The organism is Novosphingobium aerophilum, from assembly GCF_014230305.1.
Classification (GTDB): Bacteria; Pseudomonadota; Alphaproteobacteria; order Sphingomonadales; family Sphingomonadaceae; genus Novosphingobium; species Novosphingobium aerophilum.
This window is the reverse complement of the sequence record NZ_JACLAU010000023.1, coordinates 1-54,163: the sequence shown is the minus strand read 5'-3', so window position 1 is coordinate 54,163 and position 54,163 is coordinate 1. Positions and strand designations below refer to the sequence as shown.

Here is a 54,163-nt window from a genome sequence, read left to right as displayed (position 1 = left end):
GTCAGCGTTGGCGGCAACTACTACTCGGTCCCCGATGCAACCCGGCGCCGCGTGGTCGAAGTGCACAGCCTCGCCGACGAGATCCGGATCTTCGAGGATGATCGCCTGATCGCACGCCACCCCTTGCTGGAAGGGCGGCGGCAGCGTTCGCTGCTCGATGGACACCGGCGCCATCAGCGCCGGAATGACGATCTGCCGTTGCCGCATGGATTTACCGGGCAGCAAGTCGCGCGCCGCTCTCTCGATATCTACGCCGCCATCGGCCAGCAGCTGGCGGGAGCAAGAGCATGAACTCTCTGCTGCCGGACCCATCAGCCTCCCTGCTAGATCGCATCAAATGCAGCATGGTCGGCCTCAAGATGCCGCGCGCGATCGAGGTCGTCGATGACTGCGTATCCCGTCTCGACCGAGGCGAGATAACGGCCCTTGAGGCAGTGGAGCAGTTGTTGCTCGAGGAGCTGACCTTCCGCGAGGAGCGCCGCATCCGCGCGGCACTGCGCATGGGCCGGGTCAACACCGTGAAGACGCTGGCAGGATACGACTTCTCGTTCCAACCCTCGCTCGACAAGGCCAGGATCATGGCGCTTGCCGAGCTGAACTTCGTCTCTCGCGCCGAGGTGGTCCATCTGCTTGGCCCGCCCGGCACCGGCAAAAGCCATCTGGCCAGTGCGCTTGGCCTGGAAGCCGTCAAGGCAGGCAAGAGCGTTACCTTCATCACCCTTGCCGATCTGATCGGCGCTCTCGCGAAGGCTGAACGCGAAGGCACATTGCGGGAGCGGCTTCGCTTCTACTGCCGGCCATCACTCCTGATCGTCGACGAAATCGGATACCTCCCGGTCATACCCGGCGGCGGCAACCTGTTCTTCCAGTTGGTCAATGCGCGCTACGAAAAGGGCGCGATGATCCTGACCTCGAACCGCGGCTTTGCCGAGTGGGGCGACATCTTCGGCAGCCCCGTAGTGGCAACGGCCTTGCTCGATCGACTGCTGCACCACGCCATCGTCATCCAGATCGATGGCTCAAGCTACCGCCTGCGTCGCCATGCCGATCTCCTGCCCGAGCACATCAGGTCGAACGCACCAATTACACCGCCCGTACTGATCGAACCACGCCGCCGCGGGCGCCCACCCAAAAATGGAGGCCCGCCACCAACCACCTGACTGCCCAAAACCTGAGGTGGGGAATTTTACTTTGCCACTTCCGGGGATTTTTACAGTGCCGTTGACAGCAAATCCAATGAAAGCTTCTGGCATGCGAGCCTCGGCACCTCCGTTTTCAATTACCGGATGCTCGGGACGGACAGCGGCGGGAACATCTACGCTTGCGCCAGTTCTGTCGTTCTGAAGTGGAGCCGGGATGGAGCGCTGCTCTGGGCCAAAACCCTGTCCGGTCCTTTTTTCAGCGGTGGCTGCGTGGATGCGAGCGGCAATGTCTATCTGGCGGGCGGCTACTACTCGAGCAACTACTTCGCCTATCTGCTGAAGCTGGACACCAGCGGCACGTTGCAATGGCAGCGCAGCCTTAACGGGTCGGCTCAGGAGTATTGGTACAACGCGGCGGTGGATGCCTCGGGTAACGTCTACGTCGTGGGATACACCAATTCGAGCGGCGGCTCGGGCGGCTATGATCAGTACATCGCCAAGTACAACAGCGTTGGCACCCTGCAGTGGCAGCGCTCCAATGGTGGCTCCAGCGACGAGTTTTCGAGCCAGATGGCGCTCAGCCCCGATGGCTCCCTGCTGGTCCTATCTGGCTACACCTTGACCTCGACCTCCGGCGGATACGACGCCCTTATCACGGTGATTTCGACCGCGACCCCGGCAATCAGCTGGCAGAGGTCGATCGGCAGCACTGCCTATGACTATGGCTACGGCGTGGCAATCGACAGCGCCAACAACATCTACTGGATGACCAACGTCAATGGCACGCCATCACTGCTTAAGATCAGCTCGGGCGCGGTCATCCAGTGGCAGATCTCGCTTCCTACCACCTACGGCTTGGATGGATTTGTCCAGATTGATCCCTCTGGAAACATATGGGTCCAGTCGAGCAATTCGAGCGCAGGCACGGCGGCAATCTACAAGTTCGACGGCAACGGCACGGTCTTACTGGCCCGCTCATTGGTGCTCGACACGACAACGAATTTTGTGAACTCATTTGGGTTCGGAGGGCTTGCTGTCACGAGCACTTTTGTCGCGTTCCCGCTCTACTCCGCGATGGACTTCTCGCCCTATGGCTACACCGATTTCTGCGGTGCGATCGCGAAAGTACCGGCTGATGGAAGCAAGACTGGGACGTGGTCCATACCCGGCAATGGCGGGAACCAAGGTGCCACCTATGCAGCATGGTCACCTGGTATCGGCGCCACCTATTGGAGCCTCACCTACAGAGGATTCACTTTTGTAACCCGAAGCCCTGCATTCCGGGCCGGAAATCCCGCTCCATCCCCGTCAAATACGACAAGCGCCGATACAAGCGGCGCAACCGCATCGAGATCATGTTCGGCCGTCTCAAGGACTGGCGACGCGTGGCAACGCGATACGACCGCTGTCCAACCGTCTTCTTCTCCGCCCTCGCACTCGCCGCCACCGTGCTCTTCTGGCTGTGATCAGTGAGTCCTGAGCCTAGCTTCCCACCAGAGCGCGAAATGAGCCCATGGCAACTGACGATCCTTTCGACCTCGACCGCTTCATCAACGCGCAGGAACTATGCTATCCACAAGTCCTGCGCGAACTGCGCAGCGGGCTGCAAGACCAGCCACTGGATGTGGTTCATCTTTCCGCAACTCGCGGGACTTGGATACAGCGAGACGTCGAAATTCTATGCGCTCCGGTCTCTCGCTGAAGCCGAGGCATATCTCTCGCACGAATTCCTCGGCGCAAGGCTTATCGAGTGTTTGGAGGCGTTGCAGAGCTTGCCGACAAACGACCCGGACGCCGTCCTCGGCTCGATCGACGCCGCAAAGCTGCGATCTTGTCTGACGCTCTTCCTGGATGTCGCGCCGGCGAACCAAGGCCGCCCACCAGAAATGGTTCGCGGACAGTCGCGATCCTGCCACGCTCAGACTGCTAGGGAATCTGTAGGACGCTGCTTAGGCCGGCCGCCGCGCATACCAGCCGAAGTATGCAATCACGCCGTAGCAGAGCGCAGGAAGCGCCAGGCCGAGCGCAATGCTGCCCAGATGGTCTACAAGCGCGCCGGTCAGCATCGGAACTACGGCACCCCCAAAGATGGCGACGTTCATGATGCCTGAACCATCGGCGGTGCGCGGGCCGAGCTTTTCGCAGGCCAGGCTGAAGATCGTCGGGAACATGATCGAATTCATCAGACCGACGGCGAGCAGACTGTAGCCAGCAGTCGCTCCGCTGGACGAAATCGAGAGACCTATCAGGGTGATTGCGCCCAGCGCGGCCACTGCCAATGCCTTTCCAGGGCTGACGAACCTCAGCAAGGCTGACCCGATGAAGCGACCGACCATGGCGCCCGCCCAGTAAATTCCGATCATCTTGCCTGCTGATTGCTCCGCCAAGCCCATAACGTGGGGTTGCATCAGGTAGTTTACGATGAGCGAGCCGATCGAGACCTCGGCACCGACGTAGAGAAAGATGCTGAGCGCACCGAGGCCGAACCTGCCACGCTTGAGGAGGTCGAGACCAGCGAGGCCGCTGCTCTCTTCGTGACGTTCATTCTTCAACGCGTTGCGGAATTTCCACACGGCAGCGGCGACCACTGCCAAGGCTGCGGCAATGCCGAGATAACCATGCACGATCGCTTGGCTCTCCGCAGTGCGATAGGCATCAAGTTCGGCCCCGGTCAGCTGATCAGCCGAAACCGCTGCGAGGCCACCGAGGATCAGGATTGCACCGACTATGGGGAAGACGGTCGTCCCAAGGGAATTGAACCCCTGAGCAAAGGTGAGGCGGCTGTGTGCAGTCTCGGGCCGCCCAAGCATCGAGATCAGCGGATTGGTCACGACCTGAACAATCACGACGCCGCTGGCGAGCACGAACAGGGCAAGGAGAAACAAGGCATATGTCGCGGTCTGGCTGGCCGGAATGAACAGCAGGCACCCCGCCATCATTGTCAGCAAACCGGCGACGGCCCCTCGCATGTAGCCGATCTTCTTGACCAGCCGCGCCCCTGGAATGCCAATCACCGCGTAGGCCGTGAAGAAGCAGAACTGCACCAGCATTGCCTGGGTGTAGTTGAGCGTGAACAGCTCCTTCAGCTTGGGGATAATCACATCGTTGAGCGAGGTGATCCCGCCGAAGATGAAGAACAGCCCCATCACATAGAACTGAAGCTGCTGCGCTTCGGGCTGGGCATTTGCCTGCGCTGCAGTGGGCGCGCTTGAGGGAATGGCCATGTGCTCGTTCCTGCGATTGAAAAGAAAAAAGGCCGCCTCGCGCAACGTCGAGACGGCCAGGGGTGGAAACTCTAATCTGCCCAGCGCTTCGCGGGCAGGCGGATACCAATCGGAGAGCTCAGGGCCTCGGCGTTCTCGCCGACCGCGAAGTAGTAGGTTGTGCGAGGCATGGACCAGCGTCCGTCCTTCCAGTCGGCGAGGAGACGCGGATCGATGGTCATCGTGACTGTTTTTGATGCGCCTGCTTCAAGCGAGACGCGCTGGAAGCCGACCAGACGCCTTGTCGCTACCTTGCCGCGCGCAACGAGGTATACCTGGGCAACTGTCGCACCAGCGCGGCCACCGGTGTTCTGAACCGTTACAGTGGCCTTGCCACCCTTTACCGACAGGCCGGACGTCGCGAAGTTCGTGTAGCTGAGGCCGTAGCCAAACGGAAACAACGGCTTGTGTCCTTGCCGTGCAAACCAGCGGTAGCCGACATCCGAGCCGTCGACATTGTAGTCGATGGTGACCTGCTGACCGGGTGCACCAGCGCCGTTCTTGTCAGGGTCCGCTTCGGTGTGCCCCGGCAACACCGGATGCGGTAATTGCTCCAGAGACGCAGGGAAAGTGACGGGAAGTCGACCCGAGGGGTTGGTGTCGCCGAACAGCACGGATGCGATGGCTTCGCCTCCCTGCACACCGGGATACCATGCTTCGAGCACGGCTGCGGTCTGGTCCAACCAAGGCATGAGCACGGCACTGCCGGTCTGGAGCACGACCACAGTGTTCGGGTTGGCAGCAGCAACAGCAGCAATAAGCGCATCCTGCCCGCGCGGCAGCGACAGGTCGGGATTATCGCGACCTTCGGATTGCCACTGGTTGGCGAACACGATCGCGACGTCGGCCTTGCGGGCCTGCTCAACAGCTTCTGCGATGTAATTGCCGGTGCGATAGGTGACGGTCACGTCTTGGCCCGCACGTTTTCTGATCGCTGCCAAGGGGGTCGTGCCGCGCTGATATTGTTCCCAGCCGTTGAACAGCCCGCGCCCTCCGCCTGGGATCATCGCGGCAGGACCACCGTCCCCATGCACCTGGCTTGACCCACCGCCTGAGAGCATCCCGGTATCGGCAAAGCCCCCGATCACCGCGATCGATTTTGCCTCGGCTGCGAGCGGCAAAGCGCCTCGCTCGTTGCGGAGAAGAACGATCCCCTGGCGTGCGACTTCACCAGCTAGAGCCTCGTGGCCTGCCTTGTCGATCTTCTCGCCGGGCAACACGGGGAAACGATCCAGGCCATTGCTGTAGACAGCCCACAGGATGCGCCGGTTCATGTCGGAAATGCGGCTCTTGCGCTTTGCATCGGTGCCTGCATCGGTTAGGAGCTGATCGGCAAAGTAAACCTGGGGATCAGAACTTCTGCCCGATTGGTGGTCCAGACCGGCCCAGGCAAAGCCGGGCTCATAGACCGCACCCCAGTCCGACATGACGAAGCCCTTGTAACCCCAGTCACGCTTGAGCACCTTTTGCAGCAGCCATTCGCTGCCGCACGTATAGGGACCATTCAGGCGATTGTAGCTGCACATCACCGAACCGGGGTTGCCGATCTCGATAGCCAGCTTGAAGGCCAGCAGCTCGCTTTCGCGGGCAGCAGCCTCAGAAATTGTTACATTGCCGAACTTGCGCGCTGTTTCCTGATTGTTGAACGCGAAATGCTTCACCGTAGAAATAATGTGGTTCGACTGAGCGCCAGCGATGGAGTAGCCCCCCAGAATCCCGGAGAGGAGCGGGTCTTCAGAGAAGTATTCGAAATTGCGGCCGCCGCGCGGATCTCGAACGAGATTGACCCCGCCCGCCAACAGAACGTTAAAGCCTTTGGCGCGGGTTTCCGCGCCGACCATCTGTCCGGCCTGGTAAGCCAGTTCCTGGTTCCAGGTTGCAGCCAGCGCCATACCTGAGGGAAGAGCGGTGGCTCCTTCGTTACCACGCGCACCGAGTGCCCAGGAAACCCCGAGACCAGCGTCGGTTTCCTTGAGTGCAGGCACGCCGAGCCTGGGGATACCCGCGACGTAGCCCGCACCGAGCACTGCATCTTCAGGGATCTTGTCGCCAGCATTCGGCAAGGCAGTGATCCCGCTTGTCATGACGACGCGCTCGGCATCCGTCATTTTCTGCTCTGTCGCCTCAGCGCGCTGCCAGGCATCGGCATTGGTGCTGGCAGGCTCTTTCGCCGCAACGGCTGAAGCGATTAGTGCAGACGTCATTGCTGCAGATACGGCGAGCTTACGCATCATCTGATCCTTGTGCGCTGATGGCGATGCGCCGCATTCGTCGCTGCAGAATGCTTGCAGCGATCATCGCATGGCGCGCTTGAAGAAAGCGGGGCCCTGCGATGATCGCAGGGCCCCTGGGGAGAGTGCTTAGAAGCGGAAGCCGGCGCGGACGCCGAAATTCCGCGGCTGCTCGAACGTTGCTTCTCCGGTGGCGGAGTTGCGAGCGTAGGTCAGCGCCAGAGTGTTCTCCAGGTTCCGGCCGAAGACCTGGACATTCCAGACCCCGTTGGGAGCCGTGTAGCCCAGCGAAACGTCGGTCTTCGTGAAGCTCGGCTGGTAGAAGAACACGCGGGTGGCAAGGTCAGTCAGGTCATACTGCGCGGAGTAACGGCTCGTTACGTTCGCAGTAATCTTGCCGCCATTCTCCAGCTCCTGCGTAAAGGTATAACCTGCGCTGAGGGTCCACTTGGGCGCGCGCGAAAGCGGACGGCCTGCGAGGTTGACCCCAGCAGCTGGAGCGAACTCGGTGAAGCGCGCATTCAGCCAGTTTGCCGACAAGTTGAACACGTGCCCCTTCGCCGGCTGCAGAACCGATTCCAGTTCGACACCGTCAATCTTCGACTGGCCGGCATTGCTGGTGACCTGACAAGCAATGCCTGAGCAGGTGCTGGCCTGGCTCAACTGCATGTTTGCGTAATCGTAATGGAACGCCGCACCATTCAGTCGCACGATGTTGTCCAGCAAACGCCACTTGAAGCCGGCTTCGTAGGAGGTGACGGACTCCGGCTGATAGTATAGCTGAGCAGCCGTGAGCGAACAACCAGCCTGGGTGCCAATCTCGCAGCCGTCATTGAAGCCACCTGCCTTGTAGCCAGTCGAGACTGTGGCATAGACTAGGCCCAGACCCGGCAGGTCGTAATCCGCGCCGATGCGCCAGGTGGTCTTGCTGAACGAACGGGCAGCGTCATTGATCGAGGTCGTAACCGGCGTTCCAAACGGGTCATTTGCGATCACGCCCTTACGCGACTTGTCGTCATGCGAATATCGCACACCCGCAGTGATGTTGAAACCGTCGAGCGGGGTCACGGTGGCCTGTGCGAATAGCGCCTTGCCAATCGCCTTGGTGGGGCCTTGGATGAAGCCAGTGTTGGCGGTCATGTTGGCCCCGATAAGGTTCGACTGCTCCTTGAAGTAGTAGCCGCCCAGCTGCGCCTTCCACCAGCTGTTACCACCAAGTGACAAACGCAGTTCCTGCGAGTGCTGCCAGAAGTTGCCTACGAAAACGCTTTTCGTGGTGCCACCAGGGCCCTGATGGCGATGCTCATCGCGATCCAGTTCACGATAGGACGACAGCCAGGTCACGTTTCCGAAGCCCAGGTCAACGTTTAGCTCGGACATCACCCCGCGGTCGCGATTGTCGCGGTATTCTTCCCACGGGATGACGCGGTTGGTCGAGCGCAGCACGTCAGCATCCGCTTCGATGCGCACCGGCGCGGTCAAAGCCGTGAAGGGCACCTGGAAGAAGTTGGTAACAGGCACAACGGCGAAGCCCGAACCCTTGATCCAGGAATAGTCACCCTGAACGAACAGGGTCACATTGTCGGTCGGCTTTGCCAGGGCCGACAAGCGAACCGAAGTGTTGTTGCTGAAGGGGTTGATGTCGACCGTGCTGTTGGTCGGGATTACCGTGCTGTCGCGCTGCTCGTGGTTCACGGCGGCACGCAGTGCGAGTCCTTCGCTAACCGGCACGTTCACGACGCCAGTGCCGGTGATGTTGTTGTAGCTGCCGTAGCCGAAGTCACCGACGACTTCGAACTTATCCTTCGGACGGACCGAAAGGACGTTGACGACGCCAGCAGTGGTGTTGCGGCCATAAAGCGTGCCCTGCGGACCGCGCAGAACTTCCACGCGCTCTACATCGAAAAAGGACACTTCCTGTGCCTGCGGGCGAGCAATGTAGATGCCATCGCGCAGGAACGCTGCCGACGGATCACCCTTTTCCGAAGCGTCGGTGCTGGTGATGCCGCGGATGGTGATTTGCAGACCGCCGCCGGAAGCCGGAACCGCATCGCGCGTGATCGAGAGGTTGGGCGTGATCGCAGCAAGTGCGGTCGGCGTGGTGACGCCCGAAGCCGCCAGATCCGCGCCGCTGATCGCAGATAGTGCGATCGGGGTTTTGGAAAGGCGCGAGGGGTCGCGGTTCGCGGTGACGATGATTTCGCCCGCATCTGCACTGTCGGCAGCCTGCGTTGCCTCGTCGGAGTTTTCTGCCTGTTCAGCATCAGCTGCCTGGGCGAAGGCGGGGGTGCAAGTCAGCGCAAAGATCGACGCGCTGACTCCAAAAGCCAGTTTCTTCATGATTCCCTCCCTGGGACTCGTTGTGACGACCACGGTGCCTCTGGCCACCTAAGTCATCGTTGTCAAATTTATTACGTCAACGTTGACGTCTTGAATACGTTTGCGCCTTGCGCTAGGGCCTTTGGCGTGAATACACTGGGGGGTCATCACAGCGGGCGTGCTACGCTGAACGACGTTGCCAAACTCGTTGGAGTTTCGGCGAAGACAGTTTCGCGCGTGGTGAACGGGGAAAAAGGCGTCTCCGAAGCGAAGCGAGAAGAGATCCTTGCCGCGATCGAACAGTTGGGGTTCCGCCTCAACCGCGCGGCTCAAGCCCTCAAGAACAGTGCACCCAACACACTCATCCTCCTTGGTGATCGCGTCGACTCCCTTTACTTTCTGCAGATCCTTGCAGGCGCGCTTCCCGCAGCCCGGCGCAGTGGGCTTAACCTCGTGGTGCAAGAGGTTGGTCCGGCTGGCAGCACACCCATGTCCCGCTATCTTGGGGATGTAGAGATCGATGAAGTCGCAGCGATCGTGGCATTCCCACCGTTGTGTGACGATGCGGAACTGTTAGCGTTGGCCGCATCGCAAAACGTCCCACTGGTTCGCATCTCGCCGATCGATCCGACCGGCCCAGGCATCGTGATATCCGTGAAGGAAGCCGAAGGAGCAGCGACTGCGGCTGAATACCTTTTCGGTCTCGGTCACCGCAAGGTCGCGATTATCCAAGGTATGAAGAGCCACGCTGCATCGCGAACCCGCGTGGTTGGCTTCCTCGATGGATGGATTGAAGCTGGCGGCAACACCTCCGATGTCAGCATCGTGCGGTTTGAAGACCTTGGCGTAGTCGCGCCTTCGGATAATCGGACCGGCGGAAGTTCAACACCAGAAGAGCTGGTCGATGCAGGCGTCGCGGCGGCAAAAAAGATCCTCAGCACTGGAGATCGGCCAACAGCCGTGTTTTGCTTCAACGATGCAATGGCACTTGGCGTCATGTGGGGTGCGCAGGAAATGGGCTTGTCCGTGCCGCAAGACCTCTCCATCATAGGCTTCGACGGCAACATCGCAGCCGCGCTGGTGCGACCCAAACTCACGTCTGTGAAAATGCCCCTCCGCCAGCTAGGAGAATCAAGCGTCGAATTGGCAAAGGGCACCCGCGAGGCTGTGCCGGAGTTGCAGACCGAGTTAATCGTGGCAGGCACCTGCGCACCTCCGAAGGGGTGAATGGAGCGCCTAGCCGAGCGTTGGAGTTGTCTGTGCGATGACTTCAATGGAAGGACGACGAGATTCCTGGAGGCGCCAGATAGGGGGCACCCCCGTCGAAATATTTGTTGGACCCTAGGACCTTCTTTTGCGGATTGGGGGCGCCTCATCACACCCCAAGACTGGATGTTGCGGGGTCACACCCCGCCGCGGTTGAAGTGTCAGGCGGGGGAGAGCCTTTTGAGAGCATCGTCGATCCCGATGGTGAGCGATGCGCGGATGAGCTGCTTCAGTTGCGCAGGTTCGATAGTCTCGGCTCCGCATTCGAGAAGAACCTTGCCCAGTTCGCCTGCCGCTTCCTCGCGGAGTCTGGCCTCCTGTGCATCGAGTTCTTCGCGCTGCTCGCGCAGCTTCTTGAGCGCATTGCGCGCGCTCGGTTTGGACCTGGCCATCAGATTGTCCTTTCGCTGGCCGTTGGTCCCCTCCACGCGCGACAGTGCCAACATGGGGCGATGTAGGAAAACGGTTTTTGCCGCGATGCCAGTGCTTTCACGCTGACGTTGGAGAGGTCTCTCTCGCAGAAAGGCCAAGTGTGATGCGGGCTTTGGGGCCGCGTCAAGGACGACGGGGCCCCACCATTTTTACCGGGCAAGCCCGGCAAAAATCGTTTCCCCCATCGCCGCTTCGCGGCCGCGCTATGCGCGGTCCCTGACCCGGCCCGTCACCCACATCTTCGCAGCTCCTGATGCGACGCATCGAACATCAGGAGGAAAGATCATGTACGCTTCACTGAATATCGCGCAGGGTTCATTCCAGGCAGATCAGGCAGCTTTGGTTGCCGCACTCGACAAGGCTCATGCCCGGTCCCTTCACAGCTACTTCACCCAATATGTACTGACCGATGGTGAGGCAGGTTACATCGCGGTCGATGAGGGCGATTACGGCGCACTGCCCAAGGCCATGCTGGACCGGGTCATCGACACAGTGCCCGGAAAGCTGAGCGATGAATTCTGATGCCACACACAAGGAGGAAGTCCGTCAGGGCTTCCTCCTATCTTTTTGCTCGGGTCGGCCTTGCTTCTCGTGCCGGCGTTCGTGCTGTTCTACTGGTTCGCAGCGCGCTTCGGCAGCCGTTCAAAAGAGCGCAAACATGAGCGCGGGGCCATGCTCGTTACACTACCGGAACTGGTCGATGAACTGCGCGGGCACAACCAGCGCGAGCGCGCCCGTGAGCTCTCGAGCTCTATGGGTTGGAAATGGCATCTGTGTTCGCCCAAGGAACTGTCTGCGGCATTTCCATACCGGCCCTCGCATCTTGCGACGGTTGTCTATCCCTGGCGGCTTGAACAGAGCCACGCCATGCTCATCGGGACCACCGGCATGGGCAAGACAGTCGCCATGTCGGACATGATTGCCGAAGCCCGCGCCAAGGGACAGCGCTGCGTCGTATTCGACCTAACCGGCGCTTTCATCGAACACTTCTACCAGGCCGACCGGGACATCATTCTGAACCCGCTCGACGCGCGCTGTCCCCAATGGAGCCTCTTCGACGAATGCCGCACTGAAGGTGAATTCTGGGCGGCAGCGGAAGCCCTCGTACCCCATGATGGGGGCGGGGAGGCGCAGTTCTGGGTTATCGCGGCGCGTGCCCTATTCGTCGAGTTCTGCCTCAAGCTGGTGGCCGAAGGGCGGGGCACCAATGCTGCGCTTGCCCGCGAACTGATGACCGCTGATCTCTCGCGGGTCCACGCAATGATGCGAGGCACGATCGCCGATCCCCTGACCGCTCCTGAAGCCGCGCGTATGGCGGAATCGATCCGGGCAGTGTTCAACGTGAACGCCAAGGCGCTGAAGCTCCTGCCCACTTCCGGGCGCCGCTTTTCGGTCCGCGACTGGATCGAGGAGGGCGCCCATGACGACGAAGGCACTAACGCCAAAAGAAGTGGCTCGATGGTCTTCATCTCCGCGCGCTACGTCGACATGAGCGTGTGCGCGCAGCTGCTCACGCTGTGGCTCGATACGGCGATGAACACGCTGATGACGATGCCTCGCACCAAGGACCTCAAATGCTGGTTCTTCATCGACGAGCTGGGCGCGCTTCACCGGCTCCCCGCTCTCGAGAAAGGCCTGCAGACAGCGCGCAATTTCGGTGGTGCAATCGTCACCGGCACCCATGCCTATGCCAAGCTCAAGGAGGTCTACGGTGAGAACATGGCGATGACGCTTGCATCGCTTGCCAGGACCAAATTGATCCTCGGTACGGCAGACCGCGAGACGGCCACCTGGTGTTCCGACTTCATCGGGCATCGCCAGGTTCGCGACATGGAAGAAGGCTACACCTATGGCTACAACAATGCCCGCGACGCCGTCAGCCTGACGCCTCGCAAGCATATCGAGCCTTTGCTGCTGCCGGACCAGTTGATGAACCTGCCGCGTCTGTCGGGCTTCATCAAATTCCCCGACGGCTTTCCTGCAGCGCCGGTCCGTCTGAAGCCGATAGACCGGGAAAGAATCGCACATGTCTTCGTCGGTCGGGCCAAGGATCGACAGCCGATCCGGCAGGTCGACGGCAAGAGTGAAGGCGGCGAGACAGCTGACAATCCGCCAGCAAATCATAGCGAACATCCTTCGTCGAACGATGACGGGGCAGGCAAGCCTGTCGTACCAAAGCAAGGTACTCTTTCGCTAGAGCCGGTAGTTGAGGCGGATGCCAAGCAATCACGCCAGCAGGCGGCGAAACGGGCGCAGAAGGACATTCCCGACGACCTCAGGAAGCCGTCAGGTAAGTCCGGTCATCCGCGAAAATCGTCGCCTGAAGAGCGTACGGCAACGCCGCGTAACTCCCGTCCATTGCTGCCCACGAATGCGACGCTCCGCAAAGGCGATCATCCCGATGAGAAGAATCCATCGAAAAGCGTGGAGGAGGGACGCCGAAGCGACTTGCCGCGGGCCAATCCGCCCTCGGATAAGCCGCAAGCCGTCGATCGGATAGCCCAGCGCCAGCGAGAGGCAGAAGCCCGCAAGCTCATGCTCGAAGACGGCGTTCCCGAGCAGGATCAGCCTTCGCAGGAGGGTCCCGACCTCGGCGATTTTGAACTGTGACGCACGAGGCGGACGTCGCCGGGCGGAGTGAGACCTGATGCTCTCTGTAGCCAATGTCCGTACCGCCAGCGGCGCTGCCAACTACTTTGCCGCCGACAATTACTATACCCGCGCCGATGCCGAGAGATCTGGTGAATGGCTTGGCAAGGGTGCGGAAACGCTTGGACTGCGAGGCGTTATCCAAGCATCGCAGTTCGAGGCCGTGCTCAAGGGCGTGCTGCCCGATGGCAGCCGTGTCGGGAGCGACAACAGGGCGCATCGCGCTGGCACCGACCTCACATTCTCGATGCCGAAGAGCTGGTCCATCCTTGCCCTCGTCGGCGGCGACAGACGTAGCCGACATTGCAGGTCGCCATGTAGCGCGCTGTCGTGCCGGTACCCGGAGGCAGGGGGACGCAGCGGCCCTGGCTCCCGCTGATGCTCATACCGCTCGTGTAGGAGAGCGGATCGTCGTTGATGACATTGCTGCGCGCGACAACCGCGTCGAGATCCTGGGGCGCGAACTGCGCACGGCGATCCATGGAATCTCGCATGGTCCGGTATCCGGTGTTCGCCGTTGCCTGGCTTGCGGCTTCACGCGCCATCCGGTCAGGATCGTCGAAATAGCCCGACTGGTTCGGCACTCCCCCGAAATTGGGAATGCGGTTTGCATCCGGGTCGGTCGTCGCCGCGCTCTGCGCAGCGGCCGCCTTATCGCGCCCGAACGCCTTGCCGTCTGCCTTGGCGGCATCGGTCGTGGTTTGGGCCGAGATGCTTGCCGGCAGACAGGCGCAGGCGAGATAGAGAAGGGGAAGGAGAAGCCGCTTCATGGGTCACTCCGTTGCAGGCGGGCAAGATGCTGGGATGCGAGGAGCGCGCCGGGACCGCCGCCTTGCGCGAAGGTTTCGAGCGCATAGGACACGCTGACATTGCCGCTCATCCGGTCGTGGGGCGGAACCTGGGTCCGGCAATCGAAACCATCGCAGAGATCGAAATCGCTGCTGGTCACCACATAGGTAGGGACCGCCTCGATCCCGAAGGCGCGAAACAGACGCGGATCGATGCCGACCGCGTCGAGCTTGCCGCCGTCCGCTGCGACTTTCGCGAGCGCTGCGGTCAGGGTTTTGGCGCTGCCTCCTGGCAGCCCGCGAAGCACGACCACACCGCCTGCGCGGGCGACGTCGTCCGCCATGGCGCGCAAGGCCGCTGGCGGCATCGAGAGCGAAGCGAACGCGATGAAGCGGGGGGCTTCGCCCAAGCCCTCGCTGGCCATGGTGCCCGCGTCGGCCACCATCTTGTCGAAATCGAAGGCGTCCTCGCCTTCTGGCCGCGCGGATCTTGCCGCCTGCTCGGTGTAGCGCTTGCCGTGCGCCTGGGCTTCGGCGGCGCTGTCATTGGCTTGGCTAAGGACAGCTTCGGCGCGCGCACGGGCATTGGCGGCAAGCGCATCGGCTTCGCTCGCCTCGACCTTGGCGCGGGCGCGTATCGCTTCGAGATCGAGCTCCGGCTCGCTCGTCTGCGCTGCGGCTCCCGCCATAGCGGCGGCGCCAGTGATCGACGCGATTACGAGGAGATGAGGGAGTATTTTCATAGTAGAGTCAGACGTGGGCGCTGTGGGGTGTCTCCACCGCCAGTTTCCCACGCCTGCTCTCCGAACCGGACTTGCACCTTTCGTTGTGCATCCGGCTCTCCAGAAGTCTTGGCGAACTCGGGTTTCTTCATCCATTTGAGATCGAACCTCCGAACAGGCACGTAGCTCATCAAGAACTGCTCCGTGCCGCCTTCGGCCCAGACCGAGTTGCCCGGGTGGGCGATACTCGGCCTGCGCCACGATGCGATTTTCCTACCGGGGACGCGCTTGTGCTTGGCCCGCAGCCACAACCAGAGACGTTGGCGCACATGCCAGTCGAGACTGGCGAGGATGCGCTTCGCCCCCACGCAGTAGCGGTAGTAAGCGGACCACCCCCGAAGGTATGGATTGAGTTCCTGAAGCATGGCCGTGAGCGAACGCCGAAGCGTCTGCCGTCGGGCCAGTTGATTTACCCGGATGCGGAAGCCGTTGATTGGCTCGCGCGGGATTTCGATGCGGGCGTGAAGCCCGAACCGCTTGTCCCATTTGAGCCGCACGCGGCATCCCAAGAACCGACAGCCCTTGGTCAGCGCAGTGATGCGCGTCTTCTCGGGCGAGAGCGTCAGACCCATTGCCTCGTGCAGGTAGGTTGCCAGCGCCTGCTTTTCGGCAAGAGCGTCAGCTTCCGTCCCCGACACGAAGATCAGGAAGTCGTCAGCATAGCGGACAGGGTAGAAGACCGTTCGACCGGCCCTCCGATCCTTGTCGCGCCTGATCGCCGCCAGCTTGATCCCATCGGATTTCAGCTCCGGGCTTTCGGGGCGGCGAACCCAGTCCCGATACCGTTCCTCGATCACGCTGAGCGCGATGTTGGCCAGCAGCGGTGAGAGCACCCCGCCTTGCGGCGTGCCGGTGTCCGTGGGGCTGTACGTGACATCCTCCAAGACCCCGGCCTTGAGGAACTGCACGATCAACCGGTTGACCTTGAGGTCTGCGACGCCGTGGCGCACGCGTTCCATCAGCGGGTGATGGCCGATATTGTCGAAGCAGGCCTCAATGTCGCCTTCGATTACCCATTGGTACGGCGCATTGTGTCGGTAGCCATCCGCTGCGGGTTTGCCCCGCGATTGGATGGTCACACGGATATGTTCGAGACAGGCCTGACTGCCCCGTCCGGGCCGGAACCCGTATGAGACTGGCCAGAACCGGGCCTCGAAGATCGGCTCCAGTACTTGCTTGACCGCGCACTGCACCACGCGATCCTTGACCGTAGGGATACCGAGGGGTCGGAACTTCCCCGGTTTGCCCGGCTTGGCGATCCACTTCCTTCGTGCAGGAGACGGACGATAGTCGCCCGAACGAAGCTCCTCGCGGAGCCCCTGAAGGAACTTGTCGACACCAATACCGGTCGCAATTTTCTCTACGGTCGCCCCGTCGACTCCTGGAGTGCGCCTGCCGCGATTACCGGCAATCGTCCTCCAGGCCATGTGCAAATTGCGGGGATCGGTTACCCAATTCCACAAGTCGCCGTATGGTTCGCCGGGGTTTTCCCGACTCCACTGGTAGAGCTTTCGCTGAACGCCGAGGAGCCAAGCCTGTGGGGCTTGATTACCAGAGTCCACTGGTAGTTCCTCCGTCATGACAGCTCACCGACTTCCTGCCCGCCTTCGCCATGTGGACGGCTTTCCCGCCCTCGGACTACTACGCAGGCTCCGCCCCACCAGCGCCCATCCCCGGTCTCCGCGGATAGCCTGCTCCGAAGCAGGCGGACGATGGTGGTTCCCGTGTTCCGACGATCAACCTTGGACCCGTAGGTGCGACGCTTAACCCCTTGCGGTTCGGGCGTGCGGACAAGAAAGGACGACCCGCACACGAATGCTCTGCAAGCATTCACCAGTCGCCAGCGTACAAGGCCGACCGGTTCACACCGCGTTCTCCCCACCCCGTCAGGCGATTGGAAGTTCAACTGTAAATAAAGAGGCTTCAGACACGTCATTCGCTAATATCTCACCATAAGTCCTGTGGTAGACCTGGCCTGCCGACATGAAGGTGGTGGAGGCGCCAATGGGCGCGCAGGCGTAGCGGCCCTTGGTCTGTGGGTTGGGATTGGTGGCCTGGAAGCGGTATTGCTGCTTCCTCATCACCGGCATCAGATACTTGCCGCAGAGCCCCTTGCTGCCCATCGTGCCCCAGGCGACGAGTTCGCGGTGGAGCTTGTAGGAGAAGCGGGCGAGGGCGAGCCGCGATGCCTGGACATGCCCGATCGTCGCCGAGACATTGCCATTCAAAGGATACATGCTGCCCTGGCATCCCGCGCACCAGAAGAGTTCGTCGGTCGGGAGCTTGGCCGTCGCAGCGACGCAGTCAGCCGCACAGGCTGCAAGCGCGAGCGGATTGGCGAAGAGAACCGCTTCGGGATTGATGATCGCGGTGAGCTCGCTGTCCTGCCAGAGCGGATCGATCTCAGTGATGTAGAGAATGTCGACCGAGCCCTGCTCGAGGCACAGGAAATCGGCAACGATCTCCATCCAGTAGATCAGCGGATAAGCATACCAGTGGACATGCCACTGCGAATTGTACTGCGTCGCGCCGCCCACGGCCGAGGGACCGGCCATCGACTTGAACCCGATGTCGAAGCCGGGATCGAGCTTCATCCCGCCGAGATTGACGAAACACCAGGGCTTCATGCTGACGTCGGCAAGCCGTACCGGCTCCCAGAAACCCATGGCGATGCCCGGCCGCAAACCGCAGAGGCAAACGGGAAGCGTCGGGTTGCTCGTATCGGGACGGCTCGACGGCCAGATCTTCAGACCGCCAACCGAGATTGGAAACAGGCACGACCAGCAGATATCGGTGATCGGATTGACGAACTTGCCTGTGCAGCGGCCCGGACCGGCAGATGCCTGAGCTGGCGAAGCGGCAGCAAGGCTCAGACTGCAGAAGAGGAGCGTGCAGCATATCCATGTGAGAAGACGATTTTTTCTGCTCATGACGATGCGCGCTCCTTGGATCGAACCGGCTGCTCGGTAATGATGAGGACGCGGCCCTGCTGCTCGACGGTTGCGGGCACGGCGTGGATGCCGAAATGCTTCACGAGGCTGCCGCCCTGGTCGAAATAGAAGCGGCGCTGGCGGGCCTTCATCAGTTCGAGCGGCGCGCCGCGCACGAGGATGAGTTTGGCCTTGGTGCTGGCATAGCGCCGGGTTGCCCAGGCAAGCTGCTCGGGGTCGTCCCCGTCGAGGAACACCAGCGGCACACGCAGCGGTACGGTGTCGAGCGGATTAACCCGAGTTCCGGCGGCGACGATCACCCGGCCCTTGTCGTTGGCAATGTCGCGCTCGACGCTGATCGTCGGATCAAATCGCCAGCTACGCGCCGCCGCCGCGGCACTGATCCCAGCGACCGGCTCAGGGCGGTTGACGCGCGCGATCGTGCGCCGCTTCAGCTCTTCGTTGAGCTTGGCCGTCTCGCCGGACTTCTCGAGATGGGTGAGACGCGCATGGATTTGCTCGAGCAGGTCAGGCTCGATCACGGACCAGACCGTGCCTTGCTGGCCGTAGTCGCGGGCGCTTGCCGGCGCAGCCATCAGAAGACCGGCTACGAGGAATGGGGCGGCGCGCAGCGGTGTCACAAGATCGGCCTCCCGACCCCGAGAATGCGCCTGGCGCAGATCCACCCGATCGCCGCATAGCGGCTGTCGAAACCGTCCTTGTGCGCGGTGGTGACGAAATAGCAGCCTTGAGGCACCACGCCAGTCGGACCGAGAGCCAGCGGCTCGCCAAAACGGCTTGCGCGCTTGGCTACCGCAACCTTGCGGCCATTGACGAAGAAGCTGCGCTCCTTCTCGGTCACGATGTCGCCGGGCATGCCGCTCACCTTCTTGCCGAACGGCCTGGGCTTCTTGCCGAAGTGCCTTTCGAGCAGCGGCGAGGCGGGCGGATCGAACAGGATGATCTCGCCGCGCTGCGGCAGCGCGCCGCGATCGAGCCAGATCGCCCAGTAGGGCAGGCTCGGACTGGCGTTGATCATCAGCGCATGGTCCTTCGAGAAGGCGGCGAGCGAGGTGAGCGCGAGCGCTGCCGCGCCAAGCCCTGCCCACAGCGCGAGGCGCCGCCCGGTTGGCGAGTGGAGGACAAGATCAGCGGCGCACATCGGGAATGGCTCCCACGCGGCGCGCGACATCGGCGCGCACGGCTTCGGTGAGATCAGGCGTGCTGCCGGCCACCACCGCTTCGGCGACAAGGACCGTGCGGCCCTCGCGGCCCAGATGTTCGACCGAGGCTTCGACCGCCTGGAGATAGGCCTGGACGCGCATCTTCGTTTCTTCTGGCGGTCGGCCTGCGCGCGCCTCGGCTTCGATGAAGTCGCCCATGATGCGGCTCAGCTGCACGGTCACCACTTCGCGCTTGTCGAGCGCGAGCAGCTTGTCGGTAGCCCAGACGCCCCAGAGCGCCGAGCCGACCATACTCAAACCGAGCGCGACGGCGGTCCAGTTGACCGCACCCATGCGGCCGCGCAGGGACTGTGTTGCCAATATGTTCTTCACAGCTTTTCTCGCGAAAGCTCGCGCTCGAGATCGTTGATGAAGCGCGGCAGGCGCCAGACCACGACGAGCGTTGCGACACCGATGAGGACCAACTTGAACTCGTCGAGGAAGCCGATCTGGCGGCCTTGCTCGGCGCCGAGAAAGCGGTCCGAAATATTGGCGAGATGGGCGAAGAAGACCCCGGCATCTCCGCCGGAAATCAGAAGGAAGAAGAGCAGCGGAAGCCCGAGCGCCATGAGGTAGCTCGAGGCGAGGAATGTGCTGCCGCGAAGCACGATGTAGCAAAGGTCGGCGGCATGAGACCGCCAGCCCTTGACCGGAAGATCGAGGCTGTCGCAGTCGGCACGGGCATCCTGGGCCCGGTCGATCGGCGTGACGAGATGGAGTGGCATCGGTTTTGGGTGTCCTTGGATGGAGGGAGAAGTCAGGTTCGATTGGCAAAGGCGATCCGTTCGATCGCGTCGGCAAGCTGATGGCCGCGCGCAATTTCGGCATCGATCGCTGCAAAGGTCTGGGGCGAGCTTGAGAACAGCGTCGCCGAATAGTCGTCGAGCACGAGCCGGCCGATGGCTTCGGTCTCCGGGCCCTTGATGAAGACTTCCGAATAGTCGCTCCCCGAACGCTTCAGGCTGCGGATCAGGGTCTCGGTGCGATCGTCCATATCGAGGCGCTTCGACGCCTTGAAATCGGCGATCGTCTCGGGCTTCTGCTGGAGAATCAGCATCCAGTCGCTGTTTTCGAGCGCAGCGGTCGCGCCGTCGGACTTGTAATAGTCGTTGAGTGACTGCGTCGCGGTTGCCAGCGCCCCGCCATATTTGCGGCAGGTGCGGGCATAGGTTTCGACGAACTCGCCCATCGAGCCGCCCTTGAGCATCGACCACGCCTCGTCGATTAAGAGCAGCTTCCTCATCGAGCGCGGGCTGCGGGTCATGGCCTGGCTGGTCATGAACATGATCGCCGAGAGAACGACGCTGCGCAGTTCCTCGCGTGTGGCAAGGTCCGACATCTCGAAGACGGTGAAATCGGTGTCGAGATCGAGGCTCGCCTGGCCTTCAAAAAAGGCGCCATAGGTGCCGCCGGCCATGTATGGCGCAAGCGCGGTGGCAAGGTCGCTCGCGGCTTCATTGCCGAGACCGGCCAATGCTTCGCCGACGCCGGTGATCGAGGCATCGACGCCCCGTTCGCTCCAGACGGTGTTGACCGCCCGGTCAATCAGGCCGCGCTCGGTGTCATTGAGCTTTGCGCTGTGCCGCGCCATCTGGCCGACAATGGCCTTGACCATGCCGAAGCAGTCGAGCCGGTAATCCTCGTCTTCGGCCGCGCGCTCGCCATCGATCATCGAGAACGGATTGAGGCAGAAGCCCGCCTTCATCGTGAACTCGACGAACCGGCCGCCTTGCAGCTTCACCGAATGCTCGAAGCTGCGTCCGTCGTCGATGACCACGACCTGCGCGCCCGCACCCCGAAGCGCCGCGCACATTTCCTGCAGCAGCACAGACTTGCCCGATCCCGACTTGCCGCAGATCGCGACATTGTGGTTGCCAGCATCGTTCTCGAACGGCGACCAGAAGAAGGGCTGGCCGCGCCGGCCCACCAACAGCAGGTGCGGGTGGCCGAAGCGGCTTCCTGGTCGGGATAGACGAGGCACAGCATCGTCGCCGCCGGGCAGGGGAAACGCAGCTTGTCGGTGAACATGTCGCCGATGAGCCGCGCGCATTCCCACGGCGCCCAGCGCTGGGGCATGTTGCGCGAGGAAAAATGCCGAACGTCGAACGCGTCGGGATAGACCGTGCCGATCTCGGGAACGCCGTCCTCGATCTTGCCCGTCGCACGAAACCGCTCGGTGACGAGCCGCATCCGGTCTTCGTGGATGACGAGCTCGATATCGTGCCGGATCGCCTGGGCCGCGATCGCGTCGTTCGGATTATAGGGCACAGCATCGTCCTGCGGCGCGGTGGTCGGCGAAGTCAGGTCGTCGATGATGGCGATCAGTTGCTGTGGCTCGACTTCGGCAACGCCCAGATTGAGCGACTTCAGCATGGCGATGAGGCCGTCGCGGGTCTGCTTGAGATCTTCGTTGCTGACCGCCTTGGCCGCAGGCACGCCCACCGAAACGATGACCTGATGGTGCCGGGCGTGAAAGGGCGCGTCCTGCGAACCCGATTCCCAGACGAGGCCGTAGAGTCGCCGTGCGCGGTGGCGGGCAATCGCCTCGTAGACCCCGCCCTGGACATAGCGCGGCGCAAACCAGGGTGCGACGATCCGGCTGATGCGCGGAGAGGCGAGATGCAGGACCTGGAGACAGGCGCCTGCCGGAAGCCCTTCGGAGAAGAATGACCCGAGGATCTCGCCAGTGCGTTCGTCCGCCCCGATCAGAGGAGTGACCGTGAGCACGAAGCCTTTGGAGCGCGCGTTGAAATAGAGCCGGGTCGTCGGATCATACGCTCGGAGGTGCGGCCCTGATCGCCGGATGCGACGGAAACAGGGCGACGCAGACCGTCATGGACCGGTCCGCTCGCGGACAAATCCTTGGTCGCGCGGGCATCGATCACCTGGCTGGGTGCGCAGTCGCCCTTGGGGGCACGGCAGGTGAAATCGCCTTCGATATTAGTGCCAAAGGTGGCGCAGCCGCTGGTCAGCACGGCAAGGCAGGCAGAGGCGAAAATACGGTGGGAAAATCCCATGACGATTATCCTTTTTTGGCCGGAACTGGGGCAGCCGCTTTTACGGGCTTGAGGAATTCGCGGAGCACGGAAGCCGGGCGATACCCTTCGAGGATCGCGCCGTCCGACGGGCGTACGATCACCGGCGTTCCGTTGAAGCCATGGGCCTTGGCAAAGGCCTCGTTGGCATCGAGCCCGCTCGTGTCGCACGGCTTCGGGTTGGCGAGGGCGAGACCCGAATAGGCCATGTGCAGGGACACCTCGGGGCGCGGCGAGCACAGCACCCGTTCGGCATCGCGGCGGCTGTCGGCCCCGAAGATCGAAATGGGCCGCTCCTCGACGCGCGCGCCGATCGCCTTCAGCTCGCCCTCGAGCTTCTTGCAGTAGCCGCAGTGGAAATCGGAGAAGACGACGACATTGGGGCCGTTGGCTGGTCCCCAGGTGATCGCGCCGTTCGCGGGCAGGCCAGCGAGCGATACCTTCTGCGGGGTGGCGCGCGGGGCTGGCTGGCTTTCGTCGTTGGCATTGCTCCGCCGTGCCCCGCCCGCAGTCAGCAAGTCTGGATTGAGTGCGAGGAGACGGGCTGCCGTCAGGTCTTGCCGCGCCTCCATGTCGTAGATGCGCCCGATCACCAGATATTTGGCCGCGCGATCGACGTAGAACAGCGTCGATTTCGAGGCGACTTCGCACAGGCCGCCAAGGCCATCGCAGGTGATGGCGTCGATCGGCGTCTTCGGGAGGCGCAGCTTGAGCGCGGCGCGCACCTTTGCCGTGTCGGGAGCCTGAGCCGGGGAGGCGAGGCTGGCCACGCCCCAACCCGTTGCGGCTGACAGGGCGACGACGGCAGCAACGGTCGCCACCGGTCGCAGCCAGCGCCGCGGCTTGGTGGGGGTTGGATCGTTTGTGGCGGGGGTCATTGGGAGTTCCTCACGTAGACGCCGTCGAGGAAGACGATCTCGACATCGATGCCGGTCGGCATCTCGACGACGGGTTGGTATTGTTCGGCGCGCTCGATCAGATATTTGCTGACCGTATCGGCGGCATCGGCAGCGCCCTGGCCGAGCCCACCGCCGAGGATGTCGCCGGCAGAGAGCTTCGAGCGGGTGCCATCGGCATTGGTCGTGACGCCGGAGAAGACGCTGTTGGCGTTCGCCGAAAAGCCACGCCCGAACCCGCCGACAATCCCGGCAAGCAGAGCCTGGCTGACAAGGCTGCCCTCGCGGCTGACGACACGGCCACGCACGCCTGATTTTCCAGCAAAGCTGATGAAGCCTTTGACCTCGCTCACCGCGACGCGCCCGCCGGGCTGGTCGCAGGTCATCCGCGCCAGCTTCACGTAAACCTTCTCGGACGAGAGATCGCCGCGCGCTGCGCCATTGACGATGCAGCCCTGAAGCCGCGTGGTCAGAACCTTGCCGTTCTGCATGACCGATCGCGCCGGACCGGTAATGCGCAGCACCACGGGAAGCGGATCGGTCTGGCTCGCGACCCCCGCCGACGCATCGACGCCGACAATGACCTTGGCAGGAGCATAGGAATTGGGCGGGAGATAATCCGGCGAATCCTCGACCACCACCGGCGGCGCTTCGGGGCGAGCCGCCCTGAGGCCGCTGGCTCCTGCCTTGTCGGAGGTGAAGCTCATGAGTTTGACTTCACCGGGACCGGGCAGGCCGGTTTCGCTTGCGCCCAGCGCGGCACCCGCAGGAGCAGGCTGAACCGGTCGACCGCGCGCATCGTAGCCACCCGCCTGCGGGCCATAGGCCGGTGGCGGCAGGCTTGCGGATGCCGGGGCGGCCTGGCTGGCAAGGCGTGACTTGAGATCCGCGTTCTCAGCGGAGATCGCATCGATTGCGGCCTGACCGTCGACCCGCATGGCCTGGTTTTCCGCCTTGAGCGCGGCAAGCTGGGATTCGATTTCCTCGCGCGGGAGGCTCGCGTCCTTCATGGCCTTCTGCTCGCGGGTCACGGCATCGAGACGGTTGCCGTAGGTCGCGACGAACTCGCGCTGCGAAAGGTCGCGATTGATGAGCCCTGCCGTGTCGATGGTCTGCGCGGCGGTGGGATCATCGCTCTTCGCGCTGTCGTCGCCGCCCAGGATGAACCAGCTGCCGCCGACAAGCGCGATTGCGCCCAAGGAGCCAAGCAGAAGCTTCTGCCGCCGTGCAGTCTTCGCGTTGAGGCTGGCTACCGGCGACGGCGATGCCGGATCGGCCTGTACCGGGGTTGAGATCGAGGGAGCATCACTCATGGCCCAACCCTCCGTTCGAACCGACGATGAAGGCGACCGTGCTTTCTCTCGATTTGAGAGTGGGCTGGGCGATCGAGATTGCGAGTGTCTGGGAGGACGCGAGATCCGCTTCGGCAAGCGTCAGCGGCTTGCGGCCACGGTTCGCCAGGCGGATGACCTTTCCGGCGAGCGCGCTGCCGCGATAATCGGCGATGAGCTGGATTTCGAGATCGCCGACCCGTGCCGGAAGGGCGGAGGACTGCCTGACTTCGAAGCCATCGACCGTCTGGTCATTGGCCATGGCCTGGATGAGCCGCACTGCGCTCGTCTCCAGCGGCGTTTCGCTTTCCCAGCCAGATGCCTTGTTTGTCGCGATAGCCGGGTTGGTGATGAAGACCTGCACTGCGGGGACAGGCTCGACCTGGCAGGAAACCTTGTAGACGAAGCCCTTCTTGGTCGTGGCGAAGAAGCTGATCGACCGCGCCGCATAGGTCTCGGGCACCGACACGTAGATGTCGCCGCGCAGCGGTTCGTTGGTGACCGCAAAATCGTTGTAGGGCGTGCCGGTCGAGATCTTCGACACGCTGGCAAACTGGTCGTCGATAAGCGCGAAGCGCGTCAGCTCGCGGGCCGACACGGCGCATTCGATGCTTGCTCCATCTGCAGCCTGTTTGAACTGATCGGCGGCCTGAGCGCCGCTTCCTGAAAATGCGAGCATGGTGCTGGCGCAAAGAGCCAGGCTCCGCGCGCGCGTCTTGCGTCGGTAAGCCATCACGGGGCCTCCTTCGTTGGGTCTTTGGTGGGCAACTGGCTGAAGCCTGACAGCGCGATACGCAGGCCCCGGTAGGTCCAGTTGAAGCGGAAACGGCGCTCGTCGCTCGCGATGACCTGGGCACCGACAAAGGTCTTTAGCGTCCCAGTCACGTCGGAAGTCAGCCCCTTGGGGTCGACGGTCATCGAGCGGATGACGAAGGCCTGGGTGACGTCCGAACCCCGCTGCTCTTCGACAATCCGGACGAGATCGGCCTTGAGGCGCCCGTAGCTTGCCGGATCGGCGAGCTTCAGGATCTCGTCCATCCAGTAGTCGAGGCCTTCAGGGCTGCGATTGAGCAAGACGAGCGCGGCATCGCGGGTCACGAGTTCGAGATAGTCGGCCTCGACCCCCGCGCTGCTGACGGTCAGCTGCTTGGGGAGCGTTGGCAGGAGTACGACTTCGCGGTCGCGGGTGGCGGCAAGGCTGACCGCTACGACAAGCGCAATGCCAAGCCCGGCGCTGGTGAGCGCAAAGAGGTTGCGCTGGCGCAGCAGCGACTGCTGACGCTCGTGTGAAATGTCGGCAAACATGGATATTTCCCCTCAACCGGCAAGCAGGCGGCAGTGGGAAGGCGGCGTCGATTTCAGGCCCAGCAATCCGGCAGGCAGATACCAATAGGCGGCATGGGCTACCCAGGAGCTGGCGCGTCCTGCTTTTGCCTTTCGCAGCGCGAACCAGGCGCCGAAGGCAACGATAATGCCGACAAAGATATGCTGACTGAGGATCCCCCAGGTGAAGGGGATAAGCATTCCGGCGAACTCGTCGATGGTCCAGAAGCCGATGAGCTCCGGATCGTCGAGCCGACGCGGGATGATATATGGGTCTGCCATGGCGACGCGCCTTCCCGTCCGATGCGTCAGATGACCGCGGTGACGACCGAGGTGACGATCGGAACACCTGTGCCGACGCCGATGCCGACACCGACCGGAACAGCGACCTGTCCGAGAGAGAACCGGCCCGAGGCGAGACCGATGAGGCCGCCTGCAAGGCTGAGGACGGTGATGATCTTGCCGCCCGAGCCTTCGAGGAAATCGGTGAATTTCGTGAGGGCAGGGGTGAAGGTCGTGTCGGCGCCAGCATAGGCTGCGCTTGCGGCCAGTGCTGCGACCGCAAGCGGTACTGCAAAGGTCATGGCCCGCCCGAACTTCGAGGGGTTCTGATCAATGGCGCCGGAACGCCGGGAGAGGGTGAGAGACTGCATATGGAGCTCCATCTGGAGGGGTGAATCCAGCGTTCTTTCGTTCGCTGTGTGTTCCACATGCATCTAGGAAATCGATGTAGGAAAGTCGGATTGCCGCTGGAGCTGAAGTGGCGGACAGATATGGACGCATCGATTGGATGGCGTCGGCGATAATACGCAGAAATAGCGGTTTATCTGGTAGTCAGCGTCGACGAATCCCGAAGAGCATGGCGGTGATTGTCGGCGACTCGGGCCTAGGGGATGATTCGCCTAGAAACGAGATGTTCCGTAAATGTTCTTTTCATTTTCCTACATGGATCAAGCGCGATATGGCTACGACTCAGTTCCTCATCGTTGGAGTTTTTGTCGATGCACCAGCCCTCGCCATTCCGAGGCGAAGCCAACACCAGCCTCGCGCACATTCTTGCCCATGCAATCGAGTCGTCTGACAAACCCAACCGTTACAGCGTGCCCGCTTCCTTCGCCAATCGGCCGGTAAGCCTGCGGGTCCATCCCGAACGCATCGTCATTGCCGCCGAGGGGCAGATCCTGTGCGAGCATGGGCGGATCATCGAACGATCCCATGATCAACCGGGTCGGACGATCTATGACTGGCGGCACTATCTTGCGGTGATCCAGCGCAAACCGGGAGCCTTGCGCAATGGCGCGCCCTTCACCGAGATGCCGGAGGGTTCCGGCAGCTGCAGAGCAAGCTTCTGAAGCGCTCCGGCGGCGACAGGGAGATGGTGGAGATTCTCTCGTTGGTCCTGCACCATGACGAACAGGCCGTGCTGTGTGCCGTCGAACTGGCCCTCGAGGCTGGCGTGGCGACCAAGACCCACGTTCTCAATATCCTGCATCGCCTGATCGACGGCAAGGATGGCACGCCGCCCAGAATCGATGCCCCGCAGGCCTTGACCTTGCAGCATGAACCCAAGGCCAACGTCGCCCGCTACGATACCCTGCGGAATAAGGATCTGCGTCATGCGTTATGACCCCGCCAGCGCCGCCGGCGGGGTCATGCTGCGTTCTCTCAAGATGTACGGCATGGCCCAGGCCATCGGCGAACTCATCGAGCAAGGGGCACCCGCGTTTGATGCGGCCGTCCCTATCCTCTCCCAGTTGCTCAAGGCCGAAGTCGCCGAACGCGAGGTCCGGTCCATCGCCTACCAAATCAAGGCGGCCAAGTTCCCGGCCTACAAGGACCTGGCCGGCTTCGACTTCGCTTCCAGCGAGGTGAACGAGGCCATGGTCCGCCAGCTTCATCGCGGCGAGTTCATTGATGGGGCTCACAATGTCGTGCTGATCGGTGGCCCAGGCACTGGCAAGACGCACATCGCCACCGCCCTCGGCGTGCAGGCGGTCGAGCATCACCGAAAGAAGGTCCGCTTCTTCGCGACCGTCGACCTGGTCAACGCGCTGGAACAGGAAAAGGCCATGAACAAGGCCGGGCAACTGGCTGACCGGCTGCTGCGCCTCGATCTGCTCATCCTCGACGAACTGGGCTACCTGCCGTTCAGCGCGTCAGGCGGCGCGCTGCTGTTCCACCTGCTCAGCAACCTCTACGAGCGCACCAGCGTCATCATCACCACCAACCTCAGCTTCAGCGAGTGGGCCGGTGTGTTCGGCGATGCCAAGATGACTACAGCGCTGCTCGATCGGCTCACCCATCACTGCCACATCCTCGAAACCGGAAACGACAGCTTCCGCTTCCGCGCCAGTTCGGCAGCGCCCAAATCCAGAAAGGAAAAATCACCCGCTTGACCCACCGCCCGCACAGCGGGACATAGTATCCACCCGGGTCAATTCTCGATGGAAATCCCGGGTCAGCTCTCAGAGCCTGATCAGAAAATAAGTTGAGTGGTATCAGCAGGCTAGCTTGACGCTTTGGCCTGTCATTGATTCATGGGTTTCGCCAAAAACTACCATGGATTCAACGATGTGGACCGATACCACTCGCGCCCTTCATGCGCGCAGCGGGCTGGCTTTGCCAAGCGATTTGACGGATGCCGAGTGGGCGCTGCTGGAGCCATTGCTTCCACCTGCGTCTCGTGTCGGACGGCCCCGCAAATGGCCACTACGACGCATCGTCGAGGCAATTCTGTACTTGCTGCGCGGAGGCCTGCCATGGCGGATGTTGCCGCCTTGCTTTCCGCCGGTGTCGAGCGTGCGGCATTGGTTCTACTTGTGGCGAGACAACGGGCTGTGGCTGACGATAAACCACACCTTGTTGATGATGGCCCGCGAAGCTGATGGCCGAGAGGCTTCTCCCAGCGCTGGCGTGATCGACAGCCAGTCGGTCAAGACGACCGAAAGCGGTGGCCTGTGCGGTTACGATGCAGGGAAGAAGATCAAAGGACGCAAACGGCACATTCTGACCGACACCGATGGAAATCTTGTCCATGCCGTCGTACACGCCGCCGACATTCAGGACCGGGACGGGGCACCGCTGGTCCTTGGAGAAATCGTCAGGCGCTTCCCCTGGCTGCGTCACGTGTTCGCAGACGGCGGCTATGCCGGAAACAAGCTCAAGGAGGCCCTGCGCCGGATCGGAAAGTGGACCGTCGAAATCATCAAACGGTCCGACACTGCAAAGGGCTTCGAGGTCCTGCCCCGACGTTGGGTCGTTGAACGAACGCTCGCTTGGCTGAGCCGCAACCGGCGTCTGGCAAAGGACTTCGAGGAAACCATCGCGTCCGCCACGGCCTGGCTCTTTATCGCATCCATCCAGCTATATGCTCGCCGCATCGCAAGGCCTTGATTGCCACGCCCGCAATTTTGAATCAGACACTCAGTGGAAATCAACACGCACACTGTGCCAAGATCTGCGTTCGAGCTGATGCAGCCCTTCCTGCCCCCCAGCGACGCCAGACAGGCGGGCCATTTCGAGGCCACGCTTCTCCTGCGGAGCCGCAACCGAAAAAATAATCGACAGCTGGCGGTGCTACCTAGGAAGCTACCTAGCGCGACGACGTATCGTCTTGGCTCAAATTCCAGGCCGTGTAAGTTATTGATATAATGCAGAAAGGTGGTGGACGCACTAGGGCTCGAACCTAGGACCCGCTGATTAAGAGCAATCTTTCCGTCCGGATGTGTTCGCGAGCGACCGCATCGATGTGCAGGTGTCCAGAGGATCTGGTCAACTCACTGCGATCCCATCGAGGATCGGACAATCGGGTCTGCTGTCGCCGCTGCACCCTTCGGCCAGTTCCAGCAAGGCGCGACGCATGGCTTCAAGTGCTGCCGCTTTGCGGCCAAGGTCATCGGCATGTGCCAGGGCAACGGCCTTCACTTCACTGCTCGTCCGCTCGCGGTTGTCCCATAGGCCGAGGAGAGTGGTGATTTCCTCAAGCGAGAAGCCAAGGCCGCGGGCGTTAGCAATGAAGCGCAGGCGCTCGATCGATTGCGGTGAATAGTCCCTGTAGCCATTGTCGCGTCGGTCAGGGGGCGGCATCAGACCTACGCGCTCATAGTGCCGGATCATCCGCTCCGACACGCCAGTGGTCTTCGATGCCTGTCCGATGTTCATGGCTGCTGTTCGCCGAACTTGGGGTGGCGTCCTTGGTGGTGGCCGCCATGGAAGAAGTGCAGCAGCGGACAGGTGAACAGGAATGCGTAAGGGATCAGCCCGAAGAAGTGCTGCCGGTGTTCCGGATAGAGCAGGAAAGCGGCGATCAGCGCGACCGATGCCGCGGCCAGCAGCCACGCGCGCTTGCTGGAAAGGTTCATAGCGCAATCCTCCTGAGACGCAGCGAATTGCCGATGACGCTGACCGAGGAAAGCGCCATCGCCGCCGCTGCGATGATCGGTGAAAGCATGATGCCGAACAGCGGGTAGAGCGCGCCTGCAGCCACCGGGATACCAGCGACGTTGTAGGCAAAGGCGAAGAACAGGTTCTGCCGGATGTTGGTCATGGTTGCATGACTGAGGTGCCGGGCACGCGTTATCCCCGTCAAATCGCCCTTGAGCAGTGTGATGCCTGCGCTTTCAATCGCCACGTCCGTTCCCGAACCCATGGCGATGCCGACATCGGCGGCAGCGAGGGCTGGGGCATCGTTCACACCGTCGCCCGCCATCGCTACGATCCGTCCCTCGTCTCTCAGGCGCTTGACGATAGCGCTCTTCTGGTCGGGAAGGACATCTGCCTCGACGTCGGCGATACCGAGGCGTCGTGCGATGGCCTCAGCGGTGACGCGATTGTCGCCCGTCAGCATGATGACATGGATCCCCACCTCGGCCAGAGCCTTGAGCGCGGCAGGCGTTGTCGCTTTTACCGGATCGGCAATGCCGATAGAACCCGCCACCTGGCCATCAATGCCGAGGAAGATCGCGGTCGCACCTTCGGCACGCAGGGCATCAGCACGTTGCGCCAGTTGGGCGGTGGAGATCCCCTGTTCCTCAAGAAAGCGGGCATTTCCAGCAACAAGTCGATATCCATCGACGATGCCGGTGATACCCTTGCCGACTGGCTGATCGACGTCGCCCGGTTCGCTTATTGCGAGCCCCTTGGCTTCTGCATCCCTCACAATAGCCAGGGCCAGCGGATGTTCGCTGCTGCGTTCAAGGCTCGCGGCAAGGCGCAGAACTTCTTGGCTGTCGAACCCTTCAGCCGTCTCGATCGCAACCACCGCGGGCTTGCCCTCGGTGAGCGTGCCGGTCTTGTCGACGACAAGCGTATCGACCTTCTCCATGCGTTCGAGCGCCTCTGCATTCTTGATGAGGATACCGGCCTGCGCACCGCGTCCAACCCCCACCATGATCGACATCGGAGTGGCCAAGCCGAGCGCGCAGGGACAGGCGATGATCAGCACAGCTACTGCCGCAATCAGACCGTAACCCATCGCCGGGGACGGACCGACCAGCGACCAGGCGGCGAATGCGACTGCTGCGACCGCAATCACTGCCGGCACGAACCAGCCCGACACGGTGTCGGCAAGCCGTTGAATCGGCGCCCGGCTGCGCTGGGCTTCTGCGACCATCTGGACGATGCGCGCCAGCATGGTATCGCGCCCGATCTTCTCGGCGCGCATCACGAGGCCGCCGGTCTGGTTTATCGTGCCACCGATCAGCTTCGACGATGCCTCCTTGGTCACCGGCATGGATTCGCCGGTTACCATCGATTCATCGACCGTTCCGCGGCCCTCCAGGACCACGCCATCAACCGGAACTTTCTCGCCAGGACGAACGCGTAGCGTGTCGCCGACCAGAACCTGGTCGAGTGTGATCTCCTCGTCACTACTATCGGGACGAACCCGGCGGGCGAGCTTGGGCGAAAGGTCGAGCAATGCGCGGATCGCACCGCTGGTTGTTTCCCGGGCACGCAGTTCAAGCAGTTGGCCAAGCAAGACCAGCACGGTAATGACCGCCGCCGCCTCGAAATAGACCGCGACTGAGCCGTCCATTGCGCGAAACGCGGGCGGGAACATACTGGGCGCGAGCGTCGCCGCCATGCTGTACATCCAGGCAACGCCCGTTCCCATCGCAATCAGGGTGAACATGTTGAGGTGGCCGCTTTTCACCGAGGCCCAGCCGCGTTCGAAAAATGGCCAGCCTGCCCACAGGACCACCGGCGTCGCCAGAACCATCTGGATCAGGCTGGCGATGTTTCCATCCAAATAATTGCGCAGTCCGGTCAGATGCCCGCCCATTTCGAGCGCTACCACCGGCAAGGCGAGGATCAGGCCGATCACGAAGCGCCGCTTCATGTCGGCATATTCCGGTGACGGTCCATCGCTGAGCGTCGGGGCCATCGGTTCCAGGGCCATGCCGCAGATCGGGCAGCTTCCCGGCCCGGACTGCTGAACCTCGGGATGCATCGGGCAGGTCCAGATCGCGCCTTCTGCCACATATTCTGTTGGCCGCGGTGCATCGCTCATATAGCGCGCTGGATCGGTCTTGAACTTGGCCAGACAGCCAGCGCTGCAGAAGTAGTGATGGGCGCCGTCATGGGTCGCGACATGCGGCGTGGTTGCCGGGTCAACGCTCATTCCGCAGACGGGGTCAATCACCGTTCCTGGAGCCTTCGATCCGAAATGGGTGCATTTCGCAAGGTCGTGATGCGACTCGGTCATACTTCGTACTCCTCTTGTCGCAACTCGCATCAACCTTGACATCATGTCAGGGTCAAGAGGTAATTCACCCGTACGCCATGATCGGTTCCAGCGTACCCAGCCAGGCCACCACGGCGAGGATCGTAAGCACTGTGGACGTCTCCAGAATCAGGCTTTGCCGAAGACTACGTAACGCGGGGACCGGATTGCCGTTGGCGATGGCTGCACCAAGGGCGGGTGTCAGCCGCCAGCGGTTGACACCCGCCAGCATCAGCATTGCAGCAAACAGGGCGAGCTTGATAAGCAGGAGTTGGCCGTAGCGCGAAGCGAACAAGGCGTACGGATGCGGCAAGCCCATTAGGCTCAGGCTGTTGATGATGCCCGTGAGAACGATCAACCCGACCGCAAGCGTCCCAACCCGCGAGAATTGTTCAAGCGCCCGATGCGCGATCCTGATCTGCGCATCGGATTGCTGCGCCAATGGCTGAAAAAGCAGCCAGGCGAACGCTGCAATTCCGCCGATCCATACAGCCGCCGCCAGCATGTGGACGATGTCGCTCAGCCGGTGGAGCGTTCCAGTCCACCCTTCGGTTGCACCGGCATGGCCAGTCCAAACCAGCGTGGCGATGGCAAGCACAGCCGAGGCAAGCAGACAGTATCTTGCTAGGTGTGGGGTTCGGCCAAGCCCCAGGGCGGCAAGCAGGGCAATTGCAACTGCCACCATGCGCACAACCCAGGCGCTGCCGATGGCGCTCTGTGTAACGATTTCCCTGAAGGCCGAGCCATCTACTGCCCAGAGGCTTGTCCCGGTCATGGCTGCGACAAGTGCGATCATGCCGCCGCCGGACAGCAGCAGTCCGAGCAGCGAAAGGAGGAGGGCGGGTTTGGCCAGCGGCAGCAAGACAGTGCCTCGCTCCTCGGGTTTCAGCGCGTAAAGCGAGAAGGCCGTCACACCTGCCAGCACCATCAGGTCGGCGTAAAGCGCGAACCGGATGGCGATGACAGGCAGGTTGTCCATGTCTTCAGCGTACGGTGAAGCTGAAGTTGCCGCCCATGCGATGCGTGTCGGCTCCGGCCGCGCTCCAGGTCACGCGGTAAGTGCCGGCGGCGAGCGGCCGACGGAGCAGCAAAGTCATCGATTTCCGGTCATTGCCAAGCCGGGCGGTGAAACCCGTGATCGGCATCGGCGCATGGTTTGCCATACCCGGCATTCCCGTCATTGCGATCTCGGCCCGTGCCGTTGCGCCGATCACGGCCTCATTGAAGCGCAGTTCGACCTTCGTAGGTGCTACGACCGTTGCATTGGCGGTCGGGGTCGAGGACACAAGCTGCGTATGCGCGCTGGCAACCTGCGGGACGATGAGACCCAGAGCGGCGGCGGCGAGGGCAAGGCTGGTCAAACGCATCAGGAATCTCCTTGGAAACGGCTATCAGGTTGAAATACGCGGCCCGGAACAGCATCCCTCAAATTGGCCGGGTTCAATTTTTCTGAGGGATCGGGGATATGGCTGCGTATAGGATCACAAGACCTCGGGAGACCCACCATGTCCGACCTTGATCAGGCGCTCCGCTGCCTGGCCACACTTCCGGCCCCTTCGGAGCTGGCGACTATCGACGACGCAGTGCTTGCCGGACTGGCTGCGAGCCGCCGTGAGGCTGCGGCCGGGTCGCGGCTGATGGGTTTTGCCGCAGCCCTGGCGCTGGTGGTCGGCGTAGCGGGTGGTGGACTGGCGGGCGGCGAACCCGCCACAGCTCAGCCAATCTCACCCTTTGCGCCCGACAATCCCCTCGCACCTTCGACCTTGCTGGATGTCCACCCGTGAATTGGACCAGGCGGCTGATCCTGATCGCGTTTGTCGCATTCGCGGCGGCGCTGGGCGGAACTTATGCTGGCCGCGTCCTGTTCGCACCGGAAAGGCAGAGCGAGACCGAACTCCATGCGCTGCTGCACAGCGAGCTTGAACTCGATGCCGCACAGGAAGCAAAGATCGAAGCAATCGAGCAGCGTTTTGCCACCCGCCGCAAGGCGCTTGAGCTCGAGATGCGGGCGGCCAATGCCCACCTGGCCGAAGCGATGGAAGTGGAACATGGTTATGGTCCGGAAGTCACGGCCGCGATCGATCATACTCACAAGGTGATGGGTGAGATGCAAAAGGAGACGCTTGAGCATCTCTTTGCCATGCGCGCCGTCCTGAGGCCTGATCAGGCGGTCAAATTCGACAGGACTGTGACCAGAGCCCTGACCCCAGAAGTACGGTGAGCCTTTCGCTGTCAGAGGGGAGCGACGGCGAATTGGCCGCACTGGCGCTCGCTGGTCGGCAAGACGCCTATCGCGAACTGCTGGCGCGCCACCGTGAATCTGTATTTCGTCTGGTACGGGCATCCGTCGGCGATCCGCACGAGGCACTCGACATTACCCAGGAGACCTTCATCGCCGCGTTCTCGGCGCTTGGACGCTACGATCATGAGCGACCGTTCCTGGCCTGGCTTAAGCACATCGCGCTCAACAAGTGCCGGGACTGGGCAAGAAGGAGAAAGGTGCGTGCCTTCTTCACGCGCGCAATGCCGCTCGAGATGGCTTTCGATGTTTCGGACGATGCCATTTCCGCCGACGTACAAGCGGTGGACCGGGCCGAGCTGGCGCGCGTGACCGCGGCCATATCGCGCTTGCCATCCCGTCTGCGCGATGCCTTGGTCCTCCGCACGATCGATGGGCTCGGCCAGGCTGAAGCCGCAGAGGTGCTGGGTGTCAGCGAAAAAACGGTTGAGACCCGGCTCTACCGGGCGAGGGGAAAATTAAAAGCGATGCTTGGCGACCAGATCTGAGGGGTAAGGAAAGCGGCTGCGTAGAGAACTATGAAGCCGTCAATCGTACCGGACACCATTCATGCATTCTTTTGCGCTTAATCGCCGTACCCTCATTCGTTCGGCTGCCCTGGGGGGCGGGGGCCTCGCGCTTTCGGCAGTGCTCCCAGCCTGGGCGCGCAGCGGAACCTCTGGTCTTGGAGTCCCGATGGCCGAGGTGTCCGGGGAGCAAATCGCACTATCCATCGGTCATGCCTCGCTCCGTGTCGGCGGGCGTGACGGGCATGCCATCGGCATCAACGGTGCGACACCTGGCCCGGTTATCCGGTTAAAAGAGGGTCAGAAGGTTCGCCTCGCAGTGAACAACACGCTGAAGGAAGAAACCTCGATCCATTGGCACGGGCTGCTCGTGCCCTTCCAGATGGACGGCGTGCCGGGGGTGAGCTTTCCCGGGATCAAGGCCGGCCAGACTTTCGTCTATGAATTCCCCGTCCGGCAGTCCGGGACCTACTGGTATCACAGCCACTCGGGCATGCAGGAGGCGATGGGCATGTATGGCGCGATTGTGATCGATCCCGCAGCACCCGATCCAATTGCCTATGACCGCGAACACGTGATCATGCTCGCCGACTGGAGCTTCATGCACCCACACACGCAGCTGCGGAAGCTGAAGGCGCAGCCCGGCTACTTCAACCTGCAAAAGCAGACCCTCTCGGGACTACTTGCGGGAAAGGACCAGTCGGCCTCCGAACGGCGCATGTGGGCCGGGATGCGGATGGACCCGACCGACATTTCCGATGTCACCGGCGCCACTTATCATTTCATGGTCAACGGGCATGACAGCGCCGCGAACTGGACTGGACTGTTCGCACCCGGAGAGCGTGTGCGCCTGCGCATCATCAATGCTGCCGCCATGACCAACTTCAATGTCCGGATTCCGGGCCTTGCGATGACCGTGGTTGCCGCCGACGGGCAGAACGTGCAGCCAGTCGAGACCGACGAGTTCCAGATCGGCATCGCCGAGACCTATGACGTGATTGTCGTGCCCAGAGCCGACGAGGCCTATGGCTTCATCGCCGAAGCCATCGACCGCTCCGGTCAGGTGCGCGCCACGCTCGCCCCGCGCCTCGGCATGGTCGCGCCGATCCCGGCGATCCGCGAACGCCCGCTGCTGTCCATGCAAGACATGGGCATGGGCGATATGGCGGCACCCGGTGCCGATGCGAGTGCAACTGATCACGCAGCCATGGGCCACGCCATGCCCGGGATGGATCACGGCTCGATGAAGATGCGCGATCCCGCGGTCGCGCCGCAGGTCAAAATGGGACCAGGCGTTGCGACGCTTTCGCCAATGCCCATGGACCGCACGGGCGAACGTCCGACCGGCCTTGAGAAGGTCGATCACCGGGTGCTGACTTATCGTGACCTCAAAGCGCTGCCCCCCAATGCAGACAAGCGCACGCCGTCGCGAGAGATCGATATCCATCTGACCGCCAACATGGAGCGCTACATGTGGTCCTTCGATGGCGTAAAGTTCAGCGAGAACACCGAGCCGATCGCGTTCCGCCACATGGAGCGGGTGCGCGTCAATCTCATCAATGACACCATGATGCCCCATCCGATTCACCTGCACGGTCATTTCTTCGAACTGGTCACAGGTAATCCGGGTCATCATCCGCTGAAGCACACGGTCAATGTCTTGCCCGGTGGCAAGGTTTCGTTCGACCTGACGGCCGATGAACTCGGCGACTGGGCATTTCACTGTCACATGCTGCTGCACATGATGTCGGGGATGTTCCGGGTCGTGACCGTGCGCCATGAGGAGGACGCGGCATGAAGGCGACCCTTCTCATCAGCGCTGCTGTCTTGCTGGCAACGCCCGGCTTTGCGGGGGCTCAATCCACCATGCCAGGCATGGAAATGAAGGATGCGCCCGGCACAGTTGCTCGAGCCGAGGCCCCGCCGGCTGCAATGGACCATTCCGGCCATAGTCAGCCCGAAGCTGCAGTTCCCGCGCCTGTCGCAGTCGATCCCCATGCCGGACACGCTGCCGAGCCTAAGCCAGCCGGTCCGCCACGGCCTGAAGCCATCGATCACTCCGGCCATGATATGAATGCCATGGCGGGCATGTCCGAGGGTGATCCGGCTATCGGAACTGCTCCCGCCCCTGCGCCGCCAGGCGACCATGCCGCGGATACCGTGTTCGATCCCGCTGAGATGGCGCGCGCACGCGAAGCCCTACGGCGAGAGAATGGAGCCTTCAGCGGGTCGATGGTACTCTTCGATCTCGCCGAATTCCAGGCGCGCAAGGGCAGGGACGGTTATCGTTGGGCAGGCGAGGCCTGGTTCGGCGGTGACGTCGATCGCCTCCTGATCAAAACAGAGGGCGAGGGCGCATTCGGCGAGCCGATCGAGGATCTGGAAATCCAGGCACTCTATTCACGTGCCATCTCGCCGTTCTGGAATGCCCATGTCGGCTTGCGGCACGATATAGTGCCCAATCCCTCGCGGACTTATGCCGTGCTCGGGGTAGAGGGGATCGCGCCTTACTGGTTCCATTTGACGGGGCAGATGTTCCTCTCCGACAAGGGGGACATCCGGGCTCGCCTTGAGGGAAGCTACGATGAGCGGATCACCCAGCGCCTTATCTTCCAGCCTCGAGCGGAACTTAATTTCTCCGCTCAGGACATGCCCGTGATCGGGGTCGGATCAGGACTCACCGACTTCGAACTGGGTGCGCGCTTGCGCTATGAGATCCGACGCGAGCTCGCGCCCTATGTTGGCGTGGAATGGAGCCGGAAGGCGGGTGACACCGCGCGTTTGTCACGGCTCGCAGGAGAAGATCCAGATGCGGTCAGTTTTGTCGCTGGCGTCAGGGTCTGGTTCTGATTCTGATGGCAATGCACAATGACTTTGGCTGGACCGACGGGTCGCAACGGAGCAGGACTTGATCCTATGAAATCGGTCGTCGCTTTCATTGTTGCGCTAGCATTGGCGTTCGGCGCAGGACCGCTTTGCGCCGCCCCGGCAGCGGCTTCGATGCAGACCGCTAACATGGAATGCGGCGACATGCCGGGAAGCGGCGACCGCTCACATCATCATGGCGCACCGGACGTGGCGCGGGTCTGTCATGCGTGCCTCTTTGCTGCGCCTGCCATCGGCACCAATCTGAATGCCATACGATGGGATTGGATCGGCCCGGAGATCCGGGCGCCCCAAAGCCTGTCCGGATTGACGCCCGAGCCACCGACACCGCCCCCGCGCCAGCCGGTTTCCCGATCCGTTTCAATCTTATCTGGAGAATACACATGAAATCCAAGTATCTGCTGGGCGCCCTCGCGCTCTCGCTTTCTACTGCCGCGTTTGCAGCCGAGCCTGCACCGACGCCAGAAAAGCCGTGCTGTTGCTGCAAGAAGGACGAGCACGGCCAGATGGCCTGCTGCAAGGAGCATGGCGAGCAGGCTGGTGAGCATGCTGGTCACGACATGAGCGGCATGGATCACAAGTAAGCAATGGTGCGCGGAGGGTATTCAGCCACCCTCCGCGCATTGCCATGTGACTACCGGCAAAAGCGGATTTTGGCTGTAGTTGACGCCGTTGCGGTTCAGCGGCCACCCGCGGATGAGGAGATTACACATGCGAAAGCTGGTTCTGGCACTGGCGTTGTTTTCGACCCCCGCGCTCGCGGCAGGCGACATCCTGATGCATCGCGATCCGGGATGTGGGTGCTGCGAACAATGGGCGGCCCGGGTTCGCCAGGCCTTCGGCAGAAATGTGCGGATCGTCGATGACGCGAACCGTGCTGCCTTCCAGCGGCAGGCGGGTCTTCCTGCAAACCTGGCGTCATGCCACACTGCGATTGTCGACGGAATCGCCTTCGAGGGACACGTTCCGATTGTCGACATGCGCCGCGTGCTGGCGAACCGCCCGAAAGGTGTTCGCGGGCTTGCGGTCGCAGGCATGCCGATCGGTTCGCCAGGCATGGAGGTGCCGGGCGTTCGCGCGCAGCGGTATAACGTCATTGCATTCGGGGCCGCGCGCACCAGCGTATACGCACAGCATTAGTCGTCGCATTAGATGCCAGCGTCTTTATCTCTGCTCCCGCGAAACCCGGAGCACATCCGGGCAAATCGAATGAGCGCGGGGCAAGATGCTTCCGCGAGTTGTGTTACGTTTGGAGCGGGGGCTTTTTCGCCTTGATCGCGATGAAGGCCGCGCCTGCATTCGTCCTTCGCCAAGCCAGCCCGCTTCACGGCGATCTGTGATCTGGCCGAGGAGGCTGCAGCGCCAGCGCCTGGAGGCGTCACCGAGCGAATTGCCGTGCTCCTTCGCGGCCATAGTAAGCCCCGCAGGATTGCTATCACCCGGCGTCAGAACACCAGAACCTTGTCCGCCTGCAGCGTGCTATAGGCTAGCTCATCCATCGAGCTGCGCCTTGCCATCGAGCAGGACGGGCAGATAATGATCATCGCATCCGGAATTGGCATTTGGTCACCTCTGCCGCTGAGATGGGACCGCCGAACTCAAATATAAGTCGCAGGGCTGACGACTTTGAGAGTGCCGATTCGTGCCAGCCTTGGAAAGTGAGCTTGAGCTGGGCCGCAAAGCAACCCGCGGAACGGCCATTTTGCAGCTTTCGCTCACAAAATCAGTTTCAAGGAGCCTGCTACCTAGAGAGCTACCTAGCGCAATTCCGCCACGCGGCAGGTCTCTGCTGTCGCGCTGTAAGCATATGCTTTATAAGGAGAAAGTGGTGGACGCACTAGGGCTCGAACCTAGGACCCGCTGATTAAGAGTCAGCTGCTCTACCAACTGAGCTATGCGTCCACATGGCCTGCCGCGTTTGGCTGTGCCAGGGTTCCCGTCGCCGGGAGCGCTCCCTATAGCGTCGAAAATCCGGGTGAAAAGGGCTTTTTTTGCCGCGCCGCAAAAAATCGTGCGCGGCGTGTCAGGCTAGGGTGCCGGTGCCGCTGCGGCTCCAGTTGGCCACCGCCATGATCGTGCCGACGCAGATCATGTTGGTCATCATGGACGAGCCGCCGTGGCTCATGAAGGGCAGGGGGATCCCCACCACCGGGGCCAGGCCCATGACCATCATCAGGTTGATGCAGACATAGAAGAACATCGTGAAGACCATCCCGCCGGCGAGCAACTGGGCGAACCGGTCCGGCGCGGAAAGCGCGACCCGCCAGCCCCAGCCCAGCACCCAGGCGAAGGTGCCGATCACGAACAGCCCGCCCAGCATGCCCCATTCCTCGGCCATGGTGGCGAAGACGAAGTCGGTGTGCGCTTCCGGCAGGTAATCGAGGTGGCTTTGCGATCCGTTGCCGAAGCCCTTGCCCACCAGCCCGCCCGATCCGATCGCGATGGTCGATTGCAGGATGTGATACCCGGTCCCCAGCGGATCGGCTGCCGGATCGAGGAACACGAAGACGCGCTGGCGCTGGTAATCGTGGAGCAGGGTGAAGAAGGCGACCGGCGCCGCGACCAGCGCCGCCGTGCCTGCCGCGATGAACCACCACAGCGGCACCCCGGCCAGGAACACCACCACCACGGCGCCGAAGCTGATGGCCAGCCCGGTCCCCAGGTCGGGCTGGATCATCACCAGCCCGGCCGGCAGGACCAGCAGCGCCGCGGCGGGCACCAGCGCCCGCCAACTGGCCGTCATCGAGGGCGGCAGGTCATCGTAGAACCGGGCCAGCACCAGCACGATCACCGGCTTCATCAGCTCCGACGGCTGCAGCGTCATGAAGCCCAGGTTGAGCCAGCGCTGACTGCCTCCGCCGATCCCCCCGATCAGCTCGACCAGCACCAGCAGCAGCACGGTCAGACCATAGATCGGGTAGGCCAGTTGCTTGAAGGTGTCCTTGCGCACCCGGCTGATCACGATGGCCATGGCCAGAAACACGAAGAAGCGCAGGAAATGGGTCAGCGCCCACGGCCGCAGCGATCCGCCCGCGGCCGAATAGAGCACCGTCGCGCCAAAGGTGACCAGCGCCAGCAGGGGGAGAATCACGGTCCAGGGTTGCCGCGCGACGGGATCGGGGACCAGTCCGGTGCTCATGGCTGTCCTCCCTTCGGCGCGGTCACCGGCTCGGCAACGGCGGCGGGTTCGGCACCGGCGGCTGCGCGAGGCCTGGCCTCAGGCGTGGTCGCGGGCCGGGGATTGGCATCGCGCGGATCGGTCTGGGGCGGCTCCTCGCGAACCGTGTCGGGCGTGGTGCCCACGTTCTCGACCGGAGCCTCGGTGTTGTCGGCTTCGGTGATCGCTTGAGCCACGGCCTCGTCATCGCCCACGCTGGGCGCCCCGGTGCCGACCTTGGCGACATAGGCCCGATAGCGCGCCTCCATCCGTTCGGTCGGTGTGCCGCCCCAGGTCTTTTCCATGGCCAGCAGGGTGTCCCAGGCTCGGCCCGGATCGAACAGGAAGGTCAGCACGTCGCGCGCGATGGGCGCTGCGGCGCGGGCGCCGAAGGTGCCGTGTTCGACCACCACCGACACGGCATAACGCGGCGCGTCGGTGGGTGCATAGCCGATGAACAGCGAATGATCGCGCGATTTCCAGTCCCCCACGTGGCCGCGGCTGACCAGGGCGCGGACCTGCGCGGTCCCGGTCTTGCCGGCCATCTGCACGCCGGGAACAGCCAGCTTGCTGGCCACCGCGGTGCCGCGCCCGTTGACCACGCCGAACATGCCATCATGCGTGACCGCGAACTGTTCGGGTGTGAAGGGCAGGGCGGGCCCGAGCGGCTGCGGGCGGCCGTGGATCAGCGAGGGGTTGAGGGTACGGCCCGAGGCGATCCGCGCGGTCATCACCGCCAGCTGCAACGGCGAGACCGAGACATAGCCCTGGCCGATCGACGCGTTGAGCGAATCCGCCGCGGTCCATTCCTGCTTGTAGCGCCGCATCTTCCAGGCCGCGTCGGGGATCGTGCCATACCGCTGGCGGGTTCCCGGCAGATCGAATTCCTGACCCAGCCCGAGCAGCCGCGCCACGGGGGCGATCGCATCGTAACCGACGCGGTGGGCCATGGACCAGAAATAGGTGTTGCAGCTGTGTTCGATCGCCTGGCGCATGTCGACCGAGCCATGCACCGCGTCGCAGCGGAAGAACCGGCTGCCCAGGCGATAGCCCCCGGGGCACGAGACCCGCTCGGCCGGGTCGACGCCATGCTGCTGGAGGGCCAGGGTGGCCATCGGCTTCATCGTCGAGCCGGGCGGGTACAGCCCGCGCAAGGCCTTGTTGAGCAGCGGGATGTGATCATCCTCGTTCAGCATCTTCCACTGCAGCCGGCCGATCCCGCCGACGAAGCTGTTGGGATCGAAGGCCGGCATCGACACCAGCGCCAGGATCCCGCCGGTCTGGCAATCGATCACCACCACGGCGGCCGATTCCAGTCCGATGCGCCGCGCGGCATAGTCCTGTAGCTGTCCGTCGATGGTCAGCCGGATCGGGTTGCCGGGCACGTCCTCGCGCATCGACAGGTCCCGCACCACCCGGCCCGTGGCGGTCACCTCGGTCCGCCGCGCCCCCGGCACGCCGCGCAGGGTGGTCTCGAACTCCTTTTCCAGGCCGTCCTTGCCCACCTTGTAGCCGGGCGTGATCAGCAGGGGGTTGCGATCCACCTCGTAGTCCTCGGCCGAGGCCGGACCGACGTAGCCGATCAGGTGCGCGACGGCGGGCCCGGTCGGGTAATAGCGCAGGTAACCGCGCTGCGGGATGACCCCCGGCATTTCCGGCAGGCGCACGCTGATCGCCGAGAAGGTATCGAAATCGAGCTTGGCTGCGACCTCCACCGGCTGGAAACCGCGGCTCCGCTTGATCTTGTCCGACAGGTCCTGAAGCTGGACCGGGCTGAGCTTGAGCAGGCTGCCCAGCTCGCTGACGGTCCGTTCGGGGTCAACCAGACGCTCGGGCACAAGATCGACCCGAAAATCGGTGCGGTTGGTCGCCAGCGGGGTCCCGTGCCGATCGAGGATCCAGCCCCGGCGCGGGGGGATCAGCGACAGGTTGACGCGGTTGCTTTCGGCCAGGGTCTTGTAGCGTTCGTTCTGGAACAGCGCGATGTAGCCCATCCGCGCGGCCAGCAGCAGACCGATGCCGCCCTGGACCGATCCGATCACCACGGCCCGGCGATCGAAGCTGTTGGCCAAGGTGCCGGTGCTGATGTGGCGGCCCATGGTCTGGCGGGCCCGCTCGCGCCGACCGAACGGCCACATCACGCGATGCTCCGGAACCGGGCGAGGCGGAGCCGATCGCACAATGCGATGAACCGCTCCGAAAGGGGGAACAGCAGGATCGACAGGACCAGTTGCGGCCCCAGCACCTGCAGCAGAGGCAGGCTCTGCGGCGGGGCGGCAAGGATGCCGGACAGGACCAGGTAAACGCCGATGAACCCGGCGGCCACCGCCCAGTCGACGAGGTAGGAGCGCCAGGGGAAACGCTGCTCGACCAGATCGAGCGTGATCATCGCCACCGACCACAGGAACATGGCCGATCCCATCGGCTGGCCGGAATAGAGATCGTCCACCAGGCCCAGCGGCAGACCGGCCCAGACCGGCAGGAGCCCGGGGTGGAGCTGACGCCAGGCCAGCAGGATCATGAAGCCCAGCGGCGGAACCACCGGGGCCGCGGCGATCACCGGCATGGTCTGCATGATCGAGGCGAGGGCGACGGTCAGCCACGGCACGGCGCGGGCAAGCAGCGGCGAATGCACCCGGTTGATCTGGCGGCCGGGCTCAGCGAGGCCGAACGGCATCAGTCCGCCGCCCCTGCGGTGGCCGCCTTGGCGCCCGGCTTGCGCCGGGGCAGCGCCGCCGGTTCGGCGACAGGCGGCGCGGTCAGGGCTTCCGGCATGGCGGCGGCCTGCGCGAACACCGGATAGATCGCCACGTAGTCCACGGTGGCGGGATCGCCGAGCACCCGCGCAATCGCGCCGTCGCGCGTCACTTCGATCACGACGGCCACGGCGGTCCCCGGGGCGTAGAGCCCGCCCGAACCCGAGGTGACGAACACGTCCCCGGGCTTGATCGGGTTGATCCCCAGATTGATCAGGCGCAGCTGCAGCGTGCCGTCACCATGGCCCTGCGCCAGGGCCGCCACGCCATCGCGCGCGCGTTGCACCGGGACCAGGCTTTCCGGATCGGTCACCAGCAGCACGCGCGCGGTGGTCCGCGACACCTCGAGCACACGGCCGACCAGCCCGCGCGGCGTGCGCACCGGCATGCCCACGGCGATGCCCTGTCCGGCCCCGGCCGAAATGGTGGCGAAGCGGCGCGTGCTCGACGCGCTCGAGGCGATCATCCGCGCGAAGGCAATCGGACGGTCCGGTACCTCGCGCAGGGCGAGCAGCGCGCGCAGGTGGCGGTTCTCATCCTCCAGCGCCCGGGCTTCGGCCAGGCGAACCCGGGCCAGCTCCAGCTCGCGCTGCATCCGGGCGTGGCTGGCACCGCTGGTCAGATAGCCCGAAAGCACCGCCCCCAGATCATGCGCGCTCGCCCGGCCGGCGGCCATGGTGCGGCCCGCCGGCGCGACGACATCACCGGCAGCGCCGCGCAGGCCGGAAAAGGCGTCGCGGTTCATGAAGGCGACAACCAGCACCAGGGCACCCGCCAGCATCCCGGCGAATGCGGCCACGTAGCCGAGAAACGTCCCGTACTGCGCCCGCTTCGAAAAGCCCGAGCGCCGGGAAGTCGGCGGCGCCATGCGCTGCTCCTTCACTGTCCGGCCCGGGGGGGCGTCACCGGCCCGGCGACAGGCCGCGGTGCGGGTCTTCCCCCCGATCGGTTACGCAACCCGTTCGAACCCCGCTCAGGCGGTGGTCAGCACGCCCCGATAGATCGGGTCTTCCATCGCGCGCCCGGTTCCCAGCGCAACGCACGACAGCGGATCCTCGGCGATCGACACCGGCAGCCCGGTTTCCTCGCGGAGGAAATCGTCCAGCCCCTTGATCAGGGCCCCGCCGCCGGTCAGCACGATTCCCTGGTCGACGATGTCGGCGGCCAGCTCCGGCGCGGTGTTTTCCAGCGCGATGCGCACGCCTTCGACGATCGCACCGATCGGTTCGGACAGGGCCTCGGCGATGTTCGCCTGAGTGATGGTGATTTCCTTGGGCACGCCGTTGACCAGGTCACGGCCCTTGATGTGGATCGTCTCACCCACGCCGTCGGCCGGGATCACGGCCACGCCGTAGTCCTTCTTGATCCGCTCCGCCGTCGATTCGCCAATCAGCAGGTTGTGGTGGCGGCGGACGTAGGAGACGATCGCCTCGTCCATCTTGTCGCCGCCGACGCGGACCGAGGTGGTGTAGGCCAGCCCCCGCAGCGAGAGCACGGCGACCTCGGTGGTGCCGCCGCCGATATCGACCACCATCGAGCCAACCGGTTCGGTCACCGGCATGTCGGCGCCGATCGCGGCGGCCATCGGCTCGAGGATCAGGAACACCTGGCTGGCGCCGGCGTTCGACGCCGCGTCGCGGATCGCGCGACGTTCGACCGAGGTCGAGCCAGACGGCACGCAGATCACGATTTCCGGGTAACGGAACATCGATCGCTTGCCGTTCACCTTGCGGATGAAGTGCTTGATCATCTCCTCGGCGATTTCGATGTCGGCGATGACGCCGTCCCGCAGCGGGCGGATCGCCTCGATGTTGTCCGGGGTCTTGCCCATCATCATCTTGGCATCGTCACCCACGGCCTTGACCTTCTTGATGCCGTTGGTGGTCTCGATCGCCACGACCGAAGGCTCGTTCAGCACGATCCCGCGATCCTGCGCATAGACCAGCGTGTTGGCGGTGCCGAGGTCGATCGCGAGGTTCTGCGAGCCCAGCTTGAAGAATCGGGACATCATTGAGGACATCTAGGGATTTCCGTGCCTTCTTGGCTCAGCGGCGGTCCTTTCCGCGACCCGGAAAGCGCCTGCCTGTGGTTAGGGACGCGGCTCCTTAGCGCAGCGCTGCGGCAAAGGCCAAAATTTTGTCGCGAAAGGCGGGGACAGGCGGGACGGTCGGCTCGAATTCCGGCCGCTTCGTCGTTAGTTGGTGCCTTTCGCGTCCCTTACGTCCCAAGACAGCACGATGCCCACGATCCGCCGCCTGCCGGAGACCCTGATCAACCGCATCGCCGCGGGCGAGGTGGTCGAGCGTCCGGCGGCCGCCCTGAAGGAGCTGGTCGAGAACGCGATCGATGCCGGGGCGGGGCAGATCACGGTGCGGCTGGCCGGTGGCGGACTCGACCTGATCGAGGTCACGGATGACGGCTGCGGCATGGACCGGGCGGAGATGGCGCTCGCGCTGGAGCGCCACGCCACGTCCAAGCTGCCCGACGAGGCGATCGAGCTGGTCACCACCCTGGGTTTCCGCGGCGAGGCCTTGCCGTCGATCGCCAGCGTCGCCCGGCTGACCATCGAGAGCCGGCCCGGAAGCCATGCCGAGGGGTGGCAGCGGGTGGTCGATCACGGCGACGTGGTGCTGGACGGACCCGCCGCACTGCCGCCGGGCACCCGCATCCGCGTGACGGACCTGTTTGCCCGCATCCCAGCCCGCCGCAAGTTCCTCCGTTCCGCTCGCTCCGAATATGCCGCCTGCCTCGACGTCGTCCGCCGCCTGGCCATGGCGCGGCCCGACGTGGGCTTCGTGCTGGAGCACGACGGGCGCCGTGCCCTGGCGATCCAGGGGGGCGAGGGCCTCGCCCGGCGGGTCGCCCAGCTGGTCGCCCGCGAACTGGCCGACGAGGGCGTGGCGATCGAGGCGGAGCGGGGGTTCGGCACCGGCGCGGTCGCGCGGCTGACCGGCGTCGCGGGGCTGCCGACCTTCAATCGCGGGGTCGCCGATCACCAGTACCTGTTCGTCAATGGCCGCCCGGTGAAGGACCGCCTGCTGATCGGCGCGGTGCGCGGCGCCTATGCCGACATGCTGGCGCGCGATCGTCACGCCGTCCTGGCCCTGTTCCTGGAGGTTCCCCCCGAAGAGGTCGACGTCAACGTCCACCCGGCCAAGACCGAGGTGCGCTTCCGCGATCCCGCCTTCATCCGCGGGTTCCTGGTTTCCGGCCTGCGTCACGCGCTGGAGGGGGGCGCCGGACGCAGCGCGCAGCCCGCCTCGGTGGCGGCGATGGGCCAGTGGCAAGTCGAACCGCTCGGCCCTGCGGCCCCGCCTGTGCCTCCCGCGCCAGCGCTCGGTTCGCTCTTCGGGCGGGAGCATTCGGCCCCCTCGCCGCGTGTCCACGAGGCGGGGCTGGCCTGGCGCCAGTACGAGCGCGAGGTGATGTCTCCGGCCAGTTACACTTCGGGCGGTCTCACTTCGGCCGGTCTGGCTCCGGTTGGCCGGGCCGAACCGGCGATCGACCCGGGCCCGGGGGAAGGGGGCGACGATGCCGCCGCTTTCCCGCTCGGGGTTGCGCGCGGGCAGGTGGCGCAGACCTATATCGTGGCCGAAGCGGCCGACGGGCTGGTGATCGTCGATCAGCATGCCGCTCACGAACGGCTGGTGCTGGAACGGCTCAAGGCGGCCGGAGCGGGCGACCGACTGGCCGCAAGCCAGGCGCTGCTGATCCCCGAGGTGGTCGAGCTGGACGAGCCGGCCTGTGACCGGCTGGAGGACTGCGCCGCGGACCTTGCCCGGTTCGGCCTGGCGATCGAGCGGTTCGGGCCCGATGCCATGCTGGTCCGGGCGGTCCCCGCTCCCCTGGCCGGCGGCGACATCGCCGCGCTGGTGCGCGACATCGCCGACGATATCGCGCTGCACGGGACGGCGCTGCTGCTGGGCGAGCGGCTCGACCTCGTGCTGGCGACCATGGCCTGCCATGGATCCGTCCGGGCCGGTCGCGCGTTGTCCGTGGCAGAGATGAACGCCCTGCTTCGCGAAATGGAACGCACCCCCCGGTCGGGTCAGTGCAATCACGGCCGCCCGACCTGGGTGAAGCTGGCGCATGGCGACATCGAGAAACTGTTCGGCCGGGCCTGATGCCGGGCTTCCGGAGCTGGCTCGGCGCCTGCATCGGCGGGCTGCTCACCGCATGCCACCCGGCCGCCGACCCGGCCCGCCAGGCCCGGGACGATGCCCGAGCCATAGCGATGGTCGAAGCCGCCCAGAAGGTCCATCCGCCACCGGTCGCGCTGAGCCCGGAGCCCCTCGCAGAGCGCAATCCTGCCACTGACCGGTTCGGCGGACCGGCCTGCCGCTTCGCCTCGGCCAGCCAGCCCGGCACCCCGCCGATCCTGCTCGCCAACGGCCGGCGGGCGCTGGTCAAGGTGGCGGGGCGCGTAATGATCCTGGCGGCCGACGTGGGCAGCGCAGAACTCGTGCCCAGTCTGCGCGCCCATTATGTCGGCAAGAGCCACTCAATCACCCTGGCCCGCGCTGCCGGCGATGGCACCGCGCTGGGCGTCGAGAGCCTCGCCTGGCCCGCAGTCCTGACGATCCGCGACGCGTGGGACCAGATCGTCTTCACCGCGCCCGGCATGCTACGCTGTTGAGCGAAAGCTTTGACCGGGCGCGTTGAGCGGAGCGGACGGGGCCGGGCGTCCTATCGACCGATCCGGATCCGGGCGAAGAGGGTGGCCTGGACCGGGGTCCGGCCATAAGCGGCCGACAGGCTGGCCGGCTTGGCGAAGGTGCTCACCGTGGCGCCCAGCGCCATTTCGCCCACTGCCGTCGGCACCAGTCGGGCATAGCCGGCCTGGAGCTTGGTCACCCGTTCGGCATGCTCGTGATCGCCGGTGCCCTTGGCGTGATCGGGAAAGAGCTCGTCATTGCCGACGTTCTCGATCCGGCCGAACAGGGCGTTGTGCGGACCCAGCTTCCAGTTGGCTTCGGCGATCATCGCGGTCAGCGTCTCTCCGGGCACCCGCCGCTTGGCGCTGAAGGCCAGCATGGCGGAGAGGCGCCGACCGTCGGCATAGTGGGCCGAGGCGGTGAAGCGCCGCTCGTCCTCGCCGGGATGGGTCGCCTCCGGCTCCTTGATCTGGCCATAGCTCGCCTGGATCGCCCAGCGCGGAGACGGCGTCAGCGTGCCGCGGACCGACCAGGAATCGAGCTTGCCGGTTTCGATGTTCCACCGCCGCTCGTCCGGCTCGCGCCCGCGGAAGGCCGAGGCCTCAATCTGGAACAGCCGGCTCGTCACCCCGGCGGTCACCACGCCATAGGTGATGTGGGTGGAATCGAACCAGTGGTGCGTGATCGGCGGCTCGGGGTTATAGATCGCCGAGCCGCGCATCATGAACATGCTCGGCCCCAGCGCCGGCTCGCCAGCCGGTCCGCCATAGAGAAACAGCGCCGTGTCCGGAGCCACGTTCACGTCGACCCGGGCCGACAGCTCCATCACCAGATCGTGCGGATGCTGACGGTCGACCAGGGGCTTGCCGTAAGCGGTCTCACCCGTGGCGAAGAGGTTGGGATAGCCATCGCGGCGCAGCGTGGGCTCGTGGCTCAGCATGGTGCGGACCTGCACCTTGCCCCAGCCCGTGGCGCGGCTCACCGTGCCCATCAGCATCGAGGTGGTGTAGAGCTTGTCACTGCCTCGCGGGCCGCTGGCGGCCGTGTACTGGGCCGAGGCGATGCCATGGAGCATGACCATCCAGTCGCCGGCCATAAGGTGAAAGGCCGGACCATGCGGCTCGGCCCCGGGCAGGCGAGCCGTGCCCGATCCGGTGGAGAACGCCGGGCTCGCCCCCGCACCTGGCCTGCCGGACTGGTTCATGCCCGAGTGGTCCATCTGCGGATGGCCCATCCTGGAATGGTCCATCCGGGAATGGTCTTGAGGGGAAGGGGTAGCCTGCTGACCATGGGCAACAGCGGGAAGGGCGGTGGCGCAGGCCAGCGCCACCAACGTGGTACGAAGCATGGAAAATCAATCCTGTCTTTGAAAGCGTGGGGCACGCCGGGGCGTGCGCGGCGATCAGGACAGGGGCCGCGGAGGCGGTGTTTCGGGCGCGGGGCGATGGCCGACCATCGCCGCCAACCGGGGAGCGATCAGCGGCAGCGCGGGCAGGGCAACCAGCCCGGCTGGCGGGGGCAAGGGTTCGCGCAGGGCGGCGCAGCCGAGGCAGTCCTGCATGGGGGCGGCCTTGGCGGGCGCTTGCGGCGCCTGCTGATGATGGTCCCCGTGTCGGTGGTGCGCGGTCATCGCCGCAGGCTGCGCCATGGTGGCGCAATGCAGCGGCGCCGCCATGGCCGGCAGGGCAAGGCCGAAGATCAGCAGGAAGGCCAGCAGGTGGCGGAACATGGGGGTCCTATAGGCCCACGCCGTGTTTCGGGGAAGGGGGGAGGGACGAAGGTTCACCACTGCGGCAGACGCTGCGCCAGCCATTCAGCCAGCCACCACAGCGCGGGCTTGGTGAAAAACAACAGGATCAGCGCGGAGAGGGCACCCGCGACCAGGATGCGCCCCCGGGCCTGACCCCGGACCCGGGTCCCACCGATCCGCAGCGGACGACCGGAGCGCCAGGCAATCCAGTAAGGTGCCACCACCGCAGCCATGAACGGGATCAGCAGCAAAACCGACCACGACACGCGCGGAAACAGCATGCCCAGCAGGATCACGAGGAAGAGCGTGGGGGCGATCGCCCCGAGCAGCATCGGAACCAGTGCTTCCAGATCGGCCCGGTCGGCCTCTTCGGCAGTGACGGGGATAGTCACATCCGCAAACCCGAAGGCGGAGCTGTCACCCGCGCAGTCGGCACTCACGCCCGCATCCGAGGTTCCACAATCCATCGAACGCCATCCCGATCGATCAGCCCGGCCGGGATATAGCGCCTTAGACGTTGAACTTGAAGTGCATCACGTCACCGTCCTGCACCACGTACTCCTTGCCTTCCTGGCGCAGTTTGCCGGCATCCTTCGCCCCGGTTTCACCACCCAGGGCGACATAGTCGGCATAGGCGATCGTTTCGGCGCGAATGAACCCGCGCTGCATGTCGGAATGGATCTCGCCCGCCGCTTCGGGGGCCTTGGCGCCCTGGTGGACGGTCCAGGCGCGCGCCTCCTTCGGCCCCACGGTGAAGAAGGTGAGCAGGTGCAGCAGGTCGTAACCGGCCCGGATCACCCGGGCCAGCCCGGTTTCATGCAGCCCCATCTCCTCAAGGAACGCGAGCCGCTCCTCGGCATCCATTCCGACCAGATCGGCCTCGATCGCGGCCGAGACGATCACCGCATTGGCGCCCTCGGCCTTGGCCTTTTCGAACACGCGGGCAGAGAAGGCGTTGCCTTCGGCCGCGCTCTCTTCCTCGACATTGCAGACATAGAGCACGGGCTTGGCGGTGAGCAGCTGGGCCTGGCGAAACACCCGCGCCTCTTCATCGTCCTTCGGCTGGGTCAGCCGGGCGGGCTTGCCCTCGCGCAGCAGCTCGAGCGCCTGGCCCAGCACCGAGGCGATGATCTTGTTTTCCTTGTCCCCGGCCGCCGCCTTCTTCTGGGCCGCGGGCACGCGCTTTTCCAGGCTTTCCAGATCGGCCAGCATCAGCTCGGTCTCGACCGTGTCGGCATCCGAGATCGGATCGACCTTGTTGTCGACGTGCTGGATGTCGTCGTTCTCGAAGCAGCGCAGCACGTGGACGATCGCATCGACCTCGCGGATGTTGCCAAGGAACTGGTTGCCCAGGCCCTCGCCCTTGCTGGCCCCGCGCACCAGTCCCGCAATGTCGACAAAGCCCAACTGGGTCGGAATGATCTTCGCGCTGCCGGCGATGCGGGCCAGTTCGTCCAGACGCGGGTCGGGCACGCCGACATTGCCCACGTTCGGTTCGATCGTGCAGAACGGATAGTTCGCCGCCTGCGCCGCCTGCGTTTCGGTCAGCGCATTGAACAGCGTCGACTTGCCGACATTCGGCAGCCCGACAATCCCGCAACGAAAGCCCATGGTTTACTCCGGAAATCCAGTTTGCCGGGCCCATAGAGGGGAAGGGGTGCGGTTGCAAACACGGGCTTGAGCGCCGGCTGCCGTCCCCTCGGCAGCGCCGCCTGTTGATCAACCGATCGGAAGCATTTGCCTGCTATGGCTGCCGCCATGAGACCGATGCTGCGACCCGTCATCATGGCTGCCGGCCTGCTGCTGCTGAGCGCCTGCGGTGCTTCCACCGATCCCGACACGCTCCTGGCCCATGCCCGCGAGGCCTATGCCGCCGAAAGCGACCAGGCAGCGCGGATCGATCTGCTGCAATTGCTCAAGCAGCGCCCGGACGACCCCGGCGCGCTCGCCCTGCTGGCCCAGGTCCAGGTCCGCCTGGGGGATGGCGAGGGCGCGATCGCCACGCTGGACAAGCTTGGTCCCCAGGCGACCGGCACGCCCGACATGGTCCGCCTGCGGGCCGAGGCCGAGCTGCTGCGCGGCCAGCCCGAACGGGCCGTCGCCCTGCTCGCCCGGGACCAGAGCCCGGCCGCATGGCGGATCCGGGCCGGGGCCGCTCTGGCCAGGGAGGACCAGCCCGGCGCCTTGTCCGCCTATGCCGCCGGCGCCGCGGCTGGCTACGACATGCGGTTGCTGATCGCCTATGCCCGACTGCTCATGGATGGCGAGGACTGGCCGGCTGCCGAGCGCCTGCTCGCGCAGCTCAAGCAGCGTGACGCGAAGGCCCTGTCGGTGCAGTTGCTCGAGGGCGATCTGCTGGCCGCGCAGGACCGCCAGGACGAGGCGCGCAAGGTATTCGCTGCGGCAGCCCAGCAGGCCCCGACCCGGGTCGAGCCGCTGCTCGGCCAGGCGGCCCTGGCCGATGCCGCCGGTCGCGACGACGAGGTCGAGCGTCTGGTCAAGGCCGCCGAAGCGATCGCGCCGGACGACGTCCGGGTGCGCGAATGGGTGGTGCAGGTGGCCCAGCTCAAGGGCGATTGGGCCACGGTGCGCGAACGGCTCGCTCCTTACGAGGCTTCGCTCGATCCGCGCTCGGCCGATGGCCTGGCCTATGCCGAGGCGCTGCTCAACCTGGGGCAGCCCGAACAGGCTCGCGCCCTGTTCCGCCGGGCGCTCGCCGCCTCGCCGCAGAACCCCTACTCGCGCCTGATGCTGGCCGAGGCGCAGCTTGCCACCGGAGATGCCCGGACCGCGCTGGAGACAATCCGGCCGCTGGCCAAGGCTGCCGCCGCCGGGGAGCGCGAGCTCGATCTGGCGGAGCGGGCTGCCCGGGCGGCAGGATCGCCCGAGGCCGCCGGCTTCGCCCAGCGCCGGTCAGGCCTTGCGGAGACGCAGCGCCTGATGCGCCAGGGCGAGGATGCCGCGGCGCGCGGGCAATGGCCGGCGGCCGTCGCGGCTTACTCGGCGCTCAAGGCGCGCGGCGAAGATGCCGAAGTGCTGCGGCGCCTGGCCATCGCGGCAAGCCGTTCGGGCCAGCATGATCTGGCGATCGCCTCGGCGGACCGCGCCATGGCGCTGGATGCGACGAACCCCGACATGCAGTTCGCTGCCGGGGTCGTTCGATTGGATGCGGGTCGGGATGCGCCCCGCGGGCTGGCCTTGATCGAGGCCGCCCTGGTCGCCGACCCGAAGAACACCGTGTTCAGGGCCCGGCTGGCCCGCGCCAAGGCGGCGGGGCTGCGTCCGGAGGGCTGAGCCCCGCCCGGCGGGCAGGGCTTCAGCTCAGGCGGCGCCGTTGCCCTGACGGCGGCGGCTCATGCCCAGCCCGACCAGGGTCAGACCCATCAGACCCAGCATGCCCGGCTCGGGAACCTTGGTCCCGCCGGTCGAGGTGCTCGACGTGGTCGACGAGCTCGAACCACCCGAAGAGGTCGAGGTGCCACCCGACGACGAACCGCCCGACGAAGACCCGCCGCTCGACGACGAGCTGGTCGAGCTGGTGCTGGTGCTCGAGCTCGAGCTGCTGCCGCCGCAGTTCTTCGAACCGGCCGAGTGGCCGCAGCGGCAATAGTGCTTGTGCTTCGAACCGGTGGCCATGGCCGGGGTCGAAACCGTGGCAGCGAGTGCCAGGAGGGCGATCAGGGTGCGCTTCATCTTAGAGTCGGTTTCGAAACTCACGCTGAGCGTGCCAGTCGGCGGATCATGAGCATGGCAGCGGCGGCGTAGAGGAATGCTGCTGCGGATTTGAGGGTTGCCTCGACATCCTTGGCCAGGCGACGATTTC

54 protein-coding genes, 1 tRNA gene and 6 pseudogenes are annotated in these 54,163 nt (G+C 64.0%); 24 read left to right on the top strand and 37 right to left on the bottom strand.

Going from position 1 to position 54,163, the window contains the following annotated elements; genetic code table 11:
• The 5 genes and pseudogenes from H7F49_RS13310 to H7F49_RS19910 all read left to right on the top strand — a co-directional run.
• A partial coding sequence (locus H7F49_RS13310) for a Mu transposase domain-containing protein (protein WP_407940311.1) occupies window positions 1-291 on the top strand: 291 nt, incomplete at its 5' end.
• Window positions 288-1,160 carry an IS21-like element helper ATPase IstB gene (gene istB, locus H7F49_RS13305; protein WP_054123600.1) on the top strand — a complete coding sequence of 291 codons (873 nt, stop codon included), beginning with the start codon at window positions 288-290 and terminating at the stop codon, window positions 1,158-1,160. The genes H7F49_RS13310 and istB (H7F49_RS13305), both read left to right, overlap by 4 nt.
• 1,250 nt (window positions 1,161-2,410) lie before the next feature.
• Window positions 2,411-2,608: pseudogene (locus tag H7F49_RS13300) on the top strand (transposase); the annotation flags it as partial.
• 47 nt (window positions 2,609-2,655) lie between these two features.
• Window positions 2,656-2,844: a hypothetical protein gene (locus H7F49_RS19915; protein WP_328806748.1), complete on the top strand. Its 189-nt coding sequence runs from the start codon at window positions 2,656-2,658 to the stop codon at window positions 2,842-2,844.
• Window positions 2,765-2,950 (top strand): annotated as a pseudogene (locus tag H7F49_RS19910) (DUF1810 family protein); the annotation flags it as partial. The gene H7F49_RS19915 and the pseudogene H7F49_RS19910, both read left to right, overlap by 80 nt.
• Before the next feature lie 141 nt (window positions 2,951-3,091).
• On the opposite strand, the gene H7F49_RS13290 reads toward H7F49_RS19910, so the two are convergent.
• The 3 genes from H7F49_RS13290 to H7F49_RS13280 form a co-directional block, all read right to left on the bottom strand.
• The gene (locus tag H7F49_RS13290; RefSeq protein WP_185684066.1) at window positions 3,092-4,366 is read right to left on the bottom strand and encodes a sugar MFS transporter; all 1,275 of its coding nucleotides are present in this window, start codon (window positions 4,364-4,366) and stop codon (window positions 3,092-3,094) included.
• Between the two features lie 71 nt (window positions 4,367-4,437).
• Window positions 4,438-6,636: a beta-glucosidase family protein gene (locus H7F49_RS13285; RefSeq protein WP_328806744.1), complete on the bottom strand. Its 2,199-nt coding sequence runs from the start codon at window positions 6,634-6,636 to the stop codon at window positions 4,438-4,440.
• Between the two features lie 129 nt (window positions 6,637-6,765).
• Window positions 6,766-8,976 (bottom strand): TonB-dependent receptor, encoded by a 2,211-nt coding sequence (locus H7F49_RS13280; RefSeq protein ID WP_214647814.1) that lies wholly within the window; start codon window positions 8,974-8,976, stop codon window positions 6,766-6,768.
• 126 nt (window positions 8,977-9,102) lie between these two features.
• On the opposite strand from H7F49_RS13280, the gene H7F49_RS13275 reads away from it, so the two are divergent.
• On the top strand, window positions 9,103-10,182 hold the full coding sequence (locus tag H7F49_RS13275; protein WP_185684064.1) for a LacI family DNA-binding transcriptional regulator: 1,080 nt from the start codon (window positions 9,103-9,105) through the stop codon (window positions 10,180-10,182).
• 200 nt (window positions 10,183-10,382) lie between these two features.
• Here H7F49_RS13275 and H7F49_RS13270 read toward each other — a convergent pair whose 3' ends face one another.
• Complete coding sequence (locus tag H7F49_RS13270) at window positions 10,383-10,667, bottom strand: DUF6437 family protein (protein WP_235982152.1); 285 nt, start codon at window positions 10,665-10,667, stop codon at window positions 10,383-10,385.
• Between the two features lie 271 nt (window positions 10,668-10,938).
• On the opposite strand from H7F49_RS13270, the gene H7F49_RS13265 reads away from it, so the two are divergent.
• The 3 genes and pseudogenes from H7F49_RS13265 to H7F49_RS13255 all read left to right on the top strand — a co-directional run.
• A complete protein-coding gene (locus H7F49_RS13265) occupies window positions 10,939-11,175 on the top strand; it encodes a hypothetical protein (RefSeq protein ID WP_127692020.1) in 237 nt (78 codons plus the stop codon).
• 39 nt (window positions 11,176-11,214) lie between these two features.
• Window positions 11,215-13,263 carry a type IV secretion system DNA-binding domain-containing protein gene (locus H7F49_RS13260; RefSeq protein WP_328806747.1) on the top strand — a complete coding sequence of 683 codons (2,049 nt, stop codon included), beginning with the start codon at window positions 11,215-11,217 and terminating at the stop codon, window positions 13,261-13,263.
• A 37-nt stretch (window positions 13,264-13,300) separates the two neighbouring features.
• Window positions 13,301-13,597 (top strand): annotated as a pseudogene (locus H7F49_RS13255) (relaxase domain-containing protein); the annotation flags it as partial.
• Here H7F49_RS13255 and H7F49_RS13250 read toward each other — a convergent pair.
• From H7F49_RS13250 to H7F49_RS13175, 16 genes and pseudogenes are all read right to left on the bottom strand, one after another.
• A complete protein-coding gene (locus H7F49_RS13250) occupies window positions 13,539-14,072 on the bottom strand; it encodes a hypothetical protein (protein WP_235982157.1) in 534 nt (177 codons plus the stop codon). The pseudogene H7F49_RS13255 and the gene H7F49_RS13250 sit on opposite strands and share 59 nt — an antisense overlap.
• On the bottom strand, window positions 14,069-14,779 hold the full coding sequence (gene trbC / locus H7F49_RS13245; RefSeq protein WP_230290988.1) for a type-F conjugative transfer system pilin assembly protein TrbC: 711 nt from the start codon (window positions 14,777-14,779) through the stop codon (window positions 14,069-14,071). The genes H7F49_RS13250 and trbC overlap by 4 nt, the downstream gene beginning before the upstream one ends.
• A 50-nt stretch (window positions 14,780-14,829) precedes the next feature.
• On the bottom strand, window positions 14,830-16,299 hold the full coding sequence (ltrA, locus tag H7F49_RS13240; protein ID WP_235982150.1) for a group II intron reverse transcriptase/maturase: 1,470 nt from the start codon (window positions 16,297-16,299) through the stop codon (window positions 14,830-14,832).
• 459 nt (window positions 16,300-16,758) lie between these two features.
• On the bottom strand, window positions 16,759-17,802 hold the full coding sequence (gene traU, locus H7F49_RS13235) for a conjugal transfer pilus assembly protein TraU (protein ID WP_235982149.1): 1,044 nt from the start codon (window positions 17,800-17,802) through the stop codon (window positions 16,759-16,761).
• Window positions 17,799-18,443 carry a type-F conjugative transfer system protein TraW gene (gene traW, locus H7F49_RS13230; protein WP_185684061.1) on the bottom strand — a complete coding sequence of 215 codons (645 nt, stop codon included), beginning with the start codon at window positions 18,441-18,443 and terminating at the stop codon, window positions 17,799-17,801. The genes traU and traW overlap by 4 nt, the downstream gene beginning before the upstream one ends.
• Complete coding sequence (locus H7F49_RS13225) at window positions 18,440-18,964, bottom strand: S26 family signal peptidase (RefSeq protein ID WP_185684060.1); 525 nt, start codon at window positions 18,962-18,964, stop codon at window positions 18,440-18,442. Before H7F49_RS13225 ends, traW begins: the two co-directional genes overlap by 4 nt.
• Window positions 18,951-19,319, bottom strand: coding sequence for a TrbI F-type domain-containing protein (locus H7F49_RS13220; RefSeq protein ID WP_214647813.1), 369 nt, complete (start codon window positions 19,317-19,319; stop codon window positions 18,951-18,953). The genes H7F49_RS13225 and H7F49_RS13220 overlap by 14 nt, the downstream gene beginning before the upstream one ends.
• A 35-nt stretch (window positions 19,320-19,354) precedes the next feature.
• Entirely contained in the window at window positions 19,355-19,750 is a 396-nt protein-coding gene (locus H7F49_RS13215) for a hypothetical protein (protein WP_185684058.1), read from the bottom strand.
• A gap of 32 nt (window positions 19,751-19,782) precedes the next feature.
• Window positions 19,783-21,806, bottom strand: a pseudogene (locus H7F49_RS13210) (TraC family protein); the annotation flags it as partial.
• On the bottom strand, window positions 21,731-22,042 hold the full coding sequence (locus H7F49_RS13205) for a hypothetical protein (protein ID WP_235982148.1): 312 nt from the start codon (window positions 22,040-22,042) through the stop codon (window positions 21,731-21,733). The gene H7F49_RS13205 and the pseudogene H7F49_RS13210, both read right to left, overlap by 76 nt.
• 5 nt (window positions 22,043-22,047) lie before the next feature.
• Window positions 22,048-22,938 carry a DsbC family protein gene (locus H7F49_RS13200; RefSeq protein WP_185684057.1) on the bottom strand — a complete coding sequence of 297 codons (891 nt, stop codon included), beginning with the start codon at window positions 22,936-22,938 and terminating at the stop codon, window positions 22,048-22,050.
• Window positions 22,935-24,269, bottom strand: coding sequence for a TrbI/VirB10 family protein (locus tag H7F49_RS13195; RefSeq protein WP_185684056.1), 1,335 nt, complete (start codon window positions 24,267-24,269; stop codon window positions 22,935-22,937). The genes H7F49_RS13200 and H7F49_RS13195 overlap by 4 nt, the downstream gene beginning before the upstream one ends.
• Window positions 24,262-25,020, bottom strand: coding sequence for a type-F conjugative transfer system secretin TraK (locus tag H7F49_RS13190; protein WP_185684055.1), 759 nt, complete (start codon window positions 25,018-25,020; stop codon window positions 24,262-24,264). Before H7F49_RS13190 ends, H7F49_RS13195 begins: the two co-directional genes overlap by 8 nt.
• Window positions 25,020-25,592 (bottom strand): type IV conjugative transfer system protein TraE, encoded by a 573-nt coding sequence (locus H7F49_RS13185; protein ID WP_185684054.1) that lies wholly within the window; start codon window positions 25,590-25,592, stop codon window positions 25,020-25,022. The genes H7F49_RS13190 and H7F49_RS13185 overlap by 1 nt, the downstream gene beginning before the upstream one ends.
• A gap of 12 nt (window positions 25,593-25,604) precedes the next feature.
• Complete coding sequence (traL, locus tag H7F49_RS13180) at window positions 25,605-25,892, bottom strand: type IV conjugative transfer system protein TraL (protein ID WP_007011018.1); 288 nt, start codon at window positions 25,890-25,892, stop codon at window positions 25,605-25,607.
• A 26-nt stretch (window positions 25,893-25,918) separates the two neighbouring features.
• Entirely contained in the window at window positions 25,919-26,263 is a 345-nt protein-coding gene (locus H7F49_RS13175) for a TrbC/VirB2 family protein (protein ID WP_127692048.1), read from the bottom strand.
• Between the two features lie 435 nt (window positions 26,264-26,698).
• On the opposite strand from H7F49_RS13175, the pseudogene H7F49_RS13170 reads away from it, so the two are divergent.
• The 3 genes and pseudogenes from H7F49_RS13170 to H7F49_RS13160 all read left to right on the top strand — a co-directional run.
• Window positions 26,699-27,237 (top strand): annotated as a pseudogene (locus H7F49_RS13170) (Mu transposase domain-containing protein); the annotation flags it as partial.
• Entirely contained in the window at window positions 27,227-28,006 is a 780-nt protein-coding gene (gene istB / locus H7F49_RS13165; protein ID WP_185684053.1) for an IS21-like element helper ATPase IstB, read from the top strand. The pseudogene H7F49_RS13170 and the gene istB (H7F49_RS13165), both read left to right, overlap by 11 nt.
• 175 nt (window positions 28,007-28,181) lie before the next feature.
• Window positions 28,182-29,003, top strand: coding sequence for an IS5 family transposase (locus H7F49_RS13160; protein ID WP_185684052.1), 822 nt, complete (start codon window positions 28,182-28,184; stop codon window positions 29,001-29,003).
• A 378-nt stretch (window positions 29,004-29,381) separates the two neighbouring features.
• Here the strand turns inward: H7F49_RS13160 and cueR are convergent, their stop codons facing one another.
• From cueR to copC, 5 genes are all read right to left on the bottom strand, one after another.
• The gene (gene cueR, locus H7F49_RS13155) at window positions 29,382-29,771 is read right to left on the bottom strand and encodes a Cu(I)-responsive transcriptional regulator (RefSeq protein WP_011445792.1); all 390 of its coding nucleotides are present in this window, start codon (window positions 29,769-29,771) and stop codon (window positions 29,382-29,384) included.
• Window positions 29,768-29,971 (bottom strand): DUF2933 domain-containing protein, encoded by a 204-nt coding sequence (locus H7F49_RS13150; protein ID WP_011445791.1) that lies wholly within the window; start codon window positions 29,969-29,971, stop codon window positions 29,768-29,770. The genes cueR and H7F49_RS13150 overlap by 4 nt, the downstream gene beginning before the upstream one ends.
• Complete coding sequence (locus H7F49_RS13145; RefSeq protein ID WP_185684051.1) at window positions 29,968-32,313, bottom strand: heavy metal translocating P-type ATPase; 2,346 nt, start codon at window positions 32,311-32,313, stop codon at window positions 29,968-29,970. The genes H7F49_RS13150 and H7F49_RS13145 overlap by 4 nt, the downstream gene beginning before the upstream one ends.
• A gap of 64 nt (window positions 32,314-32,377) precedes the next feature.
• On the bottom strand, window positions 32,378-33,310 hold the full coding sequence (gene copD / locus H7F49_RS13140; RefSeq protein WP_011445789.1) for a copper homeostasis membrane protein CopD: 933 nt from the start codon (window positions 33,308-33,310) through the stop codon (window positions 32,378-32,380).
• Between the two features lie 4 nt (window positions 33,311-33,314).
• Window positions 33,315-33,698, bottom strand: a complete 384-nt coding sequence (gene copC / locus H7F49_RS13135) for a copper homeostasis periplasmic binding protein CopC (protein ID WP_011445788.1) — start codon at window positions 33,696-33,698, stop codon at window positions 33,315-33,317.
• A 138-nt stretch (window positions 33,699-33,836) separates the two neighbouring features.
• Here copC and H7F49_RS13130 point away from each other — a divergent pair, with 138 nt between their 5' ends.
• The 8 genes from H7F49_RS13130 (at window position 33,837) to H7F49_RS13095 (ending at window position 39,162) form a co-directional block, all read left to right on the top strand.
• Window positions 33,837-34,115: a hypothetical protein gene (locus H7F49_RS13130; protein ID WP_011445787.1), complete on the top strand. Its 279-nt coding sequence runs from the start codon at window positions 33,837-33,839 to the stop codon at window positions 34,113-34,115.
• Window positions 34,112-34,552 (top strand): Spy/CpxP family protein refolding chaperone, encoded by a 441-nt coding sequence (locus H7F49_RS13125; RefSeq protein ID WP_011445786.1) that lies wholly within the window; start codon window positions 34,112-34,114, stop codon window positions 34,550-34,552. Before H7F49_RS13130 ends, H7F49_RS13125 begins: the two co-directional genes overlap by 4 nt.
• Window positions 34,549-35,118, top strand: coding sequence for an RNA polymerase sigma factor (locus H7F49_RS13120; protein ID WP_041550296.1), 570 nt, complete (start codon window positions 34,549-34,551; stop codon window positions 35,116-35,118). The genes H7F49_RS13125 and H7F49_RS13120 overlap by 4 nt, the downstream gene beginning before the upstream one ends.
• Window positions 35,119-35,179: 61 nt before the next feature.
• Window positions 35,180-36,934: a copper resistance system multicopper oxidase gene (locus H7F49_RS13115; protein ID WP_185684050.1), complete on the top strand. Its 1,755-nt coding sequence runs from the start codon at window positions 35,180-35,182 to the stop codon at window positions 36,932-36,934.
• A complete protein-coding gene (locus tag H7F49_RS13110) occupies window positions 36,931-37,986 on the top strand; it encodes a copper resistance protein B (protein ID WP_011445783.1) in 1,056 nt (351 codons plus the stop codon). Before H7F49_RS13115 ends, H7F49_RS13110 begins: the two co-directional genes overlap by 4 nt.
• A 66-nt stretch (window positions 37,987-38,052) precedes the next feature.
• Entirely contained in the window at window positions 38,053-38,409 is a 357-nt protein-coding gene (locus H7F49_RS13105) for a hypothetical protein (protein ID WP_143004953.1), read from the top strand.
• Entirely contained in the window at window positions 38,406-38,606 is a 201-nt protein-coding gene (locus H7F49_RS13100) for a hypothetical protein (RefSeq protein ID WP_041550295.1), read from the top strand. The genes H7F49_RS13105 and H7F49_RS13100 overlap by 4 nt, the downstream gene beginning before the upstream one ends.
• 127 nt (window positions 38,607-38,733) lie before the next feature.
• The gene (locus tag H7F49_RS13095; RefSeq protein WP_185684049.1) at window positions 38,734-39,162 is read left to right on the top strand and encodes a DUF411 domain-containing protein; all 429 of its coding nucleotides are present in this window, start codon (window positions 38,734-38,736) and stop codon (window positions 39,160-39,162) included.
• Window positions 39,163-39,848: 686 nt separating this feature from the next.
• Here H7F49_RS13095 and H7F49_RS13090 read toward each other — a convergent pair.
• From H7F49_RS13090 to H7F49_RS13065, 6 genes are all read right to left on the bottom strand, one after another.
• A tRNA-Lys gene (locus tag H7F49_RS13090) sits at window positions 39,849-39,924 on the bottom strand.
• Window positions 39,925-40,045: 121 nt separating this feature from the next.
• The gene (gene rodA / locus H7F49_RS13085; RefSeq protein ID WP_185684048.1) at window positions 40,046-41,161 is read right to left on the bottom strand and encodes a rod shape-determining protein RodA; all 1,116 of its coding nucleotides are present in this window, start codon (window positions 41,159-41,161) and stop codon (window positions 40,046-40,048) included.
• Window positions 41,158-43,317: a penicillin-binding protein 2 gene (gene mrdA, locus H7F49_RS13080; RefSeq protein WP_235982147.1), complete on the bottom strand. Its 2,160-nt coding sequence runs from the start codon at window positions 43,315-43,317 to the stop codon at window positions 41,158-41,160. Before mrdA ends, rodA begins: the two co-directional genes overlap by 4 nt.
• Window positions 43,317-43,856 carry a rod shape-determining protein MreD gene (mreD, locus tag H7F49_RS13075; protein ID WP_185684047.1) on the bottom strand — a complete coding sequence of 180 codons (540 nt, stop codon included), beginning with the start codon at window positions 43,854-43,856 and terminating at the stop codon, window positions 43,317-43,319. The genes mrdA and mreD overlap by 1 nt, the downstream gene beginning before the upstream one ends.
• Entirely contained in the window at window positions 43,856-44,803 is a 948-nt protein-coding gene (gene mreC, locus H7F49_RS13070; RefSeq protein WP_185684046.1) for a rod shape-determining protein MreC, read from the bottom strand. Before mreC ends, mreD begins: the two co-directional genes overlap by 1 nt.
• A gap of 105 nt (window positions 44,804-44,908) precedes the next feature.
• On the bottom strand, window positions 44,909-45,955 hold the full coding sequence (locus H7F49_RS13065; protein WP_280529599.1) for a rod shape-determining protein: 1,047 nt from the start codon (window positions 45,953-45,955) through the stop codon (window positions 44,909-44,911).
• A 217-nt stretch (window positions 45,956-46,172) separates the two neighbouring features.
• Here H7F49_RS13065 and mutL point away from each other — a divergent pair, with 217 nt between their 5' ends.
• Together mutL and H7F49_RS13055 are read left to right on the top strand one after the other, a co-directional pair.
• Window positions 46,173-48,059 (top strand): DNA mismatch repair endonuclease MutL, encoded by a 1,887-nt coding sequence (gene mutL / locus H7F49_RS13060; protein ID WP_185684044.1) that lies wholly within the window; start codon window positions 46,173-46,175, stop codon window positions 48,057-48,059.
• Complete coding sequence (locus tag H7F49_RS13055) at window positions 48,059-48,571, top strand: hypothetical protein (protein WP_185684043.1); 513 nt, start codon at window positions 48,059-48,061, stop codon at window positions 48,569-48,571. Before mutL ends, H7F49_RS13055 begins: the two co-directional genes overlap by 1 nt.
• A 50-nt stretch (window positions 48,572-48,621) precedes the next feature.
• Here H7F49_RS13055 and H7F49_RS13050 read toward each other — a convergent pair whose 3' ends face one another.
• The 4 genes from H7F49_RS13050 to ychF form a co-directional block, all read right to left on the bottom strand.
• Complete coding sequence (locus tag H7F49_RS13050) at window positions 48,622-49,839, bottom strand: hypothetical protein (protein ID WP_235982146.1); 1,218 nt, start codon at window positions 49,837-49,839, stop codon at window positions 48,622-48,624.
• A gap of 153 nt (window positions 49,840-49,992) precedes the next feature.
• Complete coding sequence (locus tag H7F49_RS13045; protein WP_185684041.1) at window positions 49,993-50,319, bottom strand: hypothetical protein; 327 nt, start codon at window positions 50,317-50,319, stop codon at window positions 49,993-49,995.
• 53 nt (window positions 50,320-50,372) lie between these two features.
• Window positions 50,373-50,780, bottom strand: coding sequence for a hypothetical protein (locus H7F49_RS13040; protein ID WP_185684040.1), 408 nt, complete (start codon window positions 50,778-50,780; stop codon window positions 50,373-50,375).
• Between the two features lie 70 nt (window positions 50,781-50,850).
• Window positions 50,851-51,951 (bottom strand): redox-regulated ATPase YchF, encoded by a 1,101-nt coding sequence (ychF, locus tag H7F49_RS13035; protein WP_185684039.1) that lies wholly within the window; start codon window positions 51,949-51,951, stop codon window positions 50,851-50,853.
• A gap of 156 nt (window positions 51,952-52,107) precedes the next feature.
• On the opposite strand from ychF, the gene H7F49_RS13030 reads away from it, so the two are divergent.
• On the top strand, window positions 52,108-53,634 hold the full coding sequence (locus H7F49_RS13030; protein ID WP_185684038.1) for a tetratricopeptide repeat protein: 1,527 nt from the start codon (window positions 52,108-52,110) through the stop codon (window positions 53,632-53,634).
• A gap of 27 nt (window positions 53,635-53,661) precedes the next feature.
• Here H7F49_RS13030 and H7F49_RS19595 read toward each other — a convergent pair whose 3' ends face one another.
• Complete coding sequence (locus H7F49_RS19595; RefSeq protein ID WP_235982153.1) at window positions 53,662-53,724, bottom strand: hypothetical protein; 63 nt, start codon at window positions 53,722-53,724, stop codon at window positions 53,662-53,664.
• Between the two features lie 10 nt (window positions 53,725-53,734).
• Between H7F49_RS19595 and H7F49_RS19590 the strand changes: the two genes are divergently transcribed.
• Window positions 53,735-53,950: a hypothetical protein gene (locus H7F49_RS19590; RefSeq protein WP_235982156.1), complete on the top strand. Its 216-nt coding sequence runs from the start codon at window positions 53,735-53,737 to the stop codon at window positions 53,948-53,950.
• 103 nt (window positions 53,951-54,053) lie between these two features.
• On the opposite strand, the pseudogene H7F49_RS13020 reads toward H7F49_RS19590, so the two are convergent.
• Window positions 54,054-54,163, bottom strand: a pseudogene (locus tag H7F49_RS13020) (IS5/IS1182 family transposase); the annotation flags it as partial.

Coding starts and splice junctions, on each gene's coding strand:
- istB (WP_054123600.1), top strand. CDS start 288: ATGAACTCTCTGCTGCCGGACCCATCAGCCTCCCTGCTAGATCGCATC.
- H7F49_RS19915 (WP_328806748.1), top strand. CDS start 2,656: ATGGCAACTGACGATCCTTTCGACCTCGACCGCTTCATCAACGCGCAG.
- H7F49_RS13290 (WP_185684066.1), bottom strand. CDS start 4,366: ATGGCCATTCCCTCAAGCGCGCCCACTGCAGCGCAGGCAAATGCCCAG.
- H7F49_RS13285 (WP_328806744.1), bottom strand. CDS start 6,636: ATGCGTAAGCTCGCCGTATCTGCAGCAATGACGTCTGCACTAATCGCT.
- H7F49_RS13280 (WP_214647814.1), bottom strand. CDS start 8,976: ATGAAGAAACTGGCTTTTGGAGTCAGCGCGTCGATCTTTGCGCTGACT.
- H7F49_RS13270 (WP_235982152.1), bottom strand. CDS start 10,667: ATGTTGGCACTGTCGCGCGTGGAGGGGACCAACGGCCAGCGAAAGGAC.
- H7F49_RS13265 (WP_127692020.1), top strand. CDS start 10,939: ATGTACGCTTCACTGAATATCGCGCAGGGTTCATTCCAGGCAGATCAG.
- H7F49_RS13250 (WP_235982157.1), bottom strand. CDS start 14,072: ATGAAGCGGCTTCTCCTTCCCCTTCTCTATCTCGCCTGCGCCTGTCTG.
- trbC (WP_230290988.1), bottom strand. CDS start 14,779: ATGGCGGGAGCCGCAGCGCAGACGAGCGAGCCGGAGCTCGATCTCGAA.
- ltrA (WP_235982150.1), bottom strand. CDS start 16,299: ATGGCCTGGAGGACGATTGCCGGTAATCGCGGCAGGCGCACTCCAGGA.
- traU (WP_235982149.1), bottom strand. CDS start 17,802: ATGAGCAGAAAAAATCGTCTTCTCACATGGATATGCTGCACGCTCCTC.
- H7F49_RS13225 (WP_185684060.1), bottom strand. CDS start 18,964: ATGTGCGCCGCTGATCTTGTCCTCCACTCGCCAACCGGGCGGCGCCTC.
- H7F49_RS13220 (WP_214647813.1), bottom strand. CDS start 19,319: ATGGGTGCGGTCAACTGGACCGCCGTCGCGCTCGGTTTGAGTATGGTC.
- H7F49_RS13215 (WP_185684058.1), bottom strand. CDS start 19,750: ATGCCACTCCATCTCGTCACGCCGATCGACCGGGCCCAGGATGCCCGT.
- H7F49_RS13205 (WP_235982148.1), bottom strand. CDS start 22,042: ATGGGATTTTCCCACCGTATTTTCGCCTCTGCCTGCCTTGCCGTGCTG.
- H7F49_RS13200 (WP_185684057.1), bottom strand. CDS start 22,938: ATGACCCCCGCCACAAACGATCCAACCCCCACCAAGCCGCGGCGCTGG.
- H7F49_RS13195 (WP_185684056.1), bottom strand. CDS start 24,269: ATGAGTGATGCTCCCTCGATCTCAACCCCGGTACAGGCCGATCCGGCA.
- H7F49_RS13190 (WP_185684055.1), bottom strand. CDS start 25,020: ATGGCTTACCGACGCAAGACGCGCGCGCGGAGCCTGGCTCTTTGCGCC.
- H7F49_RS13185 (WP_185684054.1), bottom strand. CDS start 25,592: ATGTTTGCCGACATTTCACACGAGCGTCAGCAGTCGCTGCTGCGCCAG.
- traL (WP_007011018.1), bottom strand. CDS start 25,892: ATGGCAGACCCATATATCATCCCGCGTCGGCTCGACGATCCGGAGCTC.
- H7F49_RS13175 (WP_127692048.1), bottom strand. CDS start 26,263: ATGCAGTCTCTCACCCTCTCCCGGCGTTCCGGCGCCATTGATCAGAAC.
- istB (WP_185684053.1), top strand. CDS start 27,227: ATGCGTTATGACCCCGCCAGCGCCGCCGGCGGGGTCATGCTGCGTTCT.
- H7F49_RS13160 (WP_185684052.1), top strand. CDS start 28,182: ATGTGGACCGATACCACTCGCGCCCTTCATGCGCGCAGCGGGCTGGCT.
- cueR (WP_011445792.1), bottom strand. CDS start 29,771: ATGAACATCGGACAGGCATCGAAGACCACTGGCGTGTCGGAGCGGATG.
- H7F49_RS13150 (WP_011445791.1), bottom strand. CDS start 29,971: ATGAACCTTTCCAGCAAGCGCGCGTGGCTGCTGGCCGCGGCATCGGTC.
- H7F49_RS13145 (WP_185684051.1), bottom strand. CDS start 32,313: ATGACCGAGTCGCATCACGACCTTGCGAAATGCACCCATTTCGGATCG.
- copD (WP_011445789.1), bottom strand. CDS start 33,310: ATGGACAACCTGCCTGTCATCGCCATCCGGTTCGCGCTTTACGCCGAC.
- copC (WP_011445788.1), bottom strand. CDS start 33,698: ATGCGTTTGACCAGCCTTGCCCTCGCCGCCGCCGCTCTGGGTCTCATC.
- H7F49_RS13130 (WP_011445787.1), top strand. CDS start 33,837: ATGTCCGACCTTGATCAGGCGCTCCGCTGCCTGGCCACACTTCCGGCC.
- H7F49_RS13115 (WP_185684050.1), top strand. CDS start 35,180: ATGCATTCTTTTGCGCTTAATCGCCGTACCCTCATTCGTTCGGCTGCC.
- H7F49_RS13110 (WP_011445783.1), top strand. CDS start 36,931: ATGAAGGCGACCCTTCTCATCAGCGCTGCTGTCTTGCTGGCAACGCCC.
- H7F49_RS13105 (WP_143004953.1), top strand. CDS start 38,053: ATGAAATCGGTCGTCGCTTTCATTGTTGCGCTAGCATTGGCGTTCGGC.
- H7F49_RS13100 (WP_041550295.1), top strand. CDS start 38,406: ATGAAATCCAAGTATCTGCTGGGCGCCCTCGCGCTCTCGCTTTCTACT.
- H7F49_RS13095 (WP_185684049.1), top strand. CDS start 38,734: ATGCGAAAGCTGGTTCTGGCACTGGCGTTGTTTTCGACCCCCGCGCTC.
- rodA (WP_185684048.1), bottom strand. CDS start 41,161: ATGAGCACCGGACTGGTCCCCGATCCCGTCGCGCGGCAACCCTGGACC.
- mrdA (WP_235982147.1), bottom strand. CDS start 43,317: ATGTGGCCGTTCGGTCGGCGCGAGCGGGCCCGCCAGACCATGGGCCGC.
- mreD (WP_185684047.1), bottom strand. CDS start 43,856: ATGCCGTTCGGCCTCGCTGAGCCCGGCCGCCAGATCAACCGGGTGCAT.
- mreC (WP_185684046.1), bottom strand. CDS start 44,803: ATGGCGCCGCCGACTTCCCGGCGCTCGGGCTTTTCGAAGCGGGCGCAG.
- H7F49_RS13065 (WP_280529599.1), bottom strand. CDS start 45,955: ATGTCCTCAATGATGTCCCGATTCTTCAAGCTGGGCTCGCAGAACCTC.
- mutL (WP_185684044.1), top strand. CDS start 46,173: ATGCCCACGATCCGCCGCCTGCCGGAGACCCTGATCAACCGCATCGCC.
- H7F49_RS13055 (WP_185684043.1), top strand. CDS start 48,059: ATGCCGGGCTTCCGGAGCTGGCTCGGCGCCTGCATCGGCGGGCTGCTC.
- H7F49_RS13050 (WP_235982146.1), bottom strand. CDS start 49,839: ATGGACCATTCCAGGATGGGCCATCCGCAGATGGACCACTCGGGCATG.
- H7F49_RS13045 (WP_185684041.1), bottom strand. CDS start 50,319: ATGTTCCGCCACCTGCTGGCCTTCCTGCTGATCTTCGGCCTTGCCCTG.
- ychF (WP_185684039.1), bottom strand. CDS start 51,951: ATGGGCTTTCGTTGCGGGATTGTCGGGCTGCCGAATGTCGGCAAGTCG.
- H7F49_RS13030 (WP_185684038.1), top strand. CDS start 52,108: ATGCTGCGACCCGTCATCATGGCTGCCGGCCTGCTGCTGCTGAGCGCC.
- H7F49_RS19590 (WP_235982156.1), top strand. CDS start 53,735: ATGCCCGGCTCGGGAACCTTGGTCCCGCCGGTCGAGGTGCTCGACGTG.